This window comes from Pseudarthrobacter arbutini (assembly GCF_054510915.1).
Map to the genome: position 1 here is coordinate 55,705 of NZ_JBTNDQ010000012.1, position 56,908 is coordinate 112,612.

Below are 56,908 nucleotides of genomic sequence, written 5' to 3' on the forward strand. Positions count from 1 at the left end.
CCGAGAGCCCAAACTTCCGGTCAATCACAAAGAACGGGACGCCCGTGATGCCCAGGGCGCGGGCTTCCTCGAAATCGAAGCGGACGTCATCGGCGTATTTGTCCGTGGTGAAGAGCTCGGCGACTTCTTCAGTGTTGAGGCCCAAGTCGTGGCCCAGCGCTGTGAGGTACTCGGCGCTGCCAATGTCCTTGCCGTGCTCGAAATGGTCGCTCAGCAGGCGTTCCTTCGCGGCATCCTGCTGTCCGTGCTGGGCCGCGAGATGGATCAGGCGGTGGGCGGTGAAGCTGTTGGCCACCACCACCTGGTCGAACCGGTAGTCGAGGCCTTCTCCCTTGGCCTGCTCGGTAACGTGGTCAAACATCTGCGAGACCTGCACCGGGGCCATGCCCTTGCGCGTGCTCAGGTAATCCAGCTCGGTGCCGTCGTAATGCTCCGGGAGGGTGGGGTCCAGCTGGTAGCTGCGCCACTTCACCTCCACGGCGTCGCGGTGCGGGAACTCGGCCAGGGCAGCCTCGAAGCGGCGCTTGCCGATGTAGCACCAAGGACACGCGACGTCTGACCAGATCTCAATCTTCATGCTTGCGACAACCCCGCCTGCCCCGGGGCCATTCCGCGGCGGGGTGTCAGATTGGTCACCATTGAGCGCGAACGGTCACTTGAGGCCCTCAGCCGCGGGGCCTCAAGTGTTCCTTCGCGCTGGGTGTGGGCGGTGGGTGTGTCGCGTTGGGTGGGGTCAGACTGCGCGTTCGAGGACGAAGTCGTGCTCCACGGTGGTTCCCAGCCGAAAGGACTTGCTGCCCACTTTGTGGAAGCCGGACTTTTCGTAGAACCGGATGGCGCGGGCGTTCTGGCTGTTGACCCCCAGCCATACTCCGGCCGCGCCCGCTTCTGCCGCCGCCTGGAGGCTGGCGTGCATCAGTTCGCCGGCCGCGCCTAGGCCGTGGTGTTCGGGGTGGACGTAGCATTTGCTGAGCTCCATGGAGGGCAGGACTTTCAGCGCCGACGCGACATCCGGATCCTCTGCTGGCCGGTTCACCAGCAGGCTGTAGCCGCGGAGCGCCCCATCCGCGTCAATGACCAGGATGGTGACATCAAGATCCGCCAGGTACTCCCGGAAGTGCCGTTCGCTGAGCGTGTTGGCCACGTGCGCGGCAATGTCCTCCGGTGACGACGACGGCGGGCACGCCAGCGGGAAGGTGACGGCCGCCAGTTCGGCGAGCGGGCCGGCGTCGTCCGTTGTTGCCTTTCGAATCGTGTGGGTCATGCAGGGATTCTACGTGCGCTTCCTTAGGGCTTCGTGCTGAAAGCGGCGTCGAAGCTGGTCTGGGAGGCGGGGAAGTCGAACTTCTTCAGCGCTGCCAGGGCTTCGGGCGCGCCGTGGAGCCGGTCCATGCCGGCGTCTTCCCATTCGACCGAGATGGGCCCGGTGTAGCCGATCGCTGTAAGGGCGCGGAAGGACGATTCCCAGGGGACGTCGCCGCGGCCGGCGGAGACGAAGTCCCAGCCCCGCCGCGGGTCACCCCACGGCAGGTGCGAACCCATCACAGTGTTCCGGCCGGTGGGGCGGAGCTTCGTGTCCTTGCAGTCCACGTGGTAGATCCGGTCCTTGAAGTCCCAGATGAACGAGACGGGATCGATGCCCTGCCACATAAAGTGCGAGGGGTCCCAGTTCAGGCCGAACGCTTTCCGGTGGCCGATCGCTTCGAGGGTGCGGACGGTGGTCCAGTAGTCGTAGGCGATTTCGGAGGGGTGGACTTCGTGGGCGAAGCGGACGCCGCATTCGTCGAAGACGTCCAGGATGGGGTTCCAGCGGTCCGCGAAGTCCCGGTAGCCGGCCTCGATCACGGCGGCGGGAACGGGCGGGAACATCGCCACGTACTGCCAGATGGAGGAACCGGTGAACCCGACGACGGTGTCCACGCCGAGGGCTTTGGCCAGGCGGGCGGTGTGCTTCATTTCCTCGGCGGCGCGTTGGCGGACGCCTTCGGGATCCCCGTCGCCCCAGACCTTCGCGCCCACGATCGCTTCGTGGCGGAAGTCGATGGGGTCATCGCACACGGCCTGGCCCTTCAGGTGGTTGGAGATGGCCCAGACCTTCAGGTTGTACTTCTCCAGTACGGCGAGTTTGGACTCGACGTACCCGGGTTCGTCCCAGCGCCAGGCGTCCAGATGGTCGCCGGAGACGGCGATTTCCAGGCCGTCGTAGCCCCAGCCGGAGGCCAGGCGTGCGACTTCCTCGAACGGGAGGTCGGCCCACTGGCCGGTGAACAGGGTATAGGGGCGGGGCATGTCAGGCTCCTTCAGAAGCGGTGGTGCGGGCCAGCGGGATGGTGGAGCTTTTCGCTGCGGCGGACTCTTCGATGGCGTTCAGGATCCGCTGCACCTCGAGGCCGTCCTCGAACGACGGCGACGGCGGGGTTCCGGTGCCGATGGCGGTGAGGAGGTCGCGGATTTCGTGGGTGAAGGTGTGTTCCCAGCCGATGATGTGCCCTTGCGGCCACCAGGCTTTAAGATACGGGTGCTCGGGCTCGCCGACCAGGATCCGGCGGAACCCCTGCTCGCGGGCGGGTGCGGTGGCATCGAGGAAGTGAAGTTCGTTGAGATTCTCCAAGTCGAACCGGATGGCGCCCTTATCCCCATAGATCTCCAGCTTCAGCGAGTTCTTCTGGCCGGTAGCGACCCGCGAAACGTCAACTGAGGCGACTGCTCCGGAGGCGAGGGACAGCGTGGCCCAGGCGGCGTCGTCGACCGTTACGTCCTCCAAGCCGTCCACGCCGGGGCGGCGCTCCACGAAGGTGTGCAGGCGGCCGGAAACCTCGGTGACCCGGTCCCCGAGCAGGAACAGGACCTGGTCGATGGCGTGGGAGGCGATATCCCCGAGTGCCCCGGAACCGGCGGTTTCCTTGTTCAGCCGCCAGCTCATGGGCGCCGTTTCGTCCGCCAGCCAGTCCTGCAAATAGGCAGCCCGGACCTGCCGGACAGTGCCCACCCGGCCCCCGGCGATGAGCTCCTTCGCCAGGGCCAACGCCGGCACGCGCCGGTAATTGAAGCCGATCATCGACTGCACGCCCTTGGCCCGGGCTGCTTGGGCGGCCGCCGTCATGGCCTCGGCCTCGGCAAGCGTATTGGCGAGCGGCTTCTCCACCAGGACATGTTTGCCTGCCGCGAGCGCGGCGATCGCGATCTCGGCGTGCATCCAGCCCGGGGCGCAGATGTCCACGATGTCGATGTCGTCGCGGTCCAGGACGGCCCGCCAGTCCGTCGCGGTCTCGGCCCAGCCGTATTTCGCGGCGGCTTCCTTCACCCCGGCGGGGTCCCGGCCCACCAGGACCGTCTGTTCAAAGGCCGGGACATCGAAGAAGCTGGCCACATTGCGCCAGGCGTTGGAATGGGCCTTGCCCATAAACGCGTAGCCGATCATGGCGACGCCGAGCGGACGCTTGGCTGATACGGGTGAGGTCATCATCGTCGTTCCTAGAGCGTTGCGGTTTCCGGGGCCCAGTCCTCCGGCAGGGCCGGAGAGACTGGCGCGGAGCTTTCAACGTCAACGAACGTACCGGTTTCCATGGATTCGGTGATGGAGACCATGGTGTCCAGGACGTGGTACGCCAGGTTGCCGGTGGCGCGGTGGGGAACCCCTGCACGCAGCGAGCGTGCCATGTCCAGGACGCCCATGCCGCGGCCGCTGGCGGGGCCGGTTGCCGGGACCGTGGTCCAGTCCTCGTCCCCGGCGCGCCAGAGCCGGATGTCGCCGTCGAAATTGTTGGGGTCCGGCAGGGAAAGGGTGGCCTCGGTGCCGGTGATTTCCACGAATCCCATGTGAACGCGCGGGGACTCAAAGGAGAAGACGCTGTGCGAGGATGCTCCGCTTTCGAACTGGGCCATTGCGCTCACGTGCGTGGGCACCTCGACGGTGAACTCTTCGCCGGCCTTGGGCCCGGAGCCGATGACGCGGAGGTCCGTGGACCTGGATCCGACGGCGGCGACCTTGCGGACGGAGCCGAACGTCTGGACCAGCAGGGTGAGGTAATACGGGCCCATGTCGAAGAGCGGCCCGGCCCCGGCCTGGAACAGGAACGCCGGGTTGGGGTGCCAGGATTCCGGGCCTGGGGTCTGGAAGGTGGTCATGGCCGTCAGCGGGGTGCCGATGTCGCCGCGTTCGATCAGCCGGCGTGCGGTCTGCAGGCCGGCGCCGAGGAAGGTGTCGGGGGCGCAGCCGAGGCGGATGCCGGCGGCGTCGGCGGTTTTGAGCAGGCCGAGCCCGGAGGCGCGGTCCAGGGAAAAGGGCTTCTCGGTCCAGACATGCTTGCCGGCATTGACGGCGGCGGTGGCCACCTCAACGTGCGCCGCGGGGATGGTCAGGTTCACGATGATTTCGACGTCGGGATGGTTCAGCGCCGCATCCACGCCGCCCCACTCCGCGATGCCGTATTCCTTGGCCCGAGCCTCGGCGGCCTCTTCAAAGAGGTCGGCGATGACGAGGACTTTCAGGTCCGGGAAGACGGTGAGGTTGTCCAGGTATTCCTTGGAAATGTTGCCGGCGCCGATGACGGCAACTCCCACGGGGCCGCGGCGGGTCGATGCTGCGTGGCTCATGCGCGTGCTCCGGCGGTGCCCTGTGCGGCGTTGAGGTAGCCGAGGCTCTCGGCGATGCCTACGAAGATGTCTCCGGCGTAGTCATCGAATTCCACCACGCCCACCTCGAGGGACCTGGCGGCGGCGATGACGTCCAGCACGGCGACCTTGCCTTGGCCTGCGGGGAGCTGCTCCTTGGTGTCGGTGTTCAGCGGTCCGTCCTTGATGTGGATGAATTTGACCCGGTCGCCGAGCCGCTCCAGCACCGCCACGGGATCCTGGCCTCCCACGGCAACCCAGTACGTGTCCACTTCGAGGACAACTTCGGGATCGAGGAGGTCCGCGAAGTACTCCAGCGCGGTGCGTCCTTCGATGGTGGACTCCAGCTCCCACTGGTGGTTGTGGTAGCCCACGCGGATGCCGTATTCGGCGCCCTTCCTGGCGGCGGCGTTGAGGCTCGCGGCGGTTGCCTGGATGTCCTCGGCGGACTGCCAGCGGTCAGCGGCGATGAACGGATCGATCACCGTGGTGATTCCCAGTTCCCTGGCCGCAGCGAAGATCTCATCCTGGTCCTGGCTCAGCAGCGGTGCGTGCCCGGACGGAGCCGTCAGGCCGTTCTCCCTCAGCGCAGCCCCGAGCTCTTTGGCCGTGGCGACAAAGTTGTACGGCTCAACCTTCGTGAAGCCGATCTCCGCGACCTTGCGGATGGTGCCGGGAAGGTCCGCCTGGATCTGGTCCCGGAGTGTGTAGAGCTGGATCGAGTAGTTCATTGGTTCTCCTGAGGAGCAGACGAATCCACGGTGACTGGTTGCAGAGGTGGCCTTCACTAAACCTAGAGCTACTTTTGTCGATCGTCAAGCAAAAGTTGCTGATGGGACGTAAGGAAGGGGCGTTTAATCTGTGGTTTGATGCTTTCATGACGAATAAAGAGCTGGTAGTACTCCTGGACGCTGACGGCCAGCCCTGCGGGACAGCGCCGAAGCTGGAAATTCATGATCATGAAACTCCGCTGCATCTGGCCTTTTCCTGCTACGTATTCGATCGATTGGGACGAGTGCTCGTAACCAGGCGTGCTCTTAGCAAAGCCACCTGGCCCGGAGCGTGGACGAATTCCTTCTGCGGACATCCCGCTCCGGGTGAAGACATGTTAGATGCCATCCGACGGAGAGGTCAGTGGGAACTCGGAATCGAGGTTTCCAGCCTGGAGAAGTGCCTGCCCAAATTCAGGTACAGGGCTGTAGATATGAATGGCATTGTCGAAAACGAGTTATGCCCTGTTTTTACCGCTGTAACGATCGATGACGTAATACCCAGGCAATCAGAAGTGTGCGAATACCGCTGGGTCTCCCTGCCAAGCCTGTTCACCGCAGCAGAGTCGGCACCATGGGCTTTCAGCCCGTGGCTCGTACTGCAACTTAAAGAGCTGGGCCCTGGCTGGTCGATAGGCGATTCCCCGCGTCTCGAGAACCCGCCGTCGTCCACCTCGGCGCAAAAAGGCGAGGCGGACGTTAGCGACATCCCGTCGGACTAATAGGTCGACAGAGCACAATAGAACTCGCGCAGCACAGCCGCCTGGTGTGCGTCGGCTTCCGGGAGTTGGACACACTGCTGAGGGTCCGCCACTTCGGCCGAGCGCGACGGCGGAATCCCGCCCTCCGGCCAGCAACTCCAAATCGGCCTTGACGGCTTCCCTGACTGTATCGCGTTGCACTGGCCGGGCGGGGTGGGCATCTTGATCCTTTCGCAGGCGCAGGCGCAGGCCGGAACGGCCGGGACTAGACCGTTTGAGTCCAGATGGTGTCGGCTTCCGCACTGCGCTCCACACCGTGGAGGACCGTCCTCTTTGTCCGGCGGCAGTTGTAATAGCAGGTGGATCGAAAGGGGGCGCCCTGTCAGCGACAGGACGCCCCGAGCATTCGGTCCTACGATTCGAAGGCCGTCGGCAGGTACTGCGCAACGTTTCCGCTGTTGACAACCGGTGCGTTCAAAACGATGCGCTTCGGGACTTCAATTTCCACGAGGTCACTCATGGCCTTGTTCTGGGAGATCAGGCGCGCGAGGCGGATCCCGTCTGCGGCCTGGGTCGCGGGGTAGATGACGGTAGCTTTGAGGACGCTATCGCCGGACTGGATCTCGCGCATGGCGTTAGCCGAGCCGGCGCCGCCGACCATGAAGAAGTCCTTGCGGCCTGCGTTGTCGATCGCTGCCAGGACGCCGATGCCCTGATCGTCGTCGTGGTTCCAGAGGGCATCGATCTTGGGCGCTGCCGACAGGAGCTGTGACGTTGCAGCCTCGCCGCCCTGGACGGTGAAGTCGGCTGCAACGCGGTTGTCCACGTTGAGGCCGCAGGACTCCAGCGAGTCCTTGAAGCCCTTGCTGCGGTCCTGTGTCAGGGGCAACGAGTCGATGCCTGCGATCTCGGCGACGACTGCGTCTTTTTTATCCTTGAGCTGCTCGCAGATGTAGGTGCCGGCGCTGACGCCCATGCCGTAGTTGTCGCCCAGGATGGTGGCGCGTGCTGCGAAGGAGCTCGAGAATTCACGGTCAACGTTGATGACGGGGATGCCGGCTTCCATTGCCTGGGTGGCAACGGGAGTCAGTGCGGCGCCGTCGGTAGGCAGGAGGACGATGGCATCGACGCGGTCGTTGATGAACTGCTCAACCTGGCTGATCTGCAGGTTCGCGTCGTTAGTTCCTTCGGCAACCCGCAGGTCGATGTCCCCGTACTTCTTCGCCTCCGCAAGAGCTGCGGAGTTGATAGCACCGAGCCAGCCGTGGTCTGCCGCGGGGCCGGAGAAGCCGATGACTACTCTGTCACCCTGGGCCTGGTTGCCTTCAACCGATGCGTTGGTCGGCTGCGTGTTGGTCGCGCCCCCGCCTGATGTACACCCGGTAACAAGGGCGCCGACAGCAAGGAAGGCAGCGGTGGTGACGAGCAACTTCCGGCCCGTACGAACTGCAAGCATGTGTATCTCCTCAATGAGTTAAAGTGCGTCTTCGCCTGGTGCAGCATGCTCTTTTGATGCCCGCTACTTTGCGTGACTGCAATCACAATAACAGAAGAATGTAAGAAATCGACGACCTTGTACCGATTGCCGACATAATGTGTTAGGTTCGTCGCATGTTCGAAGAAGATCAGCCACGGCCGTTGCTCGAAGTTCGGGGACTTACCAAGCGTTTTGCTGGCGTCCAGGCGTTGAAAGGCGTCGATCTGCAGGTACTTCCGGGAGAAGTCCACTGCGTCATGGGTCAGAACGGAGCGGGCAAATCCACTCTCATCAAGACACTCTCGGGCGTTCACCAGCCTGATGGCGGAGAAATCCGCTGGGAGGGCAAGCAGATTACCCTCCCTCGTCCCACTGCGGCGCTCGATCTGGGCATCGCCACCATGTATCAGGAGCTCGACGTCGTCGATGGGCTTTCCGTAGCCGAGAACATCTTTCTCGGCCACGAGCGTTCCACCGGAGGCGTTCTCCACGTAAAGAAGACCAACGCGATTGCGCGTACGCTCCTGAAGCGGCTCGGGCATGGCAGCCTTTCGCCGTCAACAGAGGTGGGTACGCTTTCCGCCGCCAACAAGCAGATCGTCAGCATGGCGAGAGCCCTGTCGCGCGATACCAAGCTGATCATCATGGATGAGCCCAGTGCAATCCTCGACTCCGGTGAGGTTTCCAACCTGTTCCGGGTGGTTCGTGAACTCACCGCCCAGGGCATCGCCGTCGTATACATCTCGCACCGTCTTGAAGAGATCCGGCAGATCGGTGATCGCATCTCGGTGATCAAGGACGGGCGCAGCACGGCAAACGGCCTCAGCGTTACTGACACGCAAAAGTCAGAGCTGATTCGCCTGATGACCGGCAGGGACGTCGCCAATGTGTTCCCGGAGAGGAAGCCCGTCCCGGCTGATGCTCCCGTGGTGCTGGACGTGGACAACCTGGAGCTTTACGGACACTTCGAGAAGGTCAGCCTCACTGTGCGGGCCGGGGAGATTCTGGGTTTCGCCGGATTGGTGGGATCGAAACGCTCTGAGATCCTCGAGACCATTTACGGCGCACGCAAGGCTTCGTCGGGCCGGGTCTCCGTGAACGGCAAGGCCCTACGGCCGGGATCGGTCACTTCGGCCGTCAACGCCGGAATTGGGCTCTCACCAGAGGAACGCAAGAGCCAGGGGCTCATCCTGGACGAACCGCTGTTCAAGAATGTCACGCTCTCAACATTCGAGCGTTTCGCCCGCATGGGGTACTTGAACGAAGCGGCTGAGCGGAACGCAGCACGTGAGCAGATCGCCGCGCTGGAGTTGCGTCCGGCCGATCCGGACCGGCCCGCCCGGACGCTTTCCGGTGGAAATCAGCAAAAGATTCTCCTCGCCCGTTGGCTTGTGCACGGTACGTCTGTGCTGCTGCTGGACGAGCCCACACGCGGCGTCGACGTCGGTGCGCGCTCCGAGATTTACGATCTGATCCGCAAACTCGCGGAAGCCGGGACGGCCATCATCGTCGTTTCGAGCGAAATCGAGGAAGTTCTGGGCCTCGCCGACAACGTACTTGTTATCGACGACGGCAAGGTCCTCACCCAAACCAAAGCAAGCGATATAGACGAGCACGGTGTGCTCGACCTCGTTATGAAGGGAAGTGCCGCGTGAGCGAGCAGAAGACCAAGGTGGCCGAACCGCGTAACGACGCGCCGGCCGACCACAGCCACCCCCAGGCAAACCCTCTACAGAACTTTCTGAAGGGATCAGCGGGCCGCAGCCTCGGGCTGGTCATTGCTCTCGCGCTGCTCTTCGTGGTGGGCGGGGTAACCAGTGGGGACCGGTTCCTCAACTTCGAGAACCTGCTCACCATCTTCCGGTACGCCTCAATTATCGGTGTGATCAGCATTGGCGTCACTTTCGTGATCACCGCGGGCGGCATCGACCTCTCTGTCGGTTCGGTCATGGGGCTGACCACCGTGGTTGCCAGCCTGGCCAGCGTCCAGCTGGCGGCCACCCAGTCGTCGTGGGTCCTCATTGTCCTCGTGGCGCTGGCGGTTGGTGTCGGTGCCGGCCTGATCAACGGCCTGGTGATCGCGTACGGCAACGTCGTCGCCTTCATTGCCACGCTGGCGATGCTGGTAGCTGCCAGGGGTCTTGCCGAGCTGATCTCCGGCCGCAGCACCCAGATTGTCAGCAACCGGGACTTCCTGAAGGTCATGCGCGCCGAAGTGCTGGGCATTCCCATCCTGATCTGGATCTTCGCCATCGTGGCTGTGGCGGGTTGGTTCCTTCTGAACCGCACCACCTTCGGCCGCCGGACCATCGCAATCGGCGGAAACCTCGAAGCATCCCGCCTGGCCGGCATCAAGGTGAAGCGCCACCTCGTCTACCTCTATGTCCTGGCCGGGCTCGCAGCGGGCATCGCGGGCATCATGATGCTCGGCCGCACCACTGCGGGAACCTCCACGCACGGGCTCCTCTACGAACTCGACGCGATTGCCGCCGTCGTTGTCGGCGGGACGCTGCTCATCGGTGGGCGCGGCACCATCATGGGCACAGTTCTCGGCGTGTTGATCTTCAGCACCCTGACCAACGTCTTCACCCAGAACAACCTGGACACCTCCGTCCAGGCGCTCGCCAAGGGCCTGATCATCGTCGTCGCAGTCCTTCTGCAGCAGCGCTTTGCGGCCCGCGGGCCGCGCAGGGGAAAAACAAAGCCCGCCGGAAGCCCGGTATAGACGGCTCCGGGCAGACCCGGGGAGCCAGGACGACGAAGCGAAGGGCGGCGCAGTGAACTTCCTGAATGTGGATCGCCGGCTGAACGGCAACGCGGACCTCGAGTTGGTTGAAGATTCGCTCCAGCGATTCTTCGCTGACGCGAAGCTGCGCGCTGTCGCCGTGAACGCGACCTATCTTGGCCTCTGGGAAGCACTTGAAAGAGCAACCGCGGGCGGCAAACGCTCCCGCCCGCGGTTGGTCATGCTGGCCTACCGGCAGTTGGGCGGCACTGATTTCTCCAGCGCTGCGGAGCTTGCCGCCTCGTACGAACTGCTGCACAGCGCGCTCCTCATTCACGACGACGTCATTGACCGTGATTTTGTGCGTCGCGGCATCCCCAACGTCTCCGGTCATTACCGAAGCCGGGCCCTGCGTGCGGGGGAGCCCGCGGCGGCCGCGGACCATGCCGGAGTCTCGGCCGGGGTTCTCGCCGGGGATCTTGCCCTGTCCAGCGCCTACCGCCTGCTGAGGTCCATTGAAGCGCCGGCCTCCGTGCGCCAGCGGCTGAACGACATCCTCGATGACGCAATTTTTTCCTCCTTCGGCGGAGAGGTCCTTGACATCGAGTTCAGCCGGACACCGGACATGCCCTCACTCGAAGACATCACCAGGACGGCCCACCAGAAGACATCACCAGGACGGCCCACCAGAAGACATCTGTCTACTCGTTCGAGGCGCCGCTTCAGGCGGGTGCCATACTGGCCGCGGCACCGGAACCGGTGGTGGCCGCGCTGACTGACTTTGGACGTTACGCCGGCATCGCCTATCAGATTGCCGATGACGTGATGGGCGTATTCGGGAACGAAAGCCGCACCGGCAAGACCAGTTGGGGGGACCTCAGGGAAGGCAAACGGACGGCTCTGCTCTCCTATGCAGCCACGCGGCCGGAATGGATCAGGATCGCACCAGTCATCGGGTCCCAGGACATGACTGCCGCAGACGCCGAGTACGTTCGATCCGTGCTGGTGTCCTGCGGCGCAAAGAACTACGCCATTACGCTGGCCACGGAGAATGCCCTCCTCGCAGTGATGCACCTGGAGTCAGACGGAGTGCCGGATGCCCTGCGCAGGACCCTTGAACGCATGCTGTTCTCTGTCATCTCCGACCTCAGCTCACGCTGACCGCACCTAGGCGATTCCCTGCTCGTAGATCCTGCCCGTTCTGCCGCTATCATGAAAGAACAAATCCGGCACCGAGGCGATCTGCCAGGAAGGACCTGAAACCGCCGTTGCACGATGAACGCATTCGGCGCAGTGTCGCCGGTACGAACCTGGGAAACAACCGCGATTCCACCCGGCAGCATAATCTTTCGACCGTGCTGGGTTTGGTGCACTCCATGGACGGCGTCTCCCGCGCACAACTCACCCGTGCCACCGGACTCAACCGATCGACGATTGCCGCGCTCGTCGGTGAACTCGCCCAGCTGGGCCTTGTCCTGGAGAGCGACCTCGACCAGGCCCAACAGCATGGTCGCCCCAGCATCATGATTGAGCCGAGTCCGGGCGCGCTGGCACTGTCGGTTAACCCGGATATCGACGTCGTCAGCGTTGCGCTTGTGTCTCTGGGCGGTCACATCGTGAACCCCGTCCGCTTCCACACCGTCCGGCCGCCGTCAGTAGCGGAAGTCGTGAACATTGTGACAGCCATCTACACGGGCATGCGCACCTCGCTACCTGCCCGGCACCGGATTATGGGCGTGGGGCTCGCCGTACCAGGGCTGGTGGATCCCGTGGATGGCACCGTCATCGAAGCGCCCCATCTTGGCTGGCGTGACCAGCCGCTCGCAGCGCTCCTCAGCGACGCCCTGAAACTTCCGGTCATCGCCGCAAATGACGCCGTCGTGGGGGCGCGTGCACAGGCGACCTTCGGTGCGGGCCGCGACGTTTCGGACCTCGTTTACCTCTACGGAGGGGCGAGCGGCATCGGCGGAGGCGTCGTCAGCGGAGGCCGCCTCATTCGCGGTGCCACCGGTTTCGCCGGGCAGTTGGGGCACACACACGTGCGCTCGGGCGGCGCGCAATGCACGTGCGGGTCCACTGGCTGCCTCGAAGCCGAGGTCACTCGTGAAGAACTGATCGCGGCCATCGGACTCCCGGCCGGTGAGACGGAAAATCTCGAAGAGGCCGTCTTGGAGAAACTGCAGGACGAGTCAGCGTCCCAGGAGGTGGGAGCGATCATCGAACGGCAGATCCAGTTGCTGGCCATCGGGCTGAAAAGCATCGTCAACCTGCTGAATCCCTCCCTAATTGTGTTGGGCGGCTTCCTGCGCATCCTCGTTCGCGCCTCACCTGGCACCCTCAGCGAGGCGCTGCGCACCCCCGGAAGACGAGGTCCCTGGGAGAACGTGGCGATTGAACTGGCCCCCCTTGGTGAAGATCCCATTCTGGTTGGTGCAGCAGAGCTCGCATTCGAACCCCTGATCCGGGATCCCGCCGGTTTCCTGCGTCCCCAGGACGACGACGCCGGCGCGCCGAGTCAGCCAATGTAACTTCGTCTGCGGCTACTTCGGGACGAAAAGCGGACCCTGTTCCAGCCTTTGGCTGGAACAGGGTCCGCTTCGTTGTCAGGTCAGTGGCCCTTACAGTGCAGTCATTGTTACTCCGCGGAGCATCAGTTGGCTACCGCAAGTACCACCTCAGCGGTCCCGGTCAGCGGAGCTGACACGGCGTCACCGGCGTCGGTGTAGCTCGCGCTGAAGACGGCTGAGAGGTCGTCAACGGCTGGGTCATGGCCCTCCGGGACGGTGGTGGTGATGGTGCCGGTGCAGCCCGAGGTGGTGGTCTGCGGGTGTCCGTGCGTGTGGTGGCCGAGGATGTAGGTCACCTGAACCAGCGAGCAGTCAACAGGCTGGTCATCGGTGACCCGGACCTCATAGCTGACGGTGTCACCGAAGTGGAATTCCTGGCCTGCAACCGGGCTGATGAACTCAATGACCGGCGCCTGGTTGCCTACCTCGATTGCCACCTCGGCAGAGGAGTGGCGCCCACGGTGCTTGCCGCCCTGATCTGTGACCTTCAGGCTCGCGGTGTAGGTTCCGATTTCCTCATAGGTCCAGGTGGGGTTTGCTTCCCCGGAGTCAACGACGCCGTCGGAGTTGAAGTCCCACTCGTAGCGGATCTTGTCGCCGTCGGCGTCGGCTGTGCCTTCGCTTGAGAACTGCACGGTCAGCGGTGCTGCTCCCGCAGTTGGGGTGCCGGAGGCTACAGCGACGGGGCTGTGGTTGCCGCCCGCGCCGATGAAGTCGATCCGGGAAAGCTGCGCGTCAGGGTTCTCGCCGAAATAGCCGTCACCATATTCAAGGACGTAGAGGGCACCGTTGGGTCCGAACTCCATGTCGATGGGGTTATCGACCACGAGGGAGTCGACGACGTTCTCGATTGAGGCGAGTTCACCGTTCTCCACAGTCATGCCCTTGATGTAGTCGCGGGTCCATTCGTAGAAGAAGGACTTACCGTCGTAGTAGGACGGCCAGGCAACCGGTGCATCGCCCTTGGTTGCCTTCTCGTTGAAGTCGTAGGCAGGGCCGGCCATGGGGCCGATTCCGCCGGTTTCCAGCTCGGGGAATTCGGGAGAGGCACCGTAGGAGTACCAGACCTCGGGCTGGGCTACCGGGGGCAGCTCACGGAGGCCGGTGTTGTGCGGCGAATCGTTCACGGGAGCTGCACAGTTGAATGTTTCACCGGAGGTGCCGGTAGCGAAGTCGTAGTCGACGTACGGCAGCTCAGCGGTGGCGCAGTAGGGCCAGCCGTAGTTGGAAGGCTCGGTGACGGTTGCCCACTTGCCCGTACCCGCGGGGCCGCGGAGAGGGTTGGCGGTACGGGCGTCAGGCGAGTAGTCGGCGATGAAGAGATCGCCGGTGGTCCGGCTGAGTTCAATACGGAAGGGGTTCCGCAAGCCCATCACGTAGATCTCAGGCCGGGTCTGCGCAGTGCCGGGCTGGAACAGGTTGCCTGCGGGGATGGTGTATCCACCGCCGTCCTTGGGCGTGATGCGCAGGACCTTTCCGCGCAGGTCATTGGTGTTCGCGGAGGTCCGCTGCGCATCGAGCGCGGGGTTGCTCGTTGACCGTTCGTCGATGGGGGTGAAGCCGCCGGACTGGAAAGGGTTGGTGTCGTCACCGGTGGAGAGGTACAGGTTGCCATCGGCGTCGAAGACGATGTCGCCGCCGACGTGGCAGCAGATGCCGCGGTCAACGGGGACTTCGATGACCTCCTGCTCACTGGCGAGGTCGATGGCGGAACCATTGAACTGGAAACGCGAAAGCTTAAGGGAGCCCTTGAACTTCTCGAAGTCCGCCGCCGTGCCGGTGAAGGGCGCGTCGCCCTCGTTGACGCCGGCGGTAGCGGGATCATCCACAGGAGTGTTCTGCGGCGGAGAGTAGTACATGTAAATCCAGTTATTGCCCTTGGTCCCGAATTTGGGGTCAAGTGCGATGCTCTGCAGGCCCTCTTCGTCATGCTGGTAGACATCCAGTGTTGCGGCCAGGGTGTTGAGGCCTGTGTCTGCGTCGTTGAGCCAGACTTCGCCGCCGCGGGTGGTATGCAGGACGTCGTTGTTGGGCAGCACCGCGAGGTCCACAGGCTCACCCGGGCCGTCGTTGAGCGTCACCTTCTGGAAGCTGGCATCAGGCGGAGCTACTTCGGGGGCGCCGCCGCCCTGCTGGGCCTGCGCCGGGCCGACGGCGAAGGAGGTAGCGATCAGCGCAGCCATAGCCAGACCCGCGCCCGCTCGAGCTGAGCGCCTCTTTGTAAAACCGGTGGCATCGATACGATGCCCGGGAGCTTCCGCTATCCCATTTCGATTAACAGTCATCGTTCACTTTCTTCTCGTCATTGAGGACCCGGACCAGCCGGACTCAGGTCACTTAGAACGCTAGTTGACACTCTGCGAATTGCCTAGTGGTTTGAAAAAACAAAGTTGAGCAGATCTTGAGGTTCGCGTTTTATGGCTGGCAGCATAATAAGAGACCACGGGATAAATGACCCATTCAGTCTTTGTTGTTTAAAACGCTAATATTTAGCTGTGGATGCCTTGGGTCTGAAGCACGAGCTCCTTAACCGCAGCGGCGGGGACCTGCCGGCTACTGTTCAGGAAGCCCTCTACCGAGGATGGAATCCGGGCCTCCGAGCCAATAATCAGGGGCGTGCCGTCCGGAGAATCAGGAAGCCGTCCGTGGGTGCCCCGCACATGCGTCGGATCAAGGGGCACGGTACTCATGGCGTACCGCAGGCCCAGCTTCTTTTTGACGAGGTTGAGCCCTGCTTTGGCCTTCGCGAGCTTGTCCGCTGGGTTGAAGAAGAGCTCGGCGGGGTCGTAGCCAGGTTTCCGATGGATATCGACGCCGCGTGCGTACTCGGGTGCCCGGTCGTCGTCGAGCCAGAAATAGTAGGTGAACCAGGCACCCGGCTCCGCTATGACAACGAGCTCCCCGGACCTTTCGTGATCGAGGCCGTAGCGGCCCTGCGCTTCCCGGTCGAGGACCTCGTCCACTCCGTCAGTCCCGCGAAGAAGTGCTGCCACCCGCTCAACGTCCGACGGGTTTGAGACGTACACGTGTGCAACCTGGTGGTCAGCTACGGCAAACGCCCGGGAGGTCCAGGGATCGAGTTGCTCGCTGCCGTCCTGCACGTAGACCTCAAGCAGGCCTTCCCGGCGCAGTACGCGGTTGATGTCGACAGGTGTGCGTGCTGCTTCGATCCCGTACTCGGCTACCGCAATTACCGCATACCCGCGTGCTTCGGCCTCGTCCAGCAAAGGCGCAAGGGTACGGTCGAGCTCGGCAGCCGCACGGTCAGCCTGCGGCGAGTCGGGTCCAAACCGCTGGAGGTCATAGTCCAGGTGCGGCAGGTAGGCCATCAGCAGGTTCGGTGACTGGTTCCGCATGATGTGCCTGGTGGAATTGACGATCCACTCGCTCGATCGGATCGTTGCCGTCGGGCCCCAGTACTGGAAGAGCGGGAAGTCCCCGAAGTTGGAGACAAGTTCATCGTGCAGTTCCGCCGGTCGTACGTAGGCATCGGGTGATTTGCGACCGTCTGCATGATAAACCGGCCGGGGTGTCACTGTGAGGTCGGTGGACATCCCCATGGCGTACCACCAGCAGACATTGCCTGCGCTGTACCCGGGATGCTGACGGCGGGCTGCCTCCCAGATATTCTCGCCGCTGACAAGCTTGTTGTGCTGGCGCCACAGGAAAACATCGCCGAGCTCTCGGAAGTACCAGCCATTCCCCACGATCCCGTGTTGTGCTGGCGCCAAGCCCGTCAGCATAGTGGACTGCACGGTGCACGTCACCGCGGGCAGCACTGTAGCCAGTTCCGAGGACCACCCCTGTGCCGCAAGCCGCGACAAGCGAGGCATCTGGCTCAGGGCCTTGGCGGTCAGGCCAACGACGTTTAGCAGCAGTACGGGTTTCACGGATCTTCCTTGCTTCGGGTTGTGAGTGACGTGCGGAATACGCGTTCTCAGGGCGTGGGTGCGGCAGCGAACAGGTTCGACTGCGCCCACGCGATCTCTGCTGCAATCCCCTCGGTGATGCCCACCGACGCGCCAGGCAACACGCTCCAGGTATAGGTCTCGATGTCAAGGTGGACCTCAGGCGCATAGGGCAACTGACCGACCTCGGCGACGGTCCGCCGCAGCACGTCCACGGTGGTCTCCAAAGGGGCTGAGGGCACATGATGAAGTGGGATGTGGAAGTGAACCCGCCACGCGCTTTCCCCCGGCAGCTCGGCGAGGGCTTCGGCGAGATCGTCGGCAGCAACAACCCCGCCCGGCTGCGCCTCCCTTACCTGGTGGAGATATCGCGGTTCAACGAACGCCGCCAGGGCCGCCCGGGCTGCCGGGTCGGTCGGATCCGTTACGTGCAGGGCTGCTGACGCCTGTACCTTTACTATCCGCAGGCCTGCTGCATCAATTTCGTTGACTGCGCCGGCCGGGTCCGCAAATGAAACGGCCAGGTGGCAGGTGTCCACGCACAGGCCGACGAATTCGGGATCGACGCCGCGTTCGATTCGTGTTCCCAGCCAGCCGACGACGTCGGTGACCGTATCGAGAACGCAGCCAGGCTCGGGTTCGACGGCGATACGGACGGTCTTGCCTGTACGCTCCCTGAGGTCACGCAGGCGGGAGCTCAGTTCGGCAAACGCGGTGGTGGCGGCGTCGTCGTGATTCTTTGTCCATGGCTCGCGCCAGGCAAGGGGCAGCGTGGAGATTGAGCCGGCTGTGTCCTCGGGCAGAAGTGCTGCCAGCACCTCCGCACAGTTCAGCGTGTACTCCAACCGCTCGCGCTCGGCCCACGTCGGCTTGTAGACGTCGAGCTTAACGACTTCATTGTGGAAGCCGCCGTAGGGGAAGGCATTGATGGTGTGCAGCTGCAGCCCTTCAGCGTCGAGGACGTCGCGGAGGGCGGCGCGGTCCTCCTCACTGTGAGCCAGTTGACGGGCCAGCCCGGCGGGCAGCCACAGTCCCACGCCGAGGATCGCCAGGCCCACGGTGCGGCGGATCGGACCGGCGTACTCGCGGAGCTGCCGGATCACGCCGTCGAGATCTTCAGCCGGGTGGACGTTGGTGCAGTATGAAAGAAGCATCAGACCCGGGCCCCCCGCAGGACTGAGTTACCTTCGAAACCCGCTGCTGCGTCCGGCAGTTCAGCCGCGTCGAAGCCGGGGATCGGATCAAGAATCAGCTGGCCACTCTGGCCGTAAAACTCGACAGGATTGCGCCAGAGCACCTTGTCGACGTCGTCGGCCGTGAAGCCCGCCGCGAGCATTGCGTTGGCCGTGCTGACGGTTTTCAGGGGATCCGACCGGCCCCAGTCAGCCGCGGAGTTGACCAGCACCCTTTCAGTTCCGTACCTGCCGAGGATCGCGACCATGCGCCGCTCATCCATTTTGGTGTCCGGGTAGATCGAGAACCCCATCCATGCTCCGGCGTCCTTCACCATCTCCACGTTTGTCTCATTAAGGTGATCAACAACCACCATGCCGGGTGTAACGCCTGACTCGCGGACGACATCCAGCGTCCTCTGTGTGCCGGCAAGCTTCTCCCTGTGCGGGGTGTGCACCATCACCGGCAGTGAATACTCAAGTGCGAGCTGCAACTGGCGGCTGAATGCTTCGTCCTCGGCGGGCGTCATCGAGTCGTAGCCAATCTCGCCGATGGCCACGACGCCCTCCTTCACCAGGTAGCGGGGGATCTCATCCAGGACGGGAACGCACCGGGGATCGTTCGCCTCCTTGGGGTTGAGGGCGATCGTGGCGTGATGCCGGATGCCGAATTGGGCGGCGCGGAACCGCTCCCAGCCCAGCAGGGAGTCGAAGTAGTCGATGAAGGAGCCGACGTTGGTGCGGGGCTGGCCCATCCAGAACGCGGGTTCCACGAGGGCGCGCACTCCGTTGGCGTAAAGGGCCTCGTAATCATTGGTGGTCCGGCTTGTCATGTGAATGTGCGGATCGAAAATGCGCATAGCTGGCTTTCCTTAAGAAGAGGTGGAAAAGCTGGATGAGGACTGCAGGAGCAGATGGACGTCCTCCGGGATCGGACGCCCTGCGGCGGTGCGTTCCGCGGCGAAGTCGCGTGCCATCCGGGCGAGCTCGTCATCAGCCCGCTTCTGGAGATCAGTGACGGCGCTGAGGCTGATGCCCATGAACACCAGCTTCAGTACGGCATGACGCCAGCTGTGCTGGTCCAGGTAGGCCGCCGCGAACGGACCGGCAGCGGCCGCGACAATGCCGCTTTCGCTGGTCCGCAGGGCGTCCGCCGTCAGGCGCAGTCCCGCGGTGACGACGACGTCCGGCAGCTTGGGTAAGCCTGTGGCCAACGCTCCCAATCCCCTGAGCAAGCCCCGGCGTTCTGCCGAATCGCCGCCGTCGTAGAGAGCCAGCAAGGCTTCGGCCAGTTCATCGGGCGAAAGGAACTCCCCAAGCCGGCCCATCAACTGGCCCCGCGCATGGTCGCTTGTGGTGCCGAACAGAACACCGGTGGGATCGGCGTCCGGATGAAGAGGGCTGCGGCCCAGGCGGCGACCGGCCCTGGCGAAGATGTTGTTAAGGGTGCCAGGGTTGGCGGCGATCGCCGTTGTGCTCTCCTGCAGCCAGCGTTCGGATTCCCTTATAGTTCCTGCTTCGTGCCAGCCGGCGCGGAGGGCATCCATGCTGCGCACCGCCAGTCCCGGAGCGTCATGGGAGTGTCGCGGCAGCTCGACGGCGGCAACACCGTGGTAGCCCAGTTCGGCCAGGGTCGCGAGTGCGAGCGGGAGATCGACGGTGCCTTCGCCAAACGGCAGGTGCTCGTGGGCATGCGGGCGCATGTCGTCCAGTTGGACGTTGGCCAGCAGCGGACCGGCTTCCAGGAGGGCCCCCCGCACACCGGCCGGCTCGACCACTACACAGTGGCCGATATCCACGGTCACCCGCAGATTGTCCGGATCGCCCAGTTCTGCCCGAAGGCGCAGCACGTCGGAAACCGTCTCGACCAGCATTCCCGGTTCAGGTTCGACGGCGAGAAGCACGCCCTTGCCGCGAGCATACTCAACGATGTCGGCGACCCGGGCGATGAGCCGCTGCCATCCCGTTTCCGGGGTGGTGTCTTCTGGAAGTACGCCCGAGAAGAAGGAGACGCATTCTGCCTCCAAAGCCGCGGCGATGTCGACAGCCCGGCGCAGGAAGGCGAGCCGGACTGCGGCATCTTCATCCACCAGGGCGGGCCGGTGCTTGCGTCGCGGGTCCAGCAGGAAGCGGGTTCCAGTTTCAATGACTACGCGGAGCCCCAGCTCGTCGAGCCGGCTTCGCAGTGACTGCAGTTGCGCGTCCAGGTCATCAGCAAACGGGTCCAGGTGCGGGTGGCCCAACGTCAGTGCTACAGCGTCGTAGCCCTGCTCAGCGAGGAGTTCGAGCGCTATGGGAAGGGGGTGGTCGGCGAAACCGTTGGTCCCGTATCCCAGGCTGAAGGGCATCGTGGATTCTGATGCGAATGTGGTTCCTGTCATGACTCGCTGATCCTCAAGCTCCGGGGACGGGAACGCAGGATCTTGCCTAGCAGATCCACCGACGCAAGCACTCCGGCGGCGGCCACGTTTCCGTGGCGAAGCGTGAGTGCTGCCTGCAGGGGAATCATCGCCCGGATGCCTGCCTTGGTGGCTTCAAGTGCGCTTTTCGCCACCGGGTTGCGGGCAGCCCGCACCTGGGCCGGAGCGCATCGGGCAGCATACGCAGCACTGGCGGCAAACACAGCAAGGACCTGGTTGCGGGGCCCGGCAGAGCCGGCTACCACGGCAGCGGCAAGCAGGCCGGTGCCGGCGGCGACTCCCGAAGCGGTCGCCGTCGTCGTTCCCTCCACTTCACCGCGCGATAGGAGGGTGACAGCCACCGTGTGTCCGCCCATGATGCCCGCAGCGGGAAGCGCGGCCCGAAGGTGCCCGGAGCCGGCGCCCATGAGAACGTCGAGGGCGCGGCAGGAACCCATGGCGAGGGCACCTGATACCGCGTGGTTCTTGGCCAGCAGGTCGTAGGTCCAGATTGCGGTGGCGAGCGGAAGTCCAACTGCGAACGCCCGCCTGCCACCACCTGCGGCGCTGAGGCCTAGCCCCGCCAGCGTGAGGACCGTTGCGGCAGTGAGGGCGTTGCGGGCACTGATTCTCCCGGAGGGAATGGGCCGTTCCGGCCGTTCGCGTGCATCGGTCCCGCGGTCGGCGTAGTCATTCAGTGCCATGCCGCCTGCGTAGAGGCAGGCGCTGGCGAGGGGGAGAATGATCCGGCGGCCGCTGAGTGCGTGCCCTGCGGCGGACCCACCCGCGAGCGTATCGCCGAGGACGGTAAGGACGGCCGGCGCACGGACCAATTCGAGGTAGTCGTTAACGCGGTTCACTGCTGATCGAGGCTCCCGGTGCCGGTACCCAGCGTAGCGCTCGCCTTCTTGGCCCACTCCACGAGGTTGTGTGTCTGGTTGGCGAACGAGTGCTCATCGCTGCCCCACGGATCCTTGAAGAAGAATCCAAGTGCTCCGACGTGGCCTTCTTCGCCGGCAACGTGGGCCAGCGCCATCAGGCGCGAGATGTCAAGCACCATGGGTGCAGCCAGCATGGAGTCGTAAGCGCTCCAAGTGGTCTGCAGCGTCAGGCGGGAACCGAGGAAACCCTCAACGTTGACGTGGTCCCAGGCGACCTTCATCTCGCCGAGATCCTGAACGTTGTCAATGTGAAGCGGAGTAACAGCACCTCCGGTCAGCTCCTGAAGGCCGCGATTCTTGGACTGCAGTTTCCCCGAAACGGCTTGAGGATCAGCGAGCGTCGCGCCGTCACCGCCGCCGAGCAGGTTGGTTCCGGCCCATGACAGGACACGGAGCCCACGGGCGGCAAAGGCCGGTGCCAGAACGGACCGCAGCCAGGTTTGGCCCGTCTTACCGTCCTGGCCAGCCGTTGGAATGTGATGCCGGGCTGCCAGTTCACGCAGCGCGGGCACGTTAAAGGCGGTGGAGGGTGTGAAACACACGTACGGGGAACCAGCCAGGGCGGCGGCGTAGGCGCTGACGGAACTGGGCGGCAGTACCGACCGTGCCGGGTCCTCCAGCGCAGTCAGCAGCAGGTGCGCGTCAGTGAACTCAGGGATCGGTTGAACTGGGGCTTCGGTCGAGGCGACGTCAAGAACAATGACGCGTTCCAGGCGGTTGGAGTGCTGGAAATCTAAGATGTCCTTCGCGAGCCTGCGCGCCACCTCGGCCTGTGACTCTGATTTCTGCGCGGGATTGTAGCCGGGCCGTACGCGCTGGTCGGCTTCCACGAGTTGGGGTCGGACCGATTCGAGCAGGTGAAGCGGCAGCATCCCCGATTCAACGAGTGCCTCGGCACGCTTGGCCATGCAAACGTCGCTGATGTCATGGCCGCCCACCACAAAGTCTGCGAAGTTGGGAAGCGCGACCCCGCCGAAGTGTTCCTGCTCAGTAACGCACCCGGTGGCGTCGGCAAGGCCGGCGGAGATGGCGGCCAGGCCCACCGTGGCTGTGGTTGCCACTGACCCTCGCGCGCCGATGAGCCAGATGCCCGTCTTGCCATAGGCATGTGGGCTCGCGGTCACGCCCGGAGTCCCTTCAGCTGATGTACCCAATGTGATGTCCTTTCAGAGTGCGGTGGTGCAAGCCCTCAACGGGCGTAGCCCGTCGGAGAGCTCAGCGTCAGTAGGAGTAGCAGGTGAGGATGGTGAAGCTGTGCGCAAGCAGCTGCGGAGTTGGCGTTAGTGGAGGCAGGGGCCGCGGCAGCCCGTCCGGTCGTTGCTCCGGTTGGTGCAATGGCCAGAGATGCAGCTGCTGCCATCTTGCGCAGTGCCCGCCGCTGCGAGCGCGAACCACAGCGATGGATGTCCCTCATCAAAGCTTCCTCCTTGAAGTGATGCCTGCATCTGGCCGAGCCGGTCGTTCGTGCCCCTTCGTGGATGTGTGAGCGGGAGACGTCGATCACAAAGAACGTAACACGACTAATGGCGACAAACAACGAATGTCTAGTGTAGGTCGATATATTGACGCTCCTAACATTCGTATTTAGATCGAAGATGAGCGTAGTTACGCGTATTAAGTGCCCTCCCCGCCCCCTCATAGCTCCTCCCTGTCGGTAGTCCGGTTCCCCAGGATCAGAGTTCGTCCTTAAGCAGAGAGGTTCAATTTCAGCCATTTGTTTTGTCGAAAGGTGTGCTGTAATTAGTCGATGAGTGACATAAGTAGCTTTAATGGCCTAGGTACGTCCGGTGCGAGCGAGCTGTTCCAGATCCTGCGGGACGGACGACCGCGTACCCGCACTGAGCTGGCGGAGCAAATGGGGCTGGCGCGTTCCACCATCACGCTGCGTATCGAGGCGCTCATGGAACTCGGGCTGGTCGGCTTCGTGGACGATGCCGTCTCGACCGGGGGCCGCCCCTCCTCGCGCATCGCGTTGAAAGCCGGCAGTAAAGTTGTCCTTGGTGTGGACATCGGAGCATCCCACCTGCGTGTGGCCGTAACGGATCTCACCGGTCACCGCTTGCGCGAGACTGCACGCACCATCGAAGTATCCCAGGGTCCTGACGTGGTTCTCGAGGCCGTCGTTGAACTGGGCAGCGAACTGCTCCACGACTCCGGACGGGCGATCAGGGACCTCCTGGCCATCGGCATTGGCCTGCCCGGTCCTGTGGAGCACAGGACGGGCAGGCCCATCAATCCTCCGATCATGCCTGGCTGGAATGGCTTCGACGTTCCGGGCCACTTGCAGGCCCACTTCCACGTTCCGGTCCTCGTCGACAACGATGTGAATATCATGGCGCTGGGGGAACGCAATGTTGCATGGCCGAACGTAGACAATCTCATCTTCGTCAAAGTGGCCACCGGTATTGGCGCCGGCATTGTCTCCAGCGGCATGCTGCAGCGGGGTGCGGACGGGGTCGCCGGGGATATTGGGCATATCAGGGTGCACGACGGCACGGGTGTTCCCTGCCACTGCGGGAATAAGGATTGCCTCGAAGCTGTCGCATCGGGGCCAGCCGTCGCGTCGAAGTTGCGTGCGCTCGGCATGGAGGCCAGCACCAGCGAAGACGTGGTGCGGCTGGTCGGCGCTGGCAGTACGGAAGCCGTGCATGCGGTGCGTCAGGCGGGCAGGGACGTAGGCGAGGTTCTCTCGGCCTGTGTCAGTCTGATCAACCCGTCGGTCATCATTATTGGCGGCTCCATGGCCCTGACGGGTGAGCATTTCATTGCGGGCATCCGCGAGGTGGTCTACTCACGCACAATTCCCTTGGCGACCCAACACCTGCAGATCGTCCAGTCAAGTTCGGGGCTCGACGCGGGTGTGCTGGGCGCCAGCATGCTGGCCATTCACCATGCCATGTCACCTCAGCGAATCGATGCCATGGTTTTGGGCTTGTCCGGAGCCGCGGCCGGGTAGGTCGACGAAGTTATCCCAAGATCCGACGACTTTTGCTTGACAGACAACAAAACCCCGGATTAGTGTCAATGCCAAAGCCCGGTCGCGGCGACTCTACTTCGAGTTCGAGGCGCCGATGACCGGCCAGACTGAAAGCCAACAACACTTTCTGGCTGGGTTTCAGGCGTGACTAAAAGCGCGTGAAATCAGGGAACTCACCTCGGCGACAGCGGTCATCACATCGCTAGCTATGAGTTCCTGTCCCCATCGCGTCTGATCCTTACGACGGCAACGGTGGAGCGCGAAGCGTACGGCGAGGACGCTGTGGGTGAAGCAACCAACCGTGGGCGGCGCTGCCGCTTGGCCGTGGTCAGTCCCTGCCGCGAGCCCCGTAATCAACCTGCTGCGTTGCAGCTTCGCATGCTTCCCCTCACCAAGGCCGGTGAAGGAACGCATTCACTGCCAGGAAAGGCAAACATATGTGCTTCGGATTTAATGCCCCAGGCGCCCTTCGTCGTTCATTGGAAGAGAAGGGCGTCGATCGGCGCGGCTTCCTGAGGGGAGCAGTGGCAGCAGGCGTGGGTGTGGGCCTCGCCGGTATCGGCGGGGCCGCTGCAGTGGCCGCTCCGGCCGCCCAGGCTGCGGGCCGGCCGGTTCCCCCCGGACTCATCAGCATCCAGCTGTACACGCTCCGTTCGATCATGCGCGGCGACGGTGTGGATGCCACGCTTGCGAGCCTCGCCAACTACGGCTTCACCAAGGTTGAGCTCGCCGGTCTTTACGGCCGCACCGCCGAGGCGATGCGCTCCACCCTTGATTCACTGGGCATCAAACCCTCTTCGAGCCATGACGGAATCAGCGCCACTCCGGCCGCGCTGGAGACCAAGATCGCCAACGCGGTGACTCTCGGCCAGACCCACATCAATGTTCCTTACCTGGTTTCGAGCTCCAAAAGTGACTGGGAGCGCTGGGCTGACCAGATGAACGCGGAGGCCGCAGTCGCCCGCGAAGCCGGCCTGAAGTACGGCTATCACAACCACGCGCACGAGTTCACCACCGACCTCGGCGGCGGCCTGACACCCTGGGAAGTATTCACCGGCCGCCTCGATCCGAAACTGGTCCACCTCGAGGTAGACCTCTACTGGGCGGTGGCCGGAGGCATTGGCGTGGGTGCGGCGGATCCCGTCGGGTTCGCTATCGACACCATCCTCCAGGCTCCGCAGAAGGTTCTGCAGTACCACGTGAAGGACCGGGCCGTGGCGGGGGATTTTGCTGACCTCGGAACCGGAACAATCGACTTCGCACCCATCTTCCGGGCACACACCCCGAATGAATACATCGTCGAGAACGACCAGCCGGACGTCACGCCGCTGCAGACGGCCGAGGTGGGCTACAACTACCTGCGGACGCTCCGCTTCTAGCAGGCCCCGCTCATATTCGAAGCGAAAGCCGGGCCTGCCAGCAATCGGGGAGGCCCGGCTTTCACCATCCACGCGTGTTGTCGTGCGGCAATCGAGTCCACCATCCAGGCGGCCGGCTAGCCGCCAGGCCGCGATCACTCTGCCGTGATCACGCGGACCGGCGTTCCCTCCAGCCAGGCCTTGACGTCCTCGAACGCGCCACCGTAGAACTGCCGGTAGCTCTCGGCCGTCACGTAGCCGAGGTGCGGGGACAGCACAGTGTTGGGGGCGCTGAGCAGCGGGTGCCCCGCGGGAAGTGGTTCCTGGTCAAAAACGTCCAGGGCCGCGCCCCGGATCCAGCCCTCGTTCAAGGCCCGCACCAGGGCATCCTGGTTCACCAGCGGACCCCGCGAGGTGTTCACCAGGATGCCTTCCGGCCCCAGGAGCCGAAGTTCCTGCTCACCCACGATGTCCTCGGAACGGGGAGACAGCCGCAGGTGGAGGGACACGACGTCGGAATTCTCGAAAAGGTCCTCCTTGCTGACCTTCTGAACGCCTGCCTCGGCGGCGGCCTCATCGGTGAGATTCTGGCTCCAGGCGAGCACTTCCATGCCGAAAGCCTGCCCGTACGCCGCGATCCGCCGCCCGATCTTGCCCAGGCCCACGACGCCCAGGGTCTTGCCGGAAAGCTCCATCCCCACTGAGGTCTGCCACGTGCCGGCACGCAGCGAGTTCTCCTCGGCCGGAAGGTTGCGGGCGATCGCGAGCAGCAACGCCCAGGTCAGCTCGGGCGCGGCCGTGGGGGACCCGGGCGTGCCGCACACGGTAACGCCGAGTTCCGTTGCTGCGGCCACGTCGATGGCGGCATTGGCCATGCCGGTGGTCACCAGCAGCTTCAGCCCAGGGAGACGTTCCAGCACGGTGCGGGGGAATGGGGTCCGCTCACGCATCGCTATGACGATCTGGTAGTTGGCGAGGGCTGCTGCCAGGGCGTCCTCGGACTGGAAGGGCTCGCGGAAGACGGACGCTGTAACGCCGGCTTGTTCCAGGGCGGCCCAGTCGGCGAAACCGTGCGCCACGTCCTGGTAGTCGTCGAGGATGGCAAGCCGTTGTTGCATGTCTGTTCCTTCGTCCGAGGTGAGCGGCTTTGTACCCGCACGTTGGGGCCCGCCGGTGTGAGCTTCATCGTATGCCAGGGCGCCATGACGTTGCCTGTGGCGTCCGGGGCAATACGCCGTGATAGCAATGGACGTGATGAAATCCTATTTAGTCACCGCCGAATCCTCATGAGCGGACAGTTCCTGGCCAAAGTTCCCAAGGGCTGGATCCTCCTGGCCTGTATCGGACTGCTGGCGCTGAACCTGCGCGGGCCCTTCGTTGCCGTTGCCCCGGTGGTTGACCTGATGCAGGCCGACCTCGGATTTACCCCCGTGATGTTGGGCCTGCTGACGAGCATCCCGGTGCTGTGCTTCGCGCTCGCCGCGTCGCTGGCGTCACTGACCACGAGGAAACTCGGCGCGGAGTTCGCCGTTTCGCTGACTATCCTTGGCGTCCTGGCTGGCGTGATTGTGCGCTCGGCGGGCGGCCCGGGACCGGTGGTGGTGGGCACGGTGGTGATCGGCCTGGCCATCACGGTGGGCAATATCGCAGTGCCGTTGATTATCCGCCGCGACTTCTCCCCGATGCGCCAAGGGACCGCCATGGGTGTGTACACGGCGGCTCTGAACATCGGATCATTCCTGACATCGATGGTCACAGCGCCGCTGGCCGAGCTGGCCGGTTGGCGGGTGGCGCTGGCCGCCGTGGGCATCCTGGCCGTCATTGCCATCGTTTTCTGGACCCTCGCGGTGGGCGCGCCCACCGCGTTTGTGCCCTCCCGCACCGTGGTGGCGGGCGGGCAGGAGCACCCGGCCGTCAAGGGTTCCGGCTGGATTACCGCCGGGCTCACCGCAGGCTTCGCCGGGCAGGCGTTTTCCTACTACGCGGTGACGGCATGGCTGCCGAGCTACCTCAACGACGAACTTGGCATGTCCGCCGCAGCCGCCGGGGCAGGCTCATCGCTGTTCCAGATCTTCGCCATCGTTGGCGGCTTGGGGGTGCCGTTCGCGGCCAAATATTTCAGTACGACGACGACGGCAGTCACCGTGGGCGTGCTCTGGACGGCTGTGCCGGGCGGGCTGCTGCTGGCGCCGGAGCTGTGGTGGCTGTGGTCCACGTTCGGCGGCATCGCGCAGGGCGGCGGGATCACGCTGATCTTCATCGCCATCATCAAGCTGGCCCGGGACCAGGTGTCCGCGGGCCGGATGTCCGCCACGGTCCAGGGGCTCGGTTACTGCTTCGGGGCGGTGGCCCCGCCGCTGGTGGGCTTCGTGCACGACGCCTCGGGTTCCTGGACCCCGGCGCTGCTGGTGATCCTGGGGTCGGTGCTGATGTTCTTCGCCTGCACAACCCTGGCCGTGCGGCTGGTGCCGAAAGGACGCTGACGCGTCCCGCCGTCGTACGTTCCCTTCCTCTCCCACAGCACGCCGCCCACCACAACAGCGCGAACGGACACTTAAGCCCCCACGACCGCGCGAACGGACACTTGAGGCCCAAAATCCGAAGATTCCAGGGCCTCAAGTGTCCGTTCGCGCTGTGTGAAGGTGTTCCGTCGCCGGGCCGGCGCCCCGGATCTCGGGGGTGCCTGTTGCGAAGGGCGTGCCTGCCCGGCGGACGGAAATCTATTCAGTGGCCTGCTGCAGCCTAGGCCGCGGCGAGCTCCTCTTTGGTTGCCTTTTCGCGGGCTTCGGTGAGGTAGCGGGCGTAGGCGGGGAGGGTCAGGAAGGACGGGAAGTCCTGGCTGAGGGTGACTTCCTCGAAGATGTCGCGCGAGTCTTCGAAGCGGTCGCCGTCGAAGCGTTCCAGGCGTGCGAACTCTTCGTCGAGCAGTTCCTCGATCCACTGGTGGGTGATGATTTCGCCGCGGTCGGTGATGGCGCTGGCGAACATCCACTGCCAGATCTGGGAGCGGGAGATTTCCGCGGTGGCGGCGTCCTCCATGAGGTTGTGGATGGCAACGGCGCCGTTCCCCCGGAGCCAGGACTCGATGTAGCGGATGCCTACCTCGATGTTGTTCCGGATGCCCTGCTCGGTGATGGTGCCTTCGGTGGCGGCCACGTTGATGAGTGCGCGGTCGTCGGGGATGACGTCCTCGCGGGTGCGGTCCAGCTGGTTGGGACGCTCGCCGAGGGTGGCGTCGAACACTTCGCGGCAGACCGGCACGAGGTCCGGGTGGGCCACCCAGGAGCCGTCGAAGCCGTCGTTGGCCTCGCGGGTCTTGTCGGCACGGACCTTCTCGAACGCATTGGTGTTGGCAGCCTCGTCCTTGCGGTTGGGGACGGCGGCGGCCATTCCGCCGATGGCCATGGCGCCGCGCTTGTGGCAGGCACGGACCAGCTGTTCGGTGTAGGCGCGCATGAACGGCTGCGTCATGGTCACCTGGGCGCGGTCCGGCAGGACGAACCGGGGGCCGCGGGTACGGAAGTTCTTGATCAGGGAGAAGATGTAGTCCCAGCGGCCGGCGTTCAGGCCCGACGCGTGATCACGCAGTTCGTAGAGGATCTCCTCCATTTCGAACGCCGCGGTGATGGTCTCGATCAGCACGGTGGCGCGGATGGTGCCCTGCGGGATACCCAGCAGGTCCTGGGCGAGGATAAAGATGTCATTCCACAGCCGTGCCTCGAGGTGGTTCTCGATCTTGGGCAGGTAGAAGTACGGGCCCTTGCCCTGGGCCAGGAGGCGGCCGGCGTTGTGGAAGAAGAACAGGCCGAAGTCCACGATGCCGCCGGCCACGGGAGCGCCGTCGATGATCATGTGCTTCTCGGGCAGGTGCCAGCCCCGGGGGCGGACCACGATGGTGGGTAGCTCGCCGGCCGGGCGGAGCTTGTATTCCTTGCCCTCGGGGGACGTGAAATCGATCCGGCGTTCCAGCGCGTCGGTGAGGTTCAGCTGGCCCTTGATGACGTTCCGCCACGTGGGGGTGGAGGAGTCCTCCATGTCAGCGAGCCACACCTTCGCGCCGGAGTTCAGCGCGTTGATGGTCATTTTCTTGTCCACCGGTCCGGTGATCTCCACCCTGCGGTCCTCCAGGCCCGGGGCCGGGGGAGCGACGCGCCACGACGGGTCGTTGCGGATGTCCTCGGTTTCGCGGAGGAACCTGGGGTCCTGGCCGCCGGCGATGTCCGCCCGGCGGGTCCGGCGTGCCTGCAGCAGTTCCTGCCGGCGCTCAGCCGTGGCCCGGTGCAGCTTGGCGACAAACTCCAGTGCATCCGGAGTAAGAACCTCGTCCTGCCGGCAAATGGGCTGCGCGGTCAAAGTGATCCCGTTGATGGTGAAGCTGTCAGTGAAGGTGTTCATTTCAGTCTCCTGGTGCAGGGCCCAACTGGGTAGCAGTAAGTGTCGTTTTGAGCCTCCAAAACGACACTTAGTGCTACTTACGTGGGGAAAATTTAGTGGAACTGGCCTTCTTCGGTGGATCCCACCAGTGCCAGGGTCGATGCGTTCGGGTTGAGCGCAGTTGCAATGTCGTCGAAGTAGCCGGTGCCGACTTCGCGCTGGTGCTTGGTCGCGGTGTAGCCGCGGGACTCGGAGGCGAATTCCTTCTCCTGCAGCTCGACGTAGGCGCTCATGCCTTCACGGGCGTAACCGTGGGCGAGATCGAACATCGAGTAGTTCAGGGCGTGGAAGCCGGCCAGGGTGATGAACTGGAACGTGAAGCCCATGGCGCCGAGTTCACGCTGGAACTTGGCGATGGTGGCGTCGTCCAGGTGCTTGCGCCAGTTGAACGACGGCGAGCAGTTGTAGGAGAGCATCTGGTCCGGGAAGTCGGCCTTGACGGCCTCGGCGAACTTGCGGGCCAGCTCCAGGTCCGGGGTGCCCGTCTCCATCCAGATGAGGTCGGAGTACGGCGCGTAGGCCTTGGCGCGGGCGATGCAGGGTTCGATGCCGTTGCGGACCTTGTAGAAGCCTTCCGGGGTGCGTTCGCCGGTGACGAATTCCTGGTCGCGGGGATCGACGTCGGAGGTGATCAGGGTGGCTGCCTCGGCGTCGGTGCGGGCGATGACCACCGAGGGGGTGCCGGCGACGTCGGCGGCCAGGCGTGCGGCGTTCAGCGTGCGGACGTGCTGCTGGGTGGGGATGAGGACCTTGCCGCCGAGGTGGCCGCACTTCTTCTCCGAGGCGAGCTGGTCTTCCCAGTGCACACCTGACGCGCCGGCCTGGATCATGGATTTCATGAGCTCGTAGGCGTTCAGCGGGCCGCCGAAGCCGGCCTCGGCGTCGGCAACGATCGGCACCATCCAGTCCTCAACCGTCTGGATCCCTTCGGAGAATTCGATCTGGTCCGCACGCAGGAGGGCGTTGTTGATGCGGCGGACCACCGTGGGAACCGAGTTGGCCGGGTAGAGCGACTGGTCCGGGTAGGTGTGGCCGGAGTTGTTGGCGTCCGCGGCGACCTGCCAGCCCGAGAGGTAGATGGCGCGAAGGCCGGCCTTGACCTGCTGCACGGCCTGGTTGCCGGTCAGGGCGCCCAGGGCGTTGGTGTACCCACCGGTCTTGTGCTCTTCGGTGAGCTGCTTCCAGAGCTTCTCGGATCCGCGGCGGGCCAGCGTGTGCTCTTCGGAGACACGGCCGCGGAGCTTGACGACGTCCGAGGCCTTGTAGTCACGGGTCACACCTTCCCAGCGGGGATTGGCGGCCCACTCAAGCTCCAGGGCGGCGGCCTGCTGTTCGGGCGTCTGCTGGGTGGGCTCAAATGCTGCAGTCATCGTTGTCTCCTTGATTGAGCTCCGGGTGGTTATCCGCCGGCCGGAGCTGCTTCGTTGCAGTTCCGGCCAGCTTCCCGGTGCGGTGTTTCTTTCCGTGATTACTACTTTTCAGCACTTCACAACACTTCTCTAGGGGAAAACCATGGAAAGAAATGCACTTCTTCGCGTATGCTCAAGAAATGACGCCTGGAAGCTGGAACCGTGAAGTCGCCCTACCGCCGTCGTCCGCCGCCTCCCCGGAACTGGACGTCATCAGCCTTGGCCGCCGCGTGCGGCATCTGCGCAAGCAGGCCGGGTACACACTCGATGACCTGGGCGCCGCCGTCGGGACCGCCCCCAGCCAGTTGAGCCTGATCGAAAACGGCAAGCGGGAGCCCAAACTTTCCCTGCTGCAGGGGCTGGCCGCGGCCCTGAACGTGAGCATCGACCAGTTGCTCGGCTCCGAGCCGCCGAGCCGCCGTGCGGCCCTGGAAATTGAGCTGGAACGCTACCAGCGCGGGCCGCTGTACGAGTCCCTTAATCTGCCCAAAATCCGCATCAGCTCGCGGCTTCCGGTCGATGTGCTGGAGGCGCAGGTGGGGCTGCTGCACGAGCTCGAACGCAAGCTTAACGAGCAGGTGGCGACGCCGGAGGAAGCCCGCCGCGCGAACGGTGAGCTGCGTGCCATGATGCGTGAGCGCGGCAACTACTTCCCGGAGTATGAGGCCGAGGCCCAAAAGGTCCTGGGACTGGTGGGTTACACGGCCGGGCCGCTGAGCCAGCACGTCATCGCCGACATCGCCGAGAAGCTCGGATTCACCCTCCATCACGTGAGCGACCTGCCGCATTCCACCCGTTCAGTGACGGATTTGAAGAATCACAGAATTTACCTGACGCAGAGCCAGCGGCAGGACCACGATCCCCGATCGGTGCTGTTGCAGGCGCTGGGGCACTATGTCCTGGGGCACGAGACGCCGAAAAACTACGGCGACTTCCTCGGCCAGCGGGTGGCCACCAACTACTTCGCGGCCGCGCTCCTGCTGCCCGAGCAGGCCACCGTGGATTTCCTGCAGAAGGCCAAGGCTGCCAAGGAAATCGCGGTTGAGGACATCCGTGACGCCTTTGCCGTCTCCTACGAGACCGCCGCGCACCGCTTCACCAACCTGGCCACGAAGCACCTGGGCATCACCACCCACTTCCAGAAGACCCACAAGAGCGGCATCATCTACAAGGCCTACGAGAACGACGGCGTGACCTTCCCGATGGACCACACCGGCGCCATTGAGGGCCAGCCGTCGTGCAAGGCCTGGACCTCGCGGGCGGTGTTTGATGTGCCGGACAAGTTCAGCGCGTACAGCCAGTACACGGATACTCCGTCCGGCACGTATTGGTGCACGGCCCGGACGGAGCGATCGGCCAGCGGCGAGTTCTCCCTGAGCATCGGGGTGCCGTACCAGCACGTGAAATGGTTCCGCGGCCGGGAAACAACGGCCCGCGAAAAGTCCACGTGCCCCGACCCGAACTGCTGCAAGCGGCCCCCGGCAGCACTGGCCTCCGAGTGGGCCGGAAACGCCTGGCCGGCGGCTCGCGCCAACACGCACCTGCTGGCCGCGATGCCGCCCGGCGCGTTCCCCGGCGTGGACGAGACCGAGGTCTACTCGTTCCTGGCGGCGCACTCGGGGAGCTGACCCCAGGGCGCGCTCTCACTCGATCAGTCCAGGAATGGCAACGCGAGGCCGTTCTTCGTCCGCCACAGCCTGGCTTCCTTGATTGCCTTCTTGGCGTCTCGCCGGTGCAATTTTTCGACAGCGGAGGACCACTGTCTTTGGAGCAAGGCCCAGCGTGTGTGCGCTTCATGGTGAAATACCTGCCTGAGATTCAGGGTGAGGCGGCGTGCCGGATTCCAAGATTGTTGGGCCAGTGACTGCCTGCTTAGAATGCCGAGCACACAAGCGTGTTGAACACCGGCTACCAGCAGTGCTGCGCCCAAGGCAGGAACGTAAGGAGTCCCCAGCGCGATAGCAGTGCCGACCGCAAACAAATAGGGAACGGCTATGGCTAGCCATTTATACGTATTCGATTCTGCCGGGCGATCTTGGTTCTCTGCCTTCAAGGAAAGCACGGCAAACCCGACGGAAGCGGCCAGTCCCGTAAAACCCAGCACGGAGAGATAGATTCCCAATAGAAGGGCGAAGCCGGCGTATTTGGGATCGGCCCAGAACTCATAACCAGGATTCACCATCATCGTTAGAAAAATAGCAACGATTGTGGCAAGTGCGATGATCGTAAACCAATTTGCCGCGATGCGCAGTGGGAGGAGGCGGCTTCCTGCTGGTGAATGAAGCAGGTATCCCCACCTTTGCCCCCAAGCCTGTTCAAGACGTCCGGCCCGATGAATGACCTCGTTCATGTGCAGCTGCCTTTGAATGCCTTGAAGCCCAAAAACCGTCCGCGTGGGTCCAGCGAGAAGCAGTAACAGCCAGAGGATGACGCAGGCTCCTGCGGTTGCAGCTGCGTGCAGATTCCAGCCTGGAGCGCCCATATGGAGAATCGTCCAGGTCATGGCACGGTATGGCGCTGTTGCGGCAATCAACGTCAGGACAAATTGAACCAAGCTTCTGAAATCCAGGCGCGTCGAAAGCTGGACGGCGGCTTCCATTCCCAGTTCCTGTGGGGAGTGACGATCAAAACGATTTAATGCAAGAATCACTCCTGCTATGGCCACGAACTGAGCCATGCCGGAAGGGTCCAACGCGAGGAAGGAGAATGCGTCGACGAATACTGTCGTGAGCGCGGGGAAGCTTTGCGCGGTCAGTATCCACCTTGGGCCGGCCAGCAACAACAGAAGCATGGAGAACAGCGTCAGGCCGCCGATGAATATGACTCCCACGTCGAAGGCAATACTCTTGCGCTCGCGTCGTCCCGCGTCGTGCAGATCATTTATTGAGGGCAGCGTCCTGGATACATTCATGATTCAAGGCTAGGGAGCACCTCTGACATTGAGCTGGCCGTCACGCAGAGCACGCTTTTGGCTGGCTGCGGGGCGGGTCTGGCATGGAAAACCCCGGAAATCCACGGAAGTCGCGCATGTGCCGTGGACCAGGCGTGCCAAAAGCCTGCTGTCCGTGACGCGGCAGGGGCCACGGGGACGCCAGCGCAGCCGGACCACCCTTACCCGTGCAGCTCCCGGTACGCAGCAGCGGCGCCGGGGTGCAGAGGCAAACCGGCGGTGTTGATCAAGGATTCGGGGCTCAGGAACTGGACCCCCAGGCTGGAACGCGGAATCAGTTCCTCGGCGTGCCCCACCAACAGTTCGACGGTCCGCTTAACCGTTCGGTCATCAAGATCGCTCCGGCACAGCAGCAGGTTCGCGACGCCCACGGTCCACACGGACGGAATGCCCGCGTAGGCGCCCGCCGGGATCAGCACCCGGTCGTAGAAGACGCCGTATTTCGCCCGCAGTGCCGGCAGCAGCGGCGACAGATCCAGGAAACCCAGCCCAACGTCGTCGTTCGCGGCGGCAATGGCCGCGGTCGGCACGCCGCCTGACCAGAACAACGCGTCCACCGTTCCGTCCCGCAGTGCCGCGAGGCCCTCGTTGAGGCCGAGGCTCAGCACCGTGACGCCGCCAGCGGTGCCCGCAGTGCTGCTCAGTCCGGCAGCCTCGAGCAGCCGCGGAGTGGTCAGCGAAGTCCCCGAGCCGGGCTCGCCGACAGCCACGGTCCGGCCGGCAAGCCCGCTAATGTCCCGGATTTCGCTGTTGTGCCGGATGACGCAGTGGACGTAGTTTTCATAGACCTTTCCGACGGCGGAGAGTCCGACGGCGGGCGGCTCACCCGCCGCTGTGCTTTGGGCAGCCGAATCCGCGAGCGCGACGGCGAATGTGGCTTTGCCGGTCAGCAGATGTTCGAGGTTGTCCAGGCTGCCGCCGGTTGTCAGGGCCGTGGCTTGGCCGGCCACGCCGTGACGTTGGAGGGACGCCGCCAGCAGCTCGGCGAACTCCAGGTAGAAGCCTCCGGGCTCGCCGCCAGCCACGGTGACGGTGCCTGGGCGGTCTGAGGGCGTGCACGCACCCAGGGCCGGCAGCAGCAGCCCGGAGAACCCGGCAGCCAGGCCCGCCTTGAGGATGGTCCGCCGCGGGGGAAGCGGGGGATGCGGGGGCAGGGCCCGCGCTCCGGTCAGGCGCCCCCCGGTCAGGTCACCCACGCGGAGCCGCCTGCTCCGGCCCGGCCTGCTCCGGCCCGGCCTGCTCCGGCCCGGCAAAAAGCCCTGGCACATCCGCGGCGCGAGGAAACTCGATGCGCGCGATCAGGCCATGCGGCGAGGCCTCTGCAAGCACGAGCTGGCCACCGTTGGCGGCTGCCAGCTTGTCCACGATGGTCATGCCCAGCCCGGTGCCGGGGATCTTCCGGTGCGCAGGGGACCGCCAGAAACGGCTGGTGGCCGCTGTCCGTTCGTCCGCGGAAAGCCCGGGGCCGTCGTCGGACACTTCGATGGCCACCATGCCTTGGCGCGCGCAGGCAGCAACCGAGATCTGGGCGCCGGGAGCGTACTTGATGGCGTTGTTCAGAAGTTCGCCGACCATCTGGGCCAGTTCCGCGGCATTGCAAGCGATGTGCACGGCGGGTGCCGGCGGATCTCCCAGCCGGATCGATGCTCCGCTGCGCTGGGCGGCAGGGCCCGCCCGTTCGGCTTCTTCCTGCAGGATCGGGTAGGGATCAACGGGAGCTTGAACGTCACGCGACGGAGTTCCAATCGGGCCCCGGGCCGAGTCCTCAGTGGCCCTGTGCTCGGCGGCCGCCAGCCGCAGCACCCCGTCCAGGATCTCCTCCACACGTTCGAGCTCGGCCAGCACCCCTGCCGCAGCGTCGTGTTCCCGGGCGGTCTTCAGTTCCAGCTGCAGCAAATCGATCCTGAGCCGCAGCGCCCCCACCGGATTGCGCAGCTCGTGCGACGTGTCAGCTATCAGTTGACGCTGCGAATCGAGGCTGTGGCTAACGGTCTGCGCCATGGTGGTGAATGAACGGCTCAGTTCCCGAAGTTCTGGCGGCCCGGCCTCGGGAAGCTGACCGGTCCGGCCTGTTGCCTCAAGCTCCGTGACGGCGGCGTTCAGCCGATGTACGGGGCGCAGCACCCACTCGGTCACGCGGGCCGCACCAAGCAGGAGCACCGCGGCCAGGACCGCCGCCGCCAATGCCACGATGAGCCACCGTTCCCGCAGTTTCTGCCGGGCCGGGTCCAGGTTGACCTCGAGGACGGCTTCGCCCAGGACTTGGCTCGCGCTGCCGAAGGAGCGGGAGATCACCTCGGACGAGGGCCCGAACGGCTGCAGCGGGGTGAGCGTGGTGTCGTTGAGGTTCAAGCTCGCCCTGCCCACCGCGTCCCGGACGTCCGCCCGGTCCTCGCTCAGGCCGCCGGAACGCAGCGTGCCCTGTTGGAGGCGGATCAGGACTCCCTCCCCGTAGAGTTCGGAATACCGGTCCATCTCCGTCTGCAACTGTGTGGTTTCGCTGGCGGAAGCTGCGTCGAACGCCACCTGTGCCAGGCGGTTGAGCGACGCGGCACGGTTGATCTGGAGTTCCTGGGTTAGTTCGCGGCTGGCCGAGGTCAGGATGGCGTTGGACGTGATGATGACGATAAGTACCGCCAGGACACTCAGGATGCCCAGGACGCGCAGTTTCACGCCGGGTCCGCCTCCACCCGGTAGCCGACGCCGCGGACGTTGATGATGAAGCCCGGCAACTGGAGCTTCGCCCGCAGCCCCGTCAGGTGCACGTCAAGGGCCCGGGAGGAGGTTACGAAGGCGTCGCCCCACAGCGCGTCCAGGATCTGTTCACGGGTGACCACAGAACCGGCGTGGCTGGCCAACAGTGCCAGCAGGTCAAATTCGGTGGCCGTCAGCGGCAGCACCTCGGAGCGGAGGGCCGCCACGCGCCGCTCCAGGTCGATCTCAAGATCACCCAGCACCACACTCTGCTGCGGCGTGCCGCGATAGCGGCCGGCACGCCGCGTGACGGCTTCGATGCGGGCAAGAAGTTCCACGAGCTTCACTGGCTTGACGAGGTAGTCGTCCGCTCCGGACCGCAGGCCGAGCACCACGCTGCGTTCGTCGTCGCGCGCGGTGAGAATCAGGATGGGCACCGGCGTGACCTGGCGCAGTTTCCGCAGCACCTCCAGGCCGTCCATATCGGGAAGGCCGAGGTCCAGCAGGATCACTTCGAACTTCCGGTGGACCAGCAGGGCGTCTGCTCCGCGGGCAACCCGGGTGGGGTTGTGCCCCGCGGTCGCGACGGCGGCGGCGAGGGCGGACGCCATGGCGTCGTCGTCCTCGACGATGAGCAACTCCATTGCCTGGTTCCCTTATTCGCTGAGCGGGCAACGCAATCTGCCCGCTTTGGAGATTACCCCGTCTCCCGGCGAAACCTAAGGAAGTGTTAGGAAATGCCCTCCCACGTTGGATGTGCCTTGGATCACGCATAACTTGGATGAGGCCCTCGGCGTTTGAGGGGGACGTCAACGTCGAGGAGGAACCATGGGCAACGTAGCCATGGACAGCACGAAACAACGCCATGAATTTCTGGCGCCCAAGCCAAGGAAGGTTCAGCGATGAGCACCCAGCAGGCCGAAGTCCAGAGCGAAGCAGCACAGACCCGCCGGGCCGTGAGCAACATCCTCAAAGGTTCAGCGGGCAACCTCGTGGAGTGGTACGACCTCTACGTCTACACCGTCTTCGCCGCCTACTTCCAGTCCCACTTCTTCAACTCCACGGACGACCTCCAGGCCGGCCTGGAGGCGATGGCTGTCTTCTCGACGTCGTTCCTTATGCGCCCCATCGGCGCCTGGTTCTTCGGCCGCTATGCCGACCGCAAGGGTCGCAAGGCGGCCCTGACGCTCAGCGTGACGATCATGTCCGCCGGCTCCTTCGCGATCGCGCTCCTGCCCACCACGCAGCAGGTCGGCGTCTGGGCGTTGGTGATGCTGATTGTCATCCGCCTGATCCAGGGCTTCTCCGTGGGCGGGGAATACGGCACCAGTGCCACGTACATGTCCGAGGCCGCCACGTCCAAGCGCCGCGGCTTCTTCTCCAGCTTCCAGTACGTGACCCTGATCGGCGGCCAGATGCTGGCCCTGCTGGTTCTGGTCATCCTGCAGAACGTTATGCCCAAGGGCGATCTGACCGAGTGGGGCTGGCGCATCCCGTTCGCCATCGGCGGCGTGGCTGCGCTGGTGGTCCTGTGGCTGCGGCGTTCCATGGAGGAAACCGTCTCCGCTGAGCAGGTCGAGGCCGCCAAGAGGCCCGTCGCGGCCGGCGAAGCCCAGCCGGGCACCATGAAGCTGCTGTTCACCCAGTACTGGAAGCCCCTGCTGATCTGCATCGGCGTCACTCTCGGCGGCACCGTGGCGTTCTACACCTACACCAACTTCATCCTGAAGTTCATGAACGATACGTCCGGCATCGCCAAGACCGACACCTCGGTGATCAACTTCTGGGCGCTCTTCATCTTCATGATCCTCCAGCCCGTCTACGGCATCATCTCGGACAAGGTGGGCCGCAAGCCGCTGCTCCTATGGTTCGGCATCACCGGCGTCCTCTTCACCTGGCCGCTGCTCTCCACCCTGTCCAACACCAAGGACCCATTCACCGCGTTCCTGCTCATGATGGGCGGCCTGCTGATTGTTGGCGGCTACACTTCCATCAACGCCCTGGTGAAGGCTGAGCTGTTCCCCGCCTCCATCCGCGCCCTCGGCGTCGGCCTTGGTTACGCGATCGCCAACTCGCTCTTCGGCGGCACGGTCCCGCTGCTTGGTGCGGCCTTCCAGAAGGCCGAGCGCGTGGACCTGTTCTTCACCTACGTCACCGTGGCCATTGCCATCTCGCTGGTGGTCTACATCTTCGCCCTGAAGAACAAGAAGGCCACCCACCTGGACCGCGAACAGGGCGATGCCTGGAACCGCCCGGCCAAGGACGACGACAAGGACAAGGACCTCATCAACGTCTAGCGCTGGGGCAGGCTCCGGAGAGCGGACGACGGCGGGTGGCCACCCGCCGTCGTACGCCCACCACCCGCGCCGCCCCGCACCCTGGACCCGGGTTTTCTTGCGTTAAGTGAGAGAGCGTTTGGATGAGACCAAAATGAGTGCAAAGCGTGACCGTTCAGGCATCGTCTCGCGCCGCCGTCGCTGGTTCACTGGGAGCAGGCGGATTCCCGCCTTTGTGTGCCGGGGGAGGCGACAGTGGTGTTTCGTTTTCAGCGGGCGGTGGCCTTGGGTGCGGTGCTGGGACTGGCAGCATGTGCGGCCCCGGCCCCCGCGCCTCCGGAATTGGTCAAGGCCGACGGCGTCGAGCGGGTTTCGGTGGACCGCGCGGCTTATTCCGCTGAACTGCGCTCCTTCCGGTCATCCGCTTTCGGGCTCGGCGAGGCCCTGCTGGCGGACGGCGGCGACGGCGCCAACGGGAACGTCGTGTCCTCGCCCGGGAGCCTGCTGATTGCCCTCGCGATGCTTCGCTCTGGCGCGTCGGGCGAGACCGCGGCGGAGATGGACAGCGTCCTGGGACTCCCCGCAGAGAATCGCGACGAGGCCATGAACGCGGTCCTCAGTTCGCTGGAGAAGTTCGACGGCGACCCAGGCGCAGTGGATGAGGACAACCCGCCGCGGAAACCGGTCATGCACGCCGCCAACGGGTTGTTCGTGGACAAGGGTGTGCCCACCGGCGAGTCCTTCCTGGACACTCTTGCCCGGCACTACGGAACCGGCGTGTATCCCGTGGACTTTAGCGATGAGGGTGCAACGAAGCCCGCCATCGATGCCTGGGTCAACAGGAACACGGGTGGCCGGATCAAGGAAGCCCCGGCAGAGTACGACCGCCGGAACACCTTCAGCCTCCTCAATTCCCTGTATTTTGCCTCCGCCTGGAGCGCGCCGTTTGACCCGAATGCTACCTCGGACCTGCCGTTCACCACAGCCGCCGGTGAGGAAATCGACGCGCCTGCCATGCATAACGAGCTCAAGATGAAGTACGCGGAAGGTGCCGGCTGGCAGGGTGTGGACCTGCCCTACGCCGACGGTTTTGTTATGCGGTTGGTTCTGCCGGGGGCCGGAACCGACGCCGGTTCGCGGCCAGCCTCCGCGGCCTTCGGCGCAGCCACGCTCACGGAAATCGCTGACGCCTTCGACACCGCCGCGCCGGAGACGGTGCAGATCCAGTTGCCACGCTGGGACCACAAGTGCAGTTTTGACCTGCGGAAGGTGTTTGAGTCACTGGGCCTCGAGAAGATGCTCGACACCACGGTGGACTTCAACAACATCCAGCCCAAGATGGCGATCACCCAGGCCGCGCAGGCCGCCAACATCACAGTGGCCGAAAAGGGCACGATTGCCGCCGCGGTGACCCAGATCAACGGAGCTGTCACCAGCGCTCCGCCGCAGCCCGAGCGGGTCATTAGCTTCGACCGGCCGTTCCACTACCAGATCGTGCATGTGGAAACGGGCCTGCCGCTGTTTATGGGGAAGGTCGCCGACCCGCGCTCGTGACCGTGGGTTCCCAGGACTGAGACTAACTATCTGGTCTTGCGGGAATTGCGGCGGCGCAGCAGGGCGCCGTACCCGGCAAAAAGGCGCGGGAGGACGAGGTAGACGGCAACCGGAACCACCACGAGCGTCAGGACCAGGGCACGGAGCACCAGGTGCCAGCCCTCGGTCAGGGGTGCCACCACCATCATGCCCACGGCCACCAACGGAAAGATGGCCAGCCACGTGATGACGGCGCGCACGTGGATGGACGGCGCGGGCGGCACCGGTCCGTGAGAAGTGACCGGAGCCTGAGTAGGGGCGGCTGGCGCGGGAGCAGTTGCTGTGGGTCTGAGGGTGCTATTCATGGCTAACTCCAACTAGTTAGTTGCTTTTGATGAAAGCGAGACTAGTACGGGCTCCTCAAAAGTGCAACTACCTAGTTGGAAACGGGTAGAATGGCGACATGGCCTGGAACACTGAGCGCACCAAAGCCCTGCTGCTGACTGCTGCCACCGAGGAGTTCAGCGACAAGGGCCTTGCCGGGGCCCGGGTGGACCGTATTGCGGCGGCGGCGGGCGTCAACAAGGAACGCATCTACCAGTACTTCGGCAAGAAGGACGAGCTGTTCGACGCCGTCCTGGCCGCTGAACTGGTGCGGGTGATGTCCGAGGTCCCCATCGAAGGTCATGGCGCGGCGTCCATCGGAGAGTACGCCGGCAGGCTTTTTGACCGTCACACAAAAGGCGGTGCCCTGGCCCGGCTGCTGTTCTGGGAAGGCCTGGAGCGCGGGAGAAACACCGTGGACCGGGCAACACGTGCTGACCACTGCGCTGCAAAAGTGGACCAGATCCAGAAGGTTCTGCCCGGAATCGACCGCACGGATGCCGCCGACCTGGTCCTCACCATCGTGACCCTGTGCGACGGCTGGACGGTGCTGCCCCAGATCGACGCACTTTTGGCGGGCTCTGCTCCGGACCGCGCGGACCGCCGTCGGGCCTTCATTGTGCGGACGGCGACTCTAGTAGCCGACGACTTGCTTGCAGAGGCCCGGCTGGAAAAGGCGCCGCTGGAAGACTCAAGAAGCTAGCGCGGGCCACCCTGCCAGAGGGCGTCGAACGGCGCGCCGGAGGCCACGCGGTTGCGGATGCCCGCGGTGACGAAGTCCTTGGCGGCCCGGGCAGCCTCCAGTGGCGTGGCGCCCTTGGCCAGCTCGGCCGTCACCGCCGCGGCGAGGGAGCAGCCGGCGCCGGACACGGCCACCTCGCCCACCTTGGGAGCGCTGAGGATTTCGAGGGTCTCGCCGTCGTAGTAAACGTCGACGGCGTCCGGGCCTGCCAGCCGCACGCCGCCCTTGGCCAGCACCGCGGCGCCGCTGAGCTCGTGGATGCGGACTGCTGCGGCTTTCAGGGATTCGACGTCGGTGATCGCCAGGCCGGACAGCGATTCGGCTTCGAAGTGGTTGGGTGTCACAAATGTGGCCAGCGGGAGGATCTGCGCCTTCAGGGCCTGGTCCGTGTCCAGTGCGTGGCCCGGCTCCTGGCCCTTGCAGATCAGCACCGGATCCAGCACTACATTGCGGAACCGGCCCGTTTCCAGCGCCGCGGCGACCGTGCTGATGGTGGCTGGGCTGCCCAGCATGCCGATTTTCACGGTGTCCAGGACCGGCCGGCCTGGAGCCGACGGCTCGCCCGTGGTGACGCCCGACGCCGGACCATAGGCCGCCGTCGTGGCTTCCAACTGGTCCGCAACGACCTGCTGGTCCACGGGCACAAAGCGGTGGTTCCAGTTGTCGCTGGGATCGAAGGAGACGATGCAGGTCAGGTTGGCGATGCCAAACACGCCGAGCTCCTGGAACGTCTTCAGATCCGCCTGGGCCCCGGCGCCACCCGTGGCTTCGGACCCCGCAATTGTCAGGACGACGGCGGGAGCGGACACGGGGGACTGGAGGGCAGCTGAAGCTAAAGTCATGGCACTATCCTGCCATCCGGCGTCGGGCCCTATTGTTCAGTGGGAGAATGTCGTGACAGTGCTAATACAGCCGGCGTCCCGCGCAACTTTCGTTGCGCGAACCGTACGCCGAGCGAACCACTACGAATGGAATCCCCCATGCCTTCCCCCTCAGGCCCTGACGCCCAGCCCATCGCCGACTCCGCCCGGACGGCGCCGAAATTCGCATCAATCGGTTCGCCGCACTTCGGCATCATGCTGGCGTTTATGGCCGTGGTGCTGATCCTGTCCAACATCGGGGCGTCCAAGGGCGTCGCGATCGGTCCGATCATCACGGACGGCGGGTTTTTCCTGTTCCCGCTCGCCTACATCCTGGGCGACGTCATCAGCGAGGTCTACGGTTTCAAGGTGGCGCGCAAGGCCATTTTCACCACCTTCGCACTGTCCGTCTTCGCCTCTGTTTGCTACTGGGTGATCATCGCCCTGCCCGGCTTTGATGACGAGTTCGGCACGTCCAAGCAGGCCGCCCTTGAGGGGGCCCTTGGTCCGGTGCCGCAGATTGTGCTCGCCTCGCTGTTGGCATTCCTGGCCGGCCAGACCATCAACTCGTGGATCCTGGTGAAGATGAAGGCCCGCTCCGGGGAGAAGTCACTCTGGGCGCGGCTGATGGGTTCCTCAGGCGCGGGCGAGTTCGTGGACACCCTGATTTTCTGCAGCATCGCCGCCTCCGTCATCGGCATCACGGACTTCGGCATGTTCCTGAACTACGTGGTGGTGGGCTTTGTTTACAAGACACTCGTGGAGTTCCTGTTTGTGCCGGTGACCTCCCTCGTGATCGGCTGGATCAAGAAGCGCGAACCAAGCTACGGGGTCTAGGCGGCCACCCCCGGGCCGGCGCTTAGCGGTAGTACTGCGCCAGGGTCTCGGCCTTGAACTCGAAGAAGGTCCCGGCTTCGATGGCCAGCCGGGCGTCGTCCACCATCTTCACTACGAAGCGCTCGTTGTGGATGGAGATCAGGGTGGCGGAGAGCATTTCCTTGGCCTTGAACAGGTGGTGGATGTATGCCCGCGAGTAGTTGGCGCAGGCGTAGCAGTCGCAGCCGTCCTGGAGCGGGCCGAAGTCGCGCTTGTACTTGGCGCCGGAGAGGTTGAAGCGGCCGGCTGGCGTGTAGAACGCGGAGTTACGGGCCACCCGCGTGGGGGAGACGCAGTCGAAGGTGTCCGCGCCGTTCTCGATGGCCGTGAAGATATCTTCCGGCTCGGAGATGCCCAGCAGGTGCCGCGGTTTGTCCTCCGGCAGTTCCTCGTTGCACCAGCGGACAATCGTGCCCAGGTTCTGCTTCTCCAGCGCGCCGCCGATGCCGTAGCCGTCGAAGTCCATGGCGCCAAGGTCCCGGCAGGCCTTCCGGCGCAGGTCCTCATACTGGGCACCCTGGATCACGCCAAAGAGGGCCTGGTACGGCTTCCCCACCCGCTCGGCGGTCAGCCGGAAATGCTCCTCCAGGCAGCGCAGGGCCCACAACCGCGTGCGCTCCAGCGATTCCTCCTGGTAGCCGCGGGAGTTCTGCAGCGTGGTCAGCTCGTCGAAGGCGAACGTGATGTCCGCGCCGATCTGGTGCTGGACCTGCATGGAAATTTCGGGGGAGAAACGGTGGCGGTCGCCGTTGAGATGCGATTTGAACCAGACACCGTCGTCGTCAATATGTGCCAGGCGTTCCTTGCCCGGAGCAACGGCGTCGTCCGGCCCGGAGGTGTCCACCGACTTCATGTCGATGACCTTCTTGAACCCGGACCCCAGGCTCATCACCTGGAACCCGCCGGAGTCCGTGAACGTCGGCCCGGACCAGTTCATAAACGCGCCCAGCCCGCCGGCCTCGTCCAGGATGTCCGCCCCGGGCTGGAGGTATAGGTGGTAGGCGTTGGCCAGGAGCGCCTGCGCACCGAGGGCCGCCATGGATTCCGGCAGGACGGACTTCACCGTGGCCTTGGTCCCGACGGCGATGAACGCCGGGGTGCGGATCTCGCCATGCGGAGTGGTGATGGTCCCCGTGCGGCCCAGGAATTCGCCGCCGTTGGCAGCTGCCTGCGAAGCCGACGGCGCACAGCTGTCAGCAAGCCGGGTGCCAACGGTGAACGAGAACTGCGACTGGTCGGCTGCAGCGGCGGAGCCGGCCGCCGGTGCGACGGGATCAGCTGTGGCGGCCGAAACGGAGACGGATGGCGCGGGGGCGGGGTTGGCTGGCACGGTTCCAGTGTGCCAGCAAACGCCCCCAATCCTTCAGTGGGCCGCTTCCGATGTGGGGTAGTTCTCAGCCCGCCAGCTGTCCCAGAGCGAATTGATGGACTCCATTTTGTGGGCACCCAGATCGAACGTCGAGGCGATCACCATGGCGCCCCCGTGGGGCCTCACACCTTCAATGACGGGCTGGTCCGCCACGATCAGCAGGCCGTCGCCGTGCTCTGCATAGCTGTGGACGGTAAGCCCCACCTGGTGGTTGCTGCGGAACCAGACCTTCCCGGTGATCTCCTCCCCTGTGGACAGCGTCAGCCCGTACGTCTCGCCCGGCGCAGGCACGTCCGACAAGCCCAGCTTTTCGATGGCGGAAGCCGGCTCGTTGGGAAATTCGAAGAACAACGTGTGCCGCTTGCCGTGCGGGTGGTGTTCCAGCGCGAAGCGGAGTTGCTGCAGGAACGTCAGCCAGCCTTGCGTGATGTCCTCGTCCCAGGCCGCCCACTCAGAGTTGTGGTCCAGGGCTGCCCGCGTGACACTGACCAGCGTCCCGGCGGACACCGGTTTCAGGTCGAAAACGTCGCCGCCATTGGTGGTTAGGCTGGTGTGGTCCGGGGCTTCAACCACGTTGCTGCTGAAGTAGATCCCGTCAATCTCACCTGCCAGTTCATCGGCCTCCCAGCCATGCCACTGGGCCACTTTGGCCGGTTCACGCAGCATGGTCCAGACCTGCGGCGCGTCAGCATTTATCACCACGCTCAGATTGTTCGTCATAGCCCGAATCTACAACGCGGGCGCAACCCCGGGTAGGGGGCAATTCCCCCACCCCGACGGCTTAGGCCCGGACGGCCTCGAGTTCGTTGCTGATCCGGCGCTGGAGTTCGCCGACGCCGATCGTCTCAGACCCGCCGTGTGCGCGCAGGAACAGCAGGGATTCGAGGCGCAGCAGCCGCCACTCCCGCTCGGCCTCGTGGTTGGAGTTGTCGATCGAGCGGAAGATCTCTTTGTCGTACAGGTTGGGTTCGTTCAGCGAACGCTGGCGCACCTTGGCGTTCATCCGCGCCTTGAACGGGTCCGTTTCCTGGTTTTCCGGCAAACGCAGCAGCTTTTCATAGACTTCGGCGCGCTCCTCCTGCCGGTCCTGGCGGCAGATGAAGCTGGACAACGCCAGCGACGCCTCCACGGACGCCCAGCGGCCCGGGTTGCCGTCGAACGGGAGGACGTTGAGCAGGTCCGCCACGGTGAGCGCCCCGTCCGGATCCTTGAGCGTGATGAACAGCTCGTGGGCCAGGTCGCTGAGGTCCTTGAGGCAGCTGCCGGACTTGAAGTTGATGCCCTTGGCCAGCTTGTCCGCCAGCAGCAGCACCCCAACGGCGTCCGGGTGGGCTTCCGCGGCAGCCTCCACCACCGCTTCGGGTGTGCCCTGCGGCGCCGGAATCCGCGCCAGTTCTTCCGCGGACGGGCCGCTCATCGCGGGCGGGATGGCCGGCAGGGGAGGTGCGACGACGGCGGGAGCCGCCGGGGCTATCTCCGCTTCGCGTGTGTGCTGGGGCTGTTCGGCAGGGGGTTGCGCCGCGACCGGAAGCTGCGTGACGGCGTCGGGCGTTGTGTCCTGAACGGGGGTGTCCTGAACTGTGGTGTCCGGAACCGTGATGACCCGGATTGTTGTGTCCAGGATCTTTACGGTGGAGCCGGCTGCGATGCGGAGGGTGCCGCCGCCGGTGAGGTTTGCCAGGACTACCGCAGGGGTCCCGAAATCATCCGGTTCAAACTCCACGTGCTGGATTTCGGCGGTGCGTTCACCGTCGGGGAGGAGGAGCTGATCGCCGGTGGTCAGAGATCCAGCCTGCTGTTCGCTGTAGTGCCTGGCGGCTGGGTTTTCGGTCATGGGAGTCCTTAAGTTCTCTTGCGGTCCGCCCTACAGTCTACAAAGCGGGGCCCCGGAAGTCGGGGACGCCGGGGAACCCGCGGGCGTCAGTTACCCACACCCGCAAAGGCCAGCGCCTGGCGGACCAGGGCGCCGCGGCCGCCGCTGAATTCGAGCTGGACGTCGGCGCTGAGCACTTCCGCGGGAGTCATCCAAGTCAGTTCAAGGGCATCCTGGCGGGGCTCGCATTCGCCCGTCACAGGGATGACGTACGCCAGGGACACGGCGTGTTGGCGGTCGTCGGTGAAGCCGGTCTGGGACGGGGCCGGGAAGTATTCGGCCACCGTGAAGGGGACCGGACTGATGGGGAGCTGCGGAAAGGCGAGCGGCCCCAGGTCCTTTTCCATATGGCGCAGGAGGGCAGCGCGGATGGTCTCCCGGTAGATCACGCGGCCCGAAACCAGCGACCGGATCATGTTCCCGTCCTCATCGGCCTGGAGCAGCGTGCCAACCTCGTTCACAAAACCCAGCGGATCCAGCCTGACCGGCACGGCCTCCACATAGATCATGGGGAGCCTCCCGCGGGCCTCAAAGAGGTCTTCTTCGGAGAGCCAGCCGGGATTGGGGTCAGGAGTGCGAACGTTCATGGTTAAGTTCTACCCCATCGGACGGCCGCGGACCGCTGAGGGGTCAGCTATCAGCGTAAAGCGTCGCCCAAAGCGCCGGAATCTCACCCCCGGCCGGCCCACCCCCGGTTCAGCCCATGGCCGGACCGGGCTCACCTCAGGAGCGGATCACTCGGCGGCGAGGCGCTGCGAGATCCAAAGAGTGGGCGGGACATGCGGGGCGGTTGTGGCTGCGGCAGCATCGGCGGTACCTGCGCTGCCTGCGGCGTCGGGGTTGGCCACGTGCAGGGTCCGGCCGAAGGCTTCCTCGGTTTCGCTGACGTCCAGCCCAGCGGAGGTGAGCCGGTCCCGCAAGGCGCCCAGATCGCCGTCGTACTCAAATCCCAGGCCGGACCGCGGTGGCCCGGATGCCGGCCGCACCATCAGGACCCCGCCGTTCTTGGCGGTAAAGTCGGCGGTTTCGTCGGCGTCGGGGACAGGGCGGAACCTGGCGCCGATGTCCTGCAGAGTCACGGCGGCGGCGCCGGGATCCTCCGTAAACCAGACCCCGACGACGGCCAGGGCCGGATCAGCGTCAGCCGAGTTAGGCTCCCGTGCACCTTTGTCCGCCAGGAAGCTGAAGCCGTCCCGGCCGGTGATGCGGCAGGACTCGCCGTGGTCGGCGGCGATGAGCTCGGCGACCGTGTTCCCCGATTTCTCCGCGGCCAGGGCGGTGCGCCGGGCGAATTCCGCCAGATCGCCCACCTCCACGCCCAAGGCAGTGGTGCCGTCGTCCGTGGCGCCGGCGTCGGCCACATGCAGGGCCAGCCGGCCTGAGCCGGCGTCGAACTCCCGCCATGGGCCGTCATCAACGGTCTTGGCCAGGCCCAGGGCAGCCAGGAGCTGTTCCCAACTGTCTGGCTGGGAGGTGAAATGGACGGGTCTGACACGCAGCATGGGTTCCTCCTCGAAACCAGGACAGGTCGGCTACCGCCATCATGCCACTTCCTGCAGAAGGCGGGCAGAATAGGGCCATGGCCATTGAACTCGAGGAACTGCTGGTAGCGGACGCGGCGGAGTGGCGGCTGTGGCTGGAACAGCACCATGCCACCAGCCCTGGCGTGTGGCTGGTGCTGCACAAGAAGGGCGGCAACACCACTGAACTGGACTACGAAGCGGCGTTGCAGGAGGCGCTGTGCTTTGGGTGGATCGACGGTCAGGGCAAAAGGCGCGACGATGACAGCTCCTTCCAGCGGATGACCCGCCGCGGCCCGAAGAGCGTCTGGTCCGCGCGGAATGTGGACCGCATCGGGAAGCTCGAGGCTGCCGGCCGGATGACTGCAGCCGGCCGCGCGGCGGTCGACGCCGCCAAAGCTGACGGGCGCTGGGAAGCGGCCTATGTGGGGCAGGCGACGGCGGAAGTTCCGCCGGATCTGGCCGCCGCCATCGCTGCCGTCCCCGCGGCCCAGGCCATGTTCGACGTCCTCACCTCCGTGAACCGGTATGCCCTGATTTACCGGACGAATTCCGTGAAACAGGCGTCCACGCGGGAACGGAAAATCGCCGGCTTTGTGGAGATGTTGGCCCGGGGCGAGGCACCGTATCCGCAGAAGAAGAAGCCCGCCGGAGATTAGTAGCGGCGGATTTCGATGGCTCAATCACAGGCGGAGTCCAGTGGGAAGGCGACGGCTTCGCCCACTACGCGCAGGCAGAGTTCCATTCCCGGCCGGGCAATGGAGGCGTTCCAGTGCCGGATGGTGATGACTTCGCCGCCGCCGGGGTAGCGGTGGTCGGTGCGGTCGGCCAGTTCGGGTGGCACAGAGAGTTTGAGGCGCACTGTGGTTTCCGGGCCGAAGTAGTCGGTGTCCACCACCACGCCGCGGATGGGTCCATCCTCGGCAATGCGGATCTGCTCAGGACGCAGCATCAGCTGCACCCGGCCCTGGGCTGGCGGGCGGCGAACAGGAATTCCGCCAAGCGAGCACGTGGCCAGCGAGCCTTCCATCCAGGCGTCCAGGATGACGGCGTCGCCCAGGAACTCCGCGGTGGCACGGTCGGCGGGGCGGGTGTAAACCACAAACGGGTTGCCGATCTGGGCCAGCTTGCCGCCGCGCATCACGGCCACCTGGTCCGCAAAGGACAGCGCCTCGGCCTGGTCATGGGTGACCAGGATGGTGGTGACGCCGGCCTTGTTGAGAACCTTGGCCACGGCCCGCCGCGTTGCCACGCGCAGGCCGGCGTCGAGGGCCGAAAAGGGCTCGTCCAGCAGCATCAGTTCGGGTTCGCGGGCCAGCGCACGGGCCAGGGCCACACGCTGCTGTTGCCCGCCGGAGAGCTGATGTGGCCGCCGCTTGGCCATGCAGGCGTCCAGGGAGACCATGTCCAGCAGCTCGCTGATGCGGCCCGCGGCCCCGCGGCGGCCACCCGCGAGCATGGCCGTGTCGAGGCCGAACGCGATGTTTTGCCCCACTGTCAGGTGCGGGAAAAGCGCCCCGTCCTGGGCCACGTACCCCACGTGGCGTTTGTGCGCGGGCAGCCACACGCCGTCGCCCGCCACCTTGGTGCCGTTGAGCGAGATGCTGCCGGTGGCGGGGTGTTCAAAGCCGGCGATCAGCCGCAGGAGAGTGGTCTTGCCTGAGCCGGAGGGCCCCACGATGGCGGTGGTGCCGCCCTTGGCCACGGACAGGTTGACGCCTTTGAGGACAGCCTGGGACGCAAAATTCTTCGTGATGTCGGTGATCTGCAGGTGGCTGTTGGTGGAGGGCGCCACGGACGGCGCGATCCGCGGTTCCGGAAGCCTGGAGGGGGATTGTTCGGTCACTGTCCGGCCACTTTCTTGGACTGCTGGAAGAGAAGGTAGGTCATGGGCGCCGAGAGCAGGATCATCAGCAGGGCATACGGGGCGGCGCCGGCGTAATCGATCTCGCTGCTCTTGCTCCAGAACGCGCTGGCCAGGGTTCTTGTCCCGTTGGGGGAGAGCAGCAGCGTAGCGGTCAGTTCGGTTACGACGGCGAGGAACACCAGCGCTGCGCCGCCGGCGGCGGCGGGAGCCGTGAGGCGCAACGTGATCTTCAGGAAGGCATTGAACGGAGACCGGCCCAGGGCGCGGGCCGCTTCGTCCAGCTCCTTGGGGGCCTGTGCCAGCCCGGCGCGGATGTTCACTAACGCGCGCGGAATGAACAGCAGCACGTACGCGGCCACCAGCAGCCCGGTGGTCTGGTAGATGTCCGGGGCAACGTTGATGGCCACGGTGACGAAGGCCAGACCCACCACAATGCCGGGCATGGAACTGGTGATGTAGTTGGAGAGCTCCAGGGACTTGCTGAACCACCCCGGATGCCGGACGGCCAGGTAAGCCATGGGGAAGGCGACGACGGTCGCGGCCACTGCGCCGGCAAGGCCCAGTCCCAGCGTCTGCAGCAGCGCGGGGACAAACTCCTCCACGTCCCAGATCTCGGCGCCGCCGGCCACGATCCAGCGGATCACAAACCACAGGGGCAAGCCGAACGCCAGGCCAGTGAGCGCCAGCAGTCCGAGCTGGGCAGGAATCTGGTAGCGGTGCAGGGGTAGCCGCAGGGGCTTGGACTGGGCGCCGGAGCCGATCCGTGCGTAGCGGGCCGTGCCGCGGCTCCGGACCTCCAGTACCAGGAGGATCAGGCAGAAGAGCACGAGGACGCTCGCCAGCATGTTTCCGGCCGTGCCGTTGAACGTGGAAGCGTACTGCTGCATGATCGCCGTCGTAAACGTCTCAAACCGGATCATCGCGAAGGCGCCGTACTCGGCCAGCAGGTGCAGGCCCACCAGCAGGCCGCCGCCGGTGACGGCGATGCGCAACTGGGGCAGCACCACACGGAAGAAGACGTGCCACGGGCCCAGACCCAGGGACGCAGCCGACTGCTCGATCGCCGGATCCAGCCGGCTGAGCGTGGCCGCGGTCGGAATGTAGACCAGCGGGAAGTAGGACAGCGTGGCGATCAGCGCGCCGGACCAGACGCCTTCCAGGGAGGGAATGGCGGACACCCAGGCGTAGCTGTTCACAAACGCGGGAATGGCCAGCGGCGCCGCCAGGAGCACGGCCCACCACTTGTGGCCCCGCAGCTTGGTGCGTTCCACAAGCCACGCGCCGCCCACGCCCACCACCAGGGTTGCGGGCACGACGATGAGCATCAGCAGGAGGGTGTTGACCAGCAACTCGCCCACCCGGGGGCGGAAGATCAGCTCAATGCTGGCATCCCAGCCAGTGACCGCCGTCATGTAGATGACATAGCCCAGTGGGATGAGGGCGAACAGAGCCAGCAGCGTGGCCAGGAGCGCAACCACCAATGGCGGGCGAGGGCTATTGCCCTTGCCCGCCATCGTTGTAGCCGCCTTGGCGGTTAATTCTGGGGTTGAAACCAAAGGTTAGAGCAGACCGGCCTTGGTCATCAGCTCCGTGACCTTCTTGGAGTTCAGCTTGGAGGAGTCAACTGTCGGTGCCTGCAGTTCGGCCAGCGGAACCAACTTGTCGTTGGATGCCACGCCGGCGCCGACGGTGTACTCGAAGTCCTTGCCCGTCTGCAGCTGCTCCTGGCCCTTCTTGCCCGTGATGAAGGCGAGGAACGCGTCGGCAGCGGCCTTGTTCTTGGAGGACTTCAGCACGCCACCGCCGGATACGGAGACAAACGCGCCCGGATCCTGGTTCTTGAAGTAGTGGCTGGCCACGTTGTTGGAGTTCTCGCCGGTCTTGGCCTGGTCACCGAAGTAGTAGTAGTGGTAAATTACGCCACCTTCGATTTCACCGGCGTTGACAGCCTTCATGACCGCACCGTTGCCCTGGTAGCCCTTGAAGTTTTCCTTCATGGCCGTGAGCCACTTCTCGGTTTCGGCCTCGCCCTTAAGTTCAAGGTAGGCGGAAACGATCGCCTGGAAGTCGGCGCCGGACGGCGATGCGCCCCAGCGGCTCTTCCACTCGGGACCGGCCAGGTCAGCGAGGGACTTGGGCAGCTTGTCTTCGGTGAGCTTTTCCTTGTTGTACACAAACACGGTGGAGCGGGCTGCGACGCCGGTCCACTTGTTGGTGGACGGGCGGTACTCGGCCGGGACGTTGTTCTTGACCTCGTCAGTGAGATCAGCGAACAGGCCAGCGTTTTCCACCTGGGTCATAGCGGGGGAGTTTTCGGTGATGAAGACGTCAGCCGGGGACTTGTCGCCCTCCTGGATGATCTGGTTGGACATCTCGGTGTCCTTCCCCTGGCGCAGGGTCACCTTGACGCCGGTCTCCTTGCTGAACTCTTCAACCCAGGCTTTGGTCATGGATTCGTGCTGGGCGTTGTAGACCGTGATCTCGCCGGAAACCTTAGCGTCCGCGGACGGGGAGACGGTGGCTGCCGGGGTGGTGCTGCCGCCGCAGGCGGTCAGTCCGAGGGCTGCGGTGGCGGCGAGTGCGATGCCGGCCAGAGCGCTGTTGCGGATCTTCATTGAGTGCTACTTTCTGGGGAAAAAGTCTGGCGGACCGTCGGTCCTGGCGAGCCTGGAGTTAGGGTTGGCTCACTCGTGAAACTGTAGGTTAGCCATACCTAAGACACCAAGCGGCACGGCCCAGAAGTGATTAGGATCACATGCATTACCCAACTGTTGCGTGACCTAATTGGTCTGCGGTTTTTGCTGGATGGCCGCGGCGGCTTCCAGCGCCATCCAGGCCTGCAACTGGGTGGAAAGTTCGACGGCGGCACCAGGCGGGTAGGTGGTGTCCGCCGGTTGCGCCGCGTGGATGGAGAACAGGACGTACCCTGCGGCCGCTGATGTCGCCCCGCGGCCGGCCGGCCGGCGGCCCGCCCAGAAGGCTTCGGCAGTAGCTGTCACGAGCTCCTTCGCGGTGTTCCGGGTGGACTCCGGGAGCCGGGCATCGACGGCCGCGAGTGCCAGGTACCGGCAGAGAATCCCGGTGAAGAGTCCGCCGTCGCCCGTTCCATCGCAGCGGAGGATGCGCTGCCCCGGTACGGTGAGCCGGTTGGCGACCGCGTCCACCAGTGCCGCGGCCCTGGCGAGGTTCGCCTCGCCGCCGAGCTCCAGCAAGGCTCCCAGCACCGGGCCCTGGTTGTAGGTGTAGACGTTGTCGTCCACCACAACGTCGCCGGCTGAGTTCAGGCGCGCGCCATCGAGGTAGAGGCCCTGTGACTCATCAAAGAGCACGGCATTAAGCCAGTCCACCAGCCGCTGGGCTTTGGCCGGCTGGCCTGTGCGGGCGTAGTAGAGCGCCACGGGGGCGGTGGCGGGGGTGTTCTTGAAGTCGCGCTTTTTGCTCCAGAAGGTCCCGCCGCCCAGGTCATCGGTGGAGGCGGAATCGAACTGCAGGGTCAGGGTCTTGCGGACCCTGGCGTTGCGGCGGCGTCCGGGTTTGCGCGTCTCCTCGGCAAGGCTTTGCAGCCGGTGCGTCGCCAGCGCCAGCCAGGCCATGTCGTCGTAGTAGTTGTTGACGAAGGTGAAGGCGTTGCGCAGCCGGATGCCCGTGACCAGCCTGGACGCGAGCCTGCCGGCGCTGGGGTGGTGCGGGCCGTTGAACCTTGCCGCGGGGGTGGCTCCGTTGCCCAGTTCGCGGCGCCCGGCGTCCACCAGGCAGTCCACGTAGTGCGCCTGCCACCAGTAATGCCAGGGGTGGAGGAGGTTCTTCAGGTGTTTTGTCGGCCATTGCACGGCGGCCAGGTGGGCTCCCGGCAGGAACAGCAGCCGCCGGCCGAAGAGTCCGGTGACGGAGCGGGCTGCCACGTTGGCCCGGTCCTGCCAGTCGGCGGGTTCGGCATCCGGCATGGTCATCCGTTCAGCCTAGTGGGTGCGGCCCGCAGGATTTTCAGTTAACATGCACTAACTAATGTTCCGCGCCGGTCTTATGGTGTGGGGGCCGCATCAAGGAGGATGTATGGACGTCTTGGGTACTGTCGCGCTGATTACGGGTGGGGCTTCCGGGCTGGGCGCTGCCACAGCGAAGCGCCTGTTCGACGCCGGCGCCTCGGTGGTGCTGATCGACCTGCCGTCCTCTGCCGGGGCGGCCTACGCCGCCGAGCTCAACGCCTCAGCGCTGAACGCCGCCGGCGGTTCGGGGGCACAAGCGGCCTTTGTCCCCGCGGACGTCACCAGCGAAGCTGAGGTGCAGGCCGCCGTCGACACTGCCGTGGCGCTGGGACCCCTGCGCATTGTTGTGAACTGCGCCGGCGTCGCCACGCCGGGCAAAGTCCTGGGCAGGGACGGCGTCCTTCCGCTGGACACGTTCAACCGCGTCATCCAGGTCAACCTCATCGGGACGTTCAACGTGCTGCGCCTGGCCGCCGCGGCCATGGTATCCACCGAACTGATCAGTACTGAGCTCGGCGGCCCCGAGCGCGGCGTCATCATCAACACTGCCTCCGTGGCAGCTTTCGACGGGCAGATCGGCCAGCCGGCGTATGCCGCTTCCAAGGGCGCCGTCGCCGCCATGACGCTGCCGCTGGCCCGTGAGCTGGCCCGCTCCCTGATGCGGGTAGTGACCATCGCCCCGGGCATCTTCGAAACACCCATGATGGCAACGCTCCCGCAGGATGCGCAGGATTCGCTGGGCCGGCAGGTCCCGCATCCGTCGCGCCTTGGCCGGCCCGCCGAATACGCCAGTCTGGTGGCCCACATCGTGGAAAATGCGATGATCAACGGCGAAACCATCCGGCTCGACGGTGCCATCCGAATGGGGCCGAAATGAGCCTGCCGGGCACGTCCGGACCGCCCAGCTCTGAACCGGCGATCGACGAGTTGCCCGCCGCCGATTTTTTCGCGTTCGAGTCCCTCCTCAGCTCGAAGGAGCGGGCGAAACTGGCCGAGCTGCGGGAGTTTCTGGCAACGGAGATCGCCCCCTACGCGTCGGACTGGTGGAACAAGGCGGAGTTCCCGGAGCACATCCTGCCCAAGCTCGCCGCGCTGGAGCTGAGCACACCGGCGCAGCGCGGCTACAGCAACCTGTTCGCCGGACTGGTCATCGCAGAGATGACGCGCGTGGATACCTCGATCGCAACATTTTTCCTGGTCCACCACGACCTTTTTGTGGAGTCGCTCTACGGTTTCGGTTCGGCCGGCCAGAAAGAGCGGCTGCTTGCGGACGCCTCAAGCCTGCGCATCACGGGCGCCTTCGCGCTCACCGAACCCGGCCACGGTTCCGACGTTGCCGGCGGGATGGAAACGAGTGCCCGGCGCATCTCCAGCGCAACGGGAGAGCCCGACGACGACGGCGACGCGTGGGTGCTCAACGGCGCCAAGCGCTGGATCGGGAACGGGACGTTCTGCGACTACATGCTCGTGTGGGCCAAGGACGAGGCCGTGGCTGCCAACGGGCAGGGCGCGGTCCGAGGGTTCATCGTTGATGCTTCCTTGCCGGGCGTGAGCCGGAGCCGGATCGAGAACAAGATTGCGCTCCGGACCGTGCAGAACGCGGACATTGTGCTTAAGGATGTCCAGGTCGCCGAGGCCGACCGATTCGCCGGCATCAGCAGTTTCGAGGACACCAACCAGCTCCTGCGCGGCTCGCGGATCATGGTGGGGTGGCAGGCCGTGGGGCAGCAGCTGGCGGCGTTCGACGTCGCCCGGCAGTACGCCGTCGAACGCCACCAGTTCGGCCGGCCGCTGGCGAAATTCCAGCTCATCCAGCAGCAGCTGGTCACCATGCTGGGCAACGCCGTAGCCAGCATGGCCATGATGGCGCGTATTGCCCAGCTGCAGGAAGACGGCCTGGCGGACATGCCGCAGGTGGCCCTCGCCAAGTCCTACACCAGCGCCCGGATGCGCGAGACAGTGGCGCTGGGCCGGTCCCTCCTGGGCGGCAACGGCATCGTGACCGACTACCGGATGGCCAAAATCTTCGCCGACGCCGAGGCCATCTACACCTACGAGGGCTCGTTCGAAATCAACACGCTCATTGTGGGCCGGGCGGTCACCGGCGTCTCCGCGATCGTCTGACCCGGCGGCACCCGCGCGAACGAGCAGCTAATCCCCTCAAAACTTGGATTTGAGGGGATTAGCTGCCAGTTCGCGCTCAATCAGCGAGGAGAGGCTGCTTTTCGCCGGCTTCGATTTTCGCGTCCAGGCTGTTGTTCTTCACGGGCATGGGGCAGGTGCCGAACGGGGTGAAAGCGCTGGGGTAGTTGATGGCGCGGTTGAAGTCCAGGACCACCGTGGCGTTCCCGGCCGCATCAACCCGCGGCCTGGGGGTGGAGACTTTCCGCCATTCATCCGTTGATTCGCCGTTGGTCCCGTCATGGAACGTGATGGTCAGCGCCCCCAGTTTTTCCTCCTCGGCGTGCAGCCGGTACTCATGGTCGATCCCCGGCAGCCGGAAAACGACTTCGCCCACCGAATAAT

The 56,908-nt window shown here is 64.8% G+C and carries 50 protein-coding genes (2 of these 50 running past the window's edge); 17 read left to right on the plus strand and 33 right to left on the minus strand.

Annotated features, from left to right (window positions below; all coding sequences use genetic code 11):
• The 6 genes from ACX80V_RS14620 to ACX80V_RS14645 form a co-directional block, all read right to left on the minus strand.
• Positions 1 to 577 carry the 5' portion of a DsbA family oxidoreductase gene (locus tag ACX80V_RS14620; RefSeq protein ID WP_485843750.1) on the minus strand. 122 nt of this gene lie to the left of the window's left edge, so 577 of the gene's 699 nt are visible here — the first part of the coding sequence; its start codon is at positions 575 to 577; the stop codon falls past the left edge of the window.
• A 156-nt stretch (positions 578 to 733) separates the two neighbouring features.
• On the minus strand, positions 734 to 1,264 hold the full coding sequence (locus ACX80V_RS14625) for a GNAT family N-acetyltransferase (protein ID WP_485843751.1): 531 nt from the start codon (positions 1,262 to 1,264) through the stop codon (positions 734 to 736).
• A gap of 23 nt (positions 1,265 to 1,287) precedes the next feature.
• Positions 1,288 to 2,289 (minus strand): sugar phosphate isomerase/epimerase family protein, encoded by a 1,002-nt coding sequence (locus tag ACX80V_RS14630; protein WP_485843752.1) that lies wholly within the window; start codon positions 2,287 to 2,289, stop codon positions 1,288 to 1,290.
• A gap of 1 nt (position 2,290) precedes the next feature.
• Positions 2,291 to 3,463 carry a Gfo/Idh/MocA family protein gene (locus ACX80V_RS14635; RefSeq protein WP_485843753.1) on the minus strand — a complete coding sequence of 391 codons (1,173 nt, stop codon included), beginning with the start codon at positions 3,461 to 3,463 and terminating at the stop codon, positions 2,291 to 2,293.
• Positions 3,464 to 3,474: 11 nt separating this feature from the next.
• Entirely contained in the window at positions 3,475 to 4,596 is a 1,122-nt protein-coding gene (locus ACX80V_RS14640) for a Gfo/Idh/MocA family protein (RefSeq protein WP_485843754.1), read from the minus strand.
• Positions 4,593 to 5,345 carry a sugar phosphate isomerase/epimerase family protein gene (locus ACX80V_RS14645; protein WP_485843755.1) on the minus strand — a complete coding sequence of 251 codons (753 nt, stop codon included), beginning with the start codon at positions 5,343 to 5,345 and terminating at the stop codon, positions 4,593 to 4,595. The genes ACX80V_RS14640 and ACX80V_RS14645 overlap by 4 nt, the downstream gene beginning before the upstream one ends.
• A gap of 146 nt (positions 5,346 to 5,491) precedes the next feature.
• Between ACX80V_RS14645 and idi the strand changes: the two genes are divergently transcribed.
• The gene (gene idi, locus ACX80V_RS14650; protein ID WP_083510561.1) at positions 5,492 to 6,106 is read left to right on the plus strand and encodes an isopentenyl-diphosphate Delta-isomerase; all 615 of its coding nucleotides are present in this window, start codon (positions 5,492 to 5,494) and stop codon (positions 6,104 to 6,106) included.
• Positions 6,107 to 6,497: 391 nt separating this feature from the next.
• Here idi and ACX80V_RS14655 read toward each other — a convergent pair whose 3' ends face one another.
• Positions 6,498 to 7,541 (minus strand): substrate-binding domain-containing protein, encoded by a 1,044-nt coding sequence (locus tag ACX80V_RS14655; RefSeq protein ID WP_485843756.1) that lies wholly within the window; start codon positions 7,539 to 7,541, stop codon positions 6,498 to 6,500.
• Between the two features lie 155 nt (positions 7,542 to 7,696).
• Between ACX80V_RS14655 and ACX80V_RS14660 the strand changes: the two genes are divergently transcribed.
• From ACX80V_RS14660 to ACX80V_RS14680, 5 genes are all read left to right on the plus strand, one after another.
• Positions 7,697 to 9,217, plus strand: a complete 1,521-nt coding sequence (locus ACX80V_RS14660) for a sugar ABC transporter ATP-binding protein (protein ID WP_058930145.1) — start codon at positions 7,697 to 7,699, stop codon at positions 9,215 to 9,217.
• Complete coding sequence (locus ACX80V_RS14665) at positions 9,214 to 10,287, plus strand: ABC transporter permease (RefSeq protein WP_058930144.1); 1,074 nt, start codon at positions 9,214 to 9,216, stop codon at positions 10,285 to 10,287. The genes ACX80V_RS14660 and ACX80V_RS14665 overlap by 4 nt, the downstream gene beginning before the upstream one ends.
• A gap of 52 nt (positions 10,288 to 10,339) precedes the next feature.
• Entirely contained in the window at positions 10,340 to 11,062 is a 723-nt protein-coding gene (locus ACX80V_RS14670; protein ID WP_485843757.1) for a polyprenyl synthetase family protein, read from the plus strand.
• On the plus strand, positions 10,957 to 11,448 hold the full coding sequence (locus ACX80V_RS14675) for a polyprenyl synthetase family protein (RefSeq protein ID WP_485843832.1): 492 nt from the start codon (positions 10,957 to 10,959) through the stop codon (positions 11,446 to 11,448). Before ACX80V_RS14670 ends, ACX80V_RS14675 begins: the two co-directional genes overlap by 106 nt.
• 194 nt (positions 11,449 to 11,642) lie before the next feature.
• Positions 11,643 to 12,815, plus strand: a complete 1,173-nt coding sequence (locus ACX80V_RS14680; protein ID WP_157768952.1) for an ROK family protein — start codon at positions 11,643 to 11,645, stop codon at positions 12,813 to 12,815.
• A gap of 122 nt (positions 12,816 to 12,937) precedes the next feature.
• Here the strand turns inward: ACX80V_RS14680 and ACX80V_RS14685 are convergent, their stop codons facing one another.
• The 7 genes from ACX80V_RS14685 to ACX80V_RS14715 form a co-directional block, all read right to left on the minus strand.
• Positions 12,938 to 15,037: a PQQ-dependent sugar dehydrogenase gene (locus ACX80V_RS14685; protein ID WP_485843758.1), complete on the minus strand. Its 2,100-nt coding sequence runs from the start codon at positions 15,035 to 15,037 to the stop codon at positions 12,938 to 12,940.
• Positions 15,038 to 15,343: 306 nt separating this feature from the next.
• A complete protein-coding gene (locus ACX80V_RS14690; protein ID WP_485843759.1) occupies positions 15,344 to 16,744 on the minus strand; it encodes an alkaline phosphatase family protein in 1,401 nt (466 codons plus the stop codon).
• Between the two features lie 47 nt (positions 16,745 to 16,791).
• Positions 16,792 to 17,916 carry a metabolite traffic protein EboE gene (gene eboE / locus ACX80V_RS14695; RefSeq protein WP_485843760.1) on the minus strand — a complete coding sequence of 375 codons (1,125 nt, stop codon included), beginning with the start codon at positions 17,914 to 17,916 and terminating at the stop codon, positions 16,792 to 16,794.
• A complete protein-coding gene (locus ACX80V_RS14700; RefSeq protein ID WP_485843761.1) occupies positions 17,916 to 18,794 on the minus strand; it encodes a TatD family hydrolase in 879 nt (292 codons plus the stop codon). The genes eboE and ACX80V_RS14700 overlap by 1 nt, the downstream gene beginning before the upstream one ends.
• Before the next feature lie 12 nt (positions 18,795 to 18,806).
• Positions 18,807 to 20,315, minus strand: a complete 1,509-nt coding sequence (locus tag ACX80V_RS14705) for an EboA domain-containing protein (RefSeq protein ID WP_485843762.1) — start codon at positions 20,313 to 20,315, stop codon at positions 18,807 to 18,809.
• Positions 20,312 to 21,193: an SCO3242 family prenyltransferase gene (locus tag ACX80V_RS14710; RefSeq protein ID WP_485843763.1), complete on the minus strand. Its 882-nt coding sequence runs from the start codon at positions 21,191 to 21,193 to the stop codon at positions 20,312 to 20,314. Before ACX80V_RS14710 ends, ACX80V_RS14705 begins: the two co-directional genes overlap by 4 nt.
• Positions 21,190 to 22,398, minus strand: coding sequence for an inositol-3-phosphate synthase (locus ACX80V_RS14715; protein WP_485843764.1), 1,209 nt, complete (start codon positions 22,396 to 22,398; stop codon positions 21,190 to 21,192). The genes ACX80V_RS14710 and ACX80V_RS14715 overlap by 4 nt, the downstream gene beginning before the upstream one ends.
• A 623-nt stretch (positions 22,399 to 23,021) precedes the next feature.
• Here ACX80V_RS14715 and ACX80V_RS14720 point away from each other — a divergent pair.
• On the plus strand, positions 23,022 to 24,230 hold the full coding sequence (locus tag ACX80V_RS14720; RefSeq protein ID WP_058930136.1) for an ROK family transcriptional regulator: 1,209 nt from the start codon (positions 23,022 to 23,024) through the stop codon (positions 24,228 to 24,230).
• 545 nt (positions 24,231 to 24,775) lie between these two features.
• On the plus strand, positions 24,776 to 25,630 hold the full coding sequence (locus ACX80V_RS14725) for a sugar phosphate isomerase/epimerase family protein (RefSeq protein WP_485843765.1): 855 nt from the start codon (positions 24,776 to 24,778) through the stop codon (positions 25,628 to 25,630).
• Positions 25,631 to 25,764: 134 nt separating this feature from the next.
• Here ACX80V_RS14725 and ACX80V_RS14730 read toward each other — a convergent pair whose 3' ends face one another.
• Positions 25,765 to 26,727: a D-2-hydroxyacid dehydrogenase family protein gene (locus tag ACX80V_RS14730; RefSeq protein WP_485843766.1), complete on the minus strand. Its 963-nt coding sequence runs from the start codon at positions 26,725 to 26,727 to the stop codon at positions 25,765 to 25,767.
• A 168-nt stretch (positions 26,728 to 26,895) separates the two neighbouring features.
• On the opposite strand from ACX80V_RS14730, the gene ACX80V_RS14735 reads away from it, so the two are divergent.
• On the plus strand, positions 26,896 to 28,092 hold the full coding sequence (locus ACX80V_RS14735) for an MFS transporter (protein ID WP_485843767.1): 1,197 nt from the start codon (positions 26,896 to 26,898) through the stop codon (positions 28,090 to 28,092).
• 259 nt (positions 28,093 to 28,351) lie between these two features.
• On the opposite strand, the gene aceB is transcribed toward ACX80V_RS14735, so the two are convergent.
• Positions 28,352 to 30,004 (minus strand): malate synthase A, encoded by a 1,653-nt coding sequence (gene aceB, locus ACX80V_RS14740; protein WP_485843768.1) that lies wholly within the window; start codon positions 30,002 to 30,004, stop codon positions 28,352 to 28,354.
• Positions 30,005 to 30,096: 92 nt separating this feature from the next.
• The gene (aceA, locus tag ACX80V_RS14745; protein ID WP_485843769.1) at positions 30,097 to 31,413 is read right to left on the minus strand and encodes an isocitrate lyase; all 1,317 of its coding nucleotides are present in this window, start codon (positions 31,411 to 31,413) and stop codon (positions 30,097 to 30,099) included.
• A gap of 152 nt (positions 31,414 to 31,565) precedes the next feature.
• On the opposite strand from aceA, the gene ACX80V_RS14750 reads away from it, so the two are divergent.
• Entirely contained in the window at positions 31,566 to 33,080 is a 1,515-nt protein-coding gene (locus tag ACX80V_RS14750) for a helix-turn-helix domain-containing protein (protein WP_485843770.1), read from the plus strand.
• 23 nt (positions 33,081 to 33,103) lie between these two features.
• On the opposite strand, the gene ACX80V_RS14755 is transcribed toward ACX80V_RS14750, so the two are convergent.
• The 4 genes from ACX80V_RS14755 to ACX80V_RS14770 all read right to left on the minus strand — a co-directional run bounded on the left by ACX80V_RS14755 (position 33,104) and on the right by ACX80V_RS14770 (position 37,740).
• Positions 33,104 to 34,363, minus strand: a complete 1,260-nt coding sequence (locus ACX80V_RS14755) for a hypothetical protein (RefSeq protein WP_485843771.1) — start codon at positions 34,361 to 34,363, stop codon at positions 33,104 to 33,106.
• A 200-nt stretch (positions 34,364 to 34,563) separates the two neighbouring features.
• Positions 34,564 to 35,589, minus strand: a complete 1,026-nt coding sequence (locus ACX80V_RS14760) for a TAXI family TRAP transporter solute-binding subunit (RefSeq protein WP_485843833.1) — start codon at positions 35,587 to 35,589, stop codon at positions 34,564 to 34,566.
• A 1-nt stretch (position 35,590) separates the two neighbouring features.
• Entirely contained in the window at positions 35,591 to 37,075 is a 1,485-nt protein-coding gene (locus ACX80V_RS14765) for a sensor histidine kinase (RefSeq protein WP_485843772.1), read from the minus strand.
• On the minus strand, positions 37,072 to 37,740 hold the full coding sequence (locus ACX80V_RS14770) for a response regulator transcription factor (protein WP_485843773.1): 669 nt from the start codon (positions 37,738 to 37,740) through the stop codon (positions 37,072 to 37,074). Before ACX80V_RS14770 ends, ACX80V_RS14765 begins: the two co-directional genes overlap by 4 nt.
• A 258-nt stretch (positions 37,741 to 37,998) precedes the next feature.
• On the opposite strand from ACX80V_RS14770, the gene ACX80V_RS14775 reads away from it, so the two are divergent.
• Entirely contained in the window at positions 37,999 to 39,393 is a 1,395-nt protein-coding gene (locus ACX80V_RS14775) for an MFS transporter (RefSeq protein ID WP_485843774.1), read from the plus strand.
• A 234-nt stretch (positions 39,394 to 39,627) separates the two neighbouring features.
• Positions 39,628 to 40,926, plus strand: a complete 1,299-nt coding sequence (locus ACX80V_RS14780; RefSeq protein WP_485843775.1) for a serpin family protein — start codon at positions 39,628 to 39,630, stop codon at positions 40,924 to 40,926.
• A 26-nt stretch (positions 40,927 to 40,952) separates the two neighbouring features.
• On the opposite strand, the gene ACX80V_RS14785 is transcribed toward ACX80V_RS14780, so the two are convergent.
• Complete coding sequence (locus ACX80V_RS14785; RefSeq protein WP_485843776.1) at positions 40,953 to 41,270, minus strand: putative antibiotic biosynthesis monooxygenase; 318 nt, start codon at positions 41,268 to 41,270, stop codon at positions 40,953 to 40,955.
• A 98-nt stretch (positions 41,271 to 41,368) separates the two neighbouring features.
• Between ACX80V_RS14785 and ACX80V_RS14790 the strand changes: the two genes are divergently transcribed.
• Positions 41,369 to 41,992 carry a TetR/AcrR family transcriptional regulator gene (locus tag ACX80V_RS14790; protein WP_485843777.1) on the plus strand — a complete coding sequence of 208 codons (624 nt, stop codon included), beginning with the start codon at positions 41,369 to 41,371 and terminating at the stop codon, positions 41,990 to 41,992.
• Here ACX80V_RS14790 and ACX80V_RS14795 read toward each other — a convergent pair.
• Positions 41,989 to 42,873, minus strand: coding sequence for a hydroxymethylpyrimidine/phosphomethylpyrimidine kinase (locus tag ACX80V_RS14795; RefSeq protein WP_485843778.1), 885 nt, complete (start codon positions 42,871 to 42,873; stop codon positions 41,989 to 41,991). The genes ACX80V_RS14790 and ACX80V_RS14795 overlap by 4 nt on opposite strands.
• A 138-nt stretch (positions 42,874 to 43,011) precedes the next feature.
• Between ACX80V_RS14795 and ACX80V_RS14800 the strand changes: the two genes are divergently transcribed.
• Positions 43,012 to 43,728 carry a queuosine precursor transporter gene (locus ACX80V_RS14800; RefSeq protein WP_485843779.1) on the plus strand — a complete coding sequence of 239 codons (717 nt, stop codon included), beginning with the start codon at positions 43,012 to 43,014 and terminating at the stop codon, positions 43,726 to 43,728.
• Positions 43,729 to 43,750: 22 nt separating this feature from the next.
• On the opposite strand, the gene tgt is transcribed toward ACX80V_RS14800, so the two are convergent.
• From tgt to ACX80V_RS14825, 5 genes are all read right to left on the minus strand, one after another.
• Positions 43,751 to 45,097: a tRNA guanosine(34) transglycosylase Tgt gene (gene tgt / locus ACX80V_RS14805; protein ID WP_485843780.1), complete on the minus strand. Its 1,347-nt coding sequence runs from the start codon at positions 45,095 to 45,097 to the stop codon at positions 43,751 to 43,753.
• A 33-nt stretch (positions 45,098 to 45,130) separates the two neighbouring features.
• Positions 45,131 to 45,856 (minus strand): SRPBCC family protein, encoded by a 726-nt coding sequence (locus ACX80V_RS14810; RefSeq protein ID WP_485843781.1) that lies wholly within the window; start codon positions 45,854 to 45,856, stop codon positions 45,131 to 45,133.
• A 61-nt stretch (positions 45,857 to 45,917) separates the two neighbouring features.
• A complete protein-coding gene (locus ACX80V_RS14815) occupies positions 45,918 to 46,970 on the minus strand; it encodes a DUF6707 family protein (RefSeq protein WP_485843782.1) in 1,053 nt (350 codons plus the stop codon).
• An 86-nt stretch (positions 46,971 to 47,056) separates the two neighbouring features.
• Entirely contained in the window at positions 47,057 to 47,596 is a 540-nt protein-coding gene (locus ACX80V_RS14820; protein ID WP_485843783.1) for an NUDIX hydrolase family protein, read from the minus strand.
• Between the two features lie 147 nt (positions 47,597 to 47,743).
• On the minus strand, positions 47,744 to 48,511 hold the full coding sequence (locus ACX80V_RS14825; RefSeq protein WP_485843784.1) for a VOC family protein: 768 nt from the start codon (positions 48,509 to 48,511) through the stop codon (positions 47,744 to 47,746).
• A 77-nt stretch (positions 48,512 to 48,588) separates the two neighbouring features.
• On the opposite strand from ACX80V_RS14825, the gene ACX80V_RS14830 reads away from it, so the two are divergent.
• A complete protein-coding gene (locus ACX80V_RS14830; RefSeq protein ID WP_058930118.1) occupies positions 48,589 to 49,188 on the plus strand; it encodes a YdeI/OmpD-associated family protein in 600 nt (199 codons plus the stop codon).
• Positions 49,189 to 49,208: 20 nt separating this feature from the next.
• Here the strand turns inward: ACX80V_RS14830 and ACX80V_RS14835 are convergent, their stop codons facing one another.
• The 4 genes from ACX80V_RS14835 to ACX80V_RS14850 all read right to left on the minus strand — a co-directional run bounded on the left by ACX80V_RS14835 (position 49,209) and on the right by ACX80V_RS14850 (position 54,346).
• Positions 49,209 to 50,375: an ABC transporter ATP-binding protein gene (locus ACX80V_RS14835; RefSeq protein ID WP_485843785.1), complete on the minus strand. Its 1,167-nt coding sequence runs from the start codon at positions 50,373 to 50,375 to the stop codon at positions 49,209 to 49,211.
• Positions 50,372 to 51,910, minus strand: coding sequence for an ABC transporter permease (locus ACX80V_RS14840; RefSeq protein ID WP_058930117.1), 1,539 nt, complete (start codon positions 51,908 to 51,910; stop codon positions 50,372 to 50,374). The genes ACX80V_RS14835 and ACX80V_RS14840 overlap by 4 nt, the downstream gene beginning before the upstream one ends.
• A 45-nt stretch (positions 51,911 to 51,955) precedes the next feature.
• Complete coding sequence (locus ACX80V_RS14845; RefSeq protein WP_485843786.1) at positions 51,956 to 53,011, minus strand: iron ABC transporter substrate-binding protein; 1,056 nt, start codon at positions 53,009 to 53,011, stop codon at positions 51,956 to 51,958.
• Between the two features lie 165 nt (positions 53,012 to 53,176).
• Complete coding sequence (locus ACX80V_RS14850; RefSeq protein WP_485843787.1) at positions 53,177 to 54,346, minus strand: glycoside hydrolase family 76 protein; 1,170 nt, start codon at positions 54,344 to 54,346, stop codon at positions 53,177 to 53,179.
• Between the two features lie 103 nt (positions 54,347 to 54,449).
• On the opposite strand from ACX80V_RS14850, the gene ACX80V_RS14855 reads away from it, so the two are divergent.
• Both ACX80V_RS14855 and ACX80V_RS14860 read left to right on the plus strand, forming a co-directional pair.
• Positions 54,450 to 55,259 (plus strand): SDR family NAD(P)-dependent oxidoreductase, encoded by an 810-nt coding sequence (locus ACX80V_RS14855; protein WP_485843788.1) that lies wholly within the window; start codon positions 54,450 to 54,452, stop codon positions 55,257 to 55,259.
• Entirely contained in the window at positions 55,256 to 56,506 is a 1,251-nt protein-coding gene (locus ACX80V_RS14860; protein WP_485843789.1) for an acyl-CoA dehydrogenase family protein, read from the plus strand. Before ACX80V_RS14855 ends, ACX80V_RS14860 begins: the two co-directional genes overlap by 4 nt.
• A gap of 76 nt (positions 56,507 to 56,582) precedes the next feature.
• Here ACX80V_RS14860 and ACX80V_RS14865 read toward each other — a convergent pair whose 3' ends face one another.
• A protein-coding gene (locus tag ACX80V_RS14865) for a DUF1684 domain-containing protein (protein WP_485843790.1) crosses the window boundary here: on the minus strand, positions 56,583 to 56,908 show its 3' portion. 511 nt of this gene lie beyond the right edge of the window; 326 of the gene's 837 nt are visible here — the last part of the coding sequence; the start codon falls outside the window, past its right edge; it ends in the stop codon at positions 56,583 to 56,585.

Excerpts from the sequence above, each read along its gene's own strand:
- ACX80V_RS14810 (WP_485843781.1), bottom strand. The coding sequence starts at position 45,856 with ATGACGAACAATCTGAGCGTGGTGATAAATGCTGACGCGCCGCAGGTC.
- ACX80V_RS14685 (WP_485843758.1), bottom strand. The coding sequence starts at position 15,037 with ATGGCTGCGCTGATCGCTACCTCCTTCGCCGTCGGCCCGGCGCAGGCC.
- ACX80V_RS14700 (WP_485843761.1), bottom strand. The coding sequence starts at position 18,794 with ATGCGCATTTTCGATCCGCACATTCACATGACAAGCCGGACCACCAAT.
- idi (WP_083510561.1), top strand. The coding sequence starts at position 5,492 with ATGACGAATAAAGAGCTGGTAGTACTCCTGGACGCTGACGGCCAGCCC.
- ACX80V_RS14635 (WP_485843753.1), bottom strand. The coding sequence starts at position 3,463 with ATGACCTCACCCGTATCAGCCAAGCGTCCGCTCGGCGTCGCCATGATC.
- eboE (WP_485843760.1), bottom strand. The coding sequence starts at position 17,916 with ATGCTTCTTTCATACTGCACCAACGTCCACCCGGCTGAAGATCTCGAC.
- ACX80V_RS14655 (WP_485843756.1), bottom strand. The coding sequence starts at position 7,541 with ATGCTTGCAGTTCGTACGGGCCGGAAGTTGCTCGTCACCACCGCTGCC.
- ACX80V_RS14795 (WP_485843778.1), bottom strand. The coding sequence starts at position 42,873 with ATGACTTTAGCTTCAGCTGCCCTCCAGTCCCCCGTGTCCGCTCCCGCC.
- ACX80V_RS14660 (WP_058930145.1), top strand. The coding sequence starts at position 7,697 with ATGTTCGAAGAAGATCAGCCACGGCCGTTGCTCGAAGTTCGGGGACTT.
- ACX80V_RS14705 (WP_485843762.1), bottom strand. The coding sequence starts at position 20,315 with ATGACAGGAACCACATTCGCATCAGAATCCACGATGCCCTTCAGCCTG.
- ACX80V_RS14830 (WP_058930118.1), top strand. The coding sequence starts at position 48,589 with ATGGCCATTGAACTCGAGGAACTGCTGGTAGCGGACGCGGCGGAGTGG.
- ACX80V_RS14860 (WP_485843789.1), top strand. The coding sequence starts at position 55,256 with ATGAGCCTGCCGGGCACGTCCGGACCGCCCAGCTCTGAACCGGCGATC.
- aceA (WP_485843769.1), bottom strand. The coding sequence starts at position 31,413 with ATGACTGCAGCATTTGAGCCCACCCAGCAGACGCCCGAACAGCAGGCC.
- ACX80V_RS14850 (WP_485843787.1), bottom strand. The coding sequence starts at position 54,346 with ATGACCATGCCGGATGCCGAACCCGCCGACTGGCAGGACCGGGCCAAC.
- ACX80V_RS14790 (WP_485843777.1), top strand. The coding sequence starts at position 41,369 with ATGGCCTGGAACACTGAGCGCACCAAAGCCCTGCTGCTGACTGCTGCC.
- ACX80V_RS14750 (WP_485843770.1), top strand. The coding sequence starts at position 31,566 with ATGCACTTCTTCGCGTATGCTCAAGAAATGACGCCTGGAAGCTGGAAC.
- ACX80V_RS14845 (WP_485843786.1), bottom strand. The coding sequence starts at position 53,011 with ATGAAGATCCGCAACAGCGCTCTGGCCGGCATCGCACTCGCCGCCACC.
- ACX80V_RS14735 (WP_485843767.1), top strand. The coding sequence starts at position 26,896 with ATGAGCGGACAGTTCCTGGCCAAAGTTCCCAAGGGCTGGATCCTCCTG.
- ACX80V_RS14815 (WP_485843782.1), bottom strand. The coding sequence starts at position 46,970 with ATGACCGAAAACCCAGCCGCCAGGCACTACAGCGAACAGCAGGCTGGA.
- ACX80V_RS14730 (WP_485843766.1), bottom strand. The coding sequence starts at position 26,727 with ATGCAACAACGGCTTGCCATCCTCGACGACTACCAGGACGTGGCGCAC.
- ACX80V_RS14785 (WP_485843776.1), bottom strand. The coding sequence starts at position 41,270 with ATGAATAGCACCCTCAGACCCACAGCAACTGCTCCCGCGCCAGCCGCC.
- ACX80V_RS14755 (WP_485843771.1), bottom strand. The coding sequence starts at position 34,363 with ATGAATGTATCCAGGACGCTGCCCTCAATAAATGATCTGCACGACGCG.
- ACX80V_RS14720 (WP_058930136.1), top strand. The coding sequence starts at position 23,022 with ATGAGTGACATAAGTAGCTTTAATGGCCTAGGTACGTCCGGTGCGAGC.
- ACX80V_RS14770 (WP_485843773.1), bottom strand. The coding sequence starts at position 37,740 with ATGGAGTTGCTCATCGTCGAGGACGACGACGCCATGGCGTCCGCCCTC.
- aceB (WP_485843768.1), bottom strand. The coding sequence starts at position 30,004 with ATGAACACCTTCACTGACAGCTTCACCATCAACGGGATCACTTTGACC.
- ACX80V_RS14640 (WP_485843754.1), bottom strand. The coding sequence starts at position 4,596 with ATGAGCCACGCAGCATCGACCCGCCGCGGCCCCGTGGGAGTTGCCGTC.
- ACX80V_RS14840 (WP_058930117.1), bottom strand. The coding sequence starts at position 51,910 with ATGGCGGGCAAGGGCAATAGCCCTCGCCCGCCATTGGTGGTTGCGCTC.
- ACX80V_RS14800 (WP_485843779.1), top strand. The coding sequence starts at position 43,012 with ATGCCTTCCCCCTCAGGCCCTGACGCCCAGCCCATCGCCGACTCCGCC.
- ACX80V_RS14775 (WP_485843774.1), top strand. The coding sequence starts at position 37,999 with ATGAGCACCCAGCAGGCCGAAGTCCAGAGCGAAGCAGCACAGACCCGC.
- ACX80V_RS14855 (WP_485843788.1), top strand. The coding sequence starts at position 54,450 with ATGGACGTCTTGGGTACTGTCGCGCTGATTACGGGTGGGGCTTCCGGG.
- ACX80V_RS14820 (WP_485843783.1), bottom strand. The coding sequence starts at position 47,596 with ATGAACGTTCGCACTCCTGACCCCAATCCCGGCTGGCTCTCCGAAGAA.
- ACX80V_RS14630 (WP_485843752.1), bottom strand. The coding sequence starts at position 2,289 with ATGCCCCGCCCCTATACCCTGTTCACCGGCCAGTGGGCCGACCTCCCG.
- ACX80V_RS14645 (WP_485843755.1), bottom strand. The coding sequence starts at position 5,345 with ATGAACTACTCGATCCAGCTCTACACACTCCGGGACCAGATCCAGGCG.
- ACX80V_RS14625 (WP_485843751.1), bottom strand. The coding sequence starts at position 1,264 with ATGACCCACACGATTCGAAAGGCAACAACGGACGACGCCGGCCCGCTC.
- ACX80V_RS14825 (WP_485843784.1), bottom strand. The coding sequence starts at position 48,511 with ATGCTGCGTGTCAGACCCGTCCATTTCACCTCCCAGCCAGACAGTTGG.